Source organism: Streptosporangium sp. NPDC048047, from assembly GCF_040653115.1.
Lineage (GTDB): Bacteria > Actinomycetota > Actinomycetes > Streptosporangiales > Streptosporangiaceae > Streptosporangium.
Genome location: NZ_JBEZNH010000008.1, coordinates 166,062 through 221,175, shown reverse-complemented (window position 1 = coordinate 221,175; position 55,114 = coordinate 166,062). Strand labels below are relative to the sequence as shown.

Genomic DNA, 55,114 nt, shown 5'->3' with positions numbered 1-55,114 from the left:
CGGCGCCACGCCTGCTAGCTGGGGAAACTCATACACCACCTCCGTGGACGCAACCAGGGCACGCGGCTCACCGAGGCGGGCGAGGTCTTCCTGCCCCGCGCCAGGACGCTGCTGCGCTCGGCCGCCCAGGCGGCGGCGCAGGCCCGTGCCGCCGCCCGGCCCAGCCGGATCACGATCGGGTACACGGCGGGCCTCATCGTCACCCCGGCCGTGCGGGACCTGCGCCACCGGCACCCGGACGCCGACGTGCGCACCTCCCACCTGGCATGGAACGAGCCGCGTCCCGCCCTGTTCGACTACCGTGTGGACGCGGTGGTGACCCGGCTGCCGTTCGCGACGGACGGGCTCGACGTGACGGTCCTGTACGACGAGCCGCGCATGCTGCTGCTCTCGCGCGACCACCGCCTCGCGGGCAGGGAGTCCGTGACGCTGGACGACATCGCCGACGAGCCGCTGCCCCGGCTGGCAGACCCGGACCCGGCCTGGGAGGCGTACTGGCGCATCGATCCCAGGCCCGACGGCCGCCCGGCTCCCGACGGCCCGCTCATCTCCGGCATCGAGGACAAGTTCGAGCTGATCGCCGCAGGGGAGGCGGTGGCCATCGCGGCCGGTTCGGTCTTCGTCAGCCTCCGCCCGGACATCACCTCGATCCCTCTGGAGGGCGTCGAGCCGAGCCATGTCGTGCTGGCGACCTGGGCCGGCGACCGCAACCGCCTGGTGCCGGCGTTCCGCAGGTCGGCCAAGACGCTGCTCACCGGTTCGCGGGCGGCCCCGAGGGCTTCGGCGGCCTCGGCGTCCTGATCGGCGACGCCGGACGCGGCCTCGGCGGGCCGATCACGGATCGGCGTCGGGCACCCGCTGCGCGGCGGCGTAGGCGCCCTCGCGCACCCGCCGGATCCATCCGGCCGGGCTCAGCCCGGGGATCGGATGTCCGAGCGGGTCGAAGCGGACCGGCTCGTCGGCGTCCGTGCGGGCGGGGCCGGTCAGTTCCAGCACGCCGAAGCGCTCCCACGGCCCGGCGGGGGAGGCCACCACCAGGTCGAACACCAGCGGACGCGCGGCGGCCACGCGGGCGAGCGCGCCGAGCCGGGCGGGGGAGGCCCAAGAGCGCCGCGCCACCGCGCCGAGCAGCACCCTGCCGACCGCGGCAGCCGGGCGATCCCGCGCATTTCCGCCGCCTCGTCCAGGAACGCCGCGCCCCTCGGGCTCGGCGCGCCGTGCAGGTGGAGCGCGGCGTCGAAGAGCAGCCCCACCGGGTGCGGGGGCCAGCCGCGGCGGATCCGCGCCGCCGTCCCGGAGACCGCCGCGAGTCCCGCCCTCGCGGCGGAGTTCACCGGTCCCTGCCTCACGCGTTCCTCCCCCTCGTCGTCGGCGGCGCGCCGTGCCACCTCGTTACCCGTGGCGACGCGGCCGAACCCGGGTGCCGTGCTCAGGTGGCGCCGGTGAGGTCGCGGGCGGCCTCGGCGAAGGCGCGGAGGCGGGCGGTGGCGTTGTCGGCGCGCCACAGCAGGCCCCAGTCAGCGGCGGGGCGTCCTCGAAGGGGACGTAGGCGACGTCGGGGCGGACGTAGTAGCGCCTGGCCTGCGCGCCGACCGGGAAGACGCCGTGTCCGGCGCCGACGAGGGTGAGCGCCTCGTTGAAGGTGGCGGCCTGGGGGCCGGGGGTGATCGGCTTCCCGGACGGCGTGGCGGGCGGGGTGCGGTCGAGGCGCAGAGAGTCGGGCAGCGTGGCGGGGAGCTGGAGCAGCGTGACCCGGGCCAGGTCCTCCAGGCGAATCGAGGCGCGGCGGGCGAAGGGGTGCCGGGCCGGGACGGCGAGCATGCGCGCCTCCGACATCAGCACCGGCCCGGCCGCGATGCCGGGCTCCTCGACGGGGAAGGTGGCCAGGGCGACGTCGATCTCGCCGTCGCGCAGCCAGGGCATGAGGTCGGTCATCTGCGCCTCGCGGAGCAGGACGTCGCAGTCGGGCCGGCGTCGCCGCAGCAGTTCCGCGGCCCCGACCAGCAGTTGCCCGCCCGCCGCGCCGACGAAGGCGACCCGCAGCGTGCCGGTCAGGCCGCGGCCGCTCGCCACGGCCTGCTCGAAAGCGCCGGTGATCTGGTCCCAGGCGGGGCGCACGCCCTCGTACAGCCGCCGTCCCGCCGCCGTCAGCTCGACGCGGCGGCTGGTGCGCTCGAACAGCGGGACGCCGGTACGGCGCTCCAGCTTGGCGATCGTCTGGCTGATCCGGGCGGTGGACACGCGCAGCCGCTCGGCGGTCCGGCCGAAGTGCAGCTCCTCGGCGAGGGTGAGGAACGCCTCCACCTCGTGCCGCTCCAGCATGATCCTCCCATCGTTAACCCGGGCTTCACGATCCTTGCACAGGACCGCATTGATCGGCCGCTAGCCCCGGCCGAGAGTGGAGCCGTCCGAAAACCCCCTGATCTGCGAGGAAGAAAGACCATGAACTCCCTGACCGCCCTGCGCTCCGCCGTCCGCGGCCGGGTCCGGCTGCCGGGCGACCCCGGCTTCGACGCCGCCCGCCGCCCCTGGAACCTGGCGATCGAGCAGACGGTGGCGGCCGTGGTGGAGGCCGCCGACGCCGACGACGTGGCCGCGCTGGTCCGCCACGCCCGCGCCGCCGGGCTGGGGGTGGCGGCGCAGCCGAACGGGCACGGCGCCACCGGCCGCACCGACGGTGTGATCCTGCTGCGCACCGCCCGGCTGGACACCCTGGAGATCGACCCGGACGCCCGGCGCGCCCGCGTCGGGGCGGGCGTGTCCTCAGGGCGGGTGCAGGCCGCCGCCGCGCCGTACGGCCTGACCGGTCTGCCCGGCAGCTCCCCGGTCGTCAGCGTCACCGGCGCGGCCCTCGGCGGCGGGCTGAGCTGGTTCGGCCGCGCCCACGGCTGGATCGCCGACGGCGTCACCGCCCTCGACGTCGTCGACGCCGACGGCCTGCGGCGGCGCGTCACCGCCGACGCCGACCCGGACCTGTTCTGGGCCCTGCGCGGCGGAGGCGGCGACTTCGCGATCGTCACCGCCCTGGAGCTGACCCTGCACCCCGCGCCGCGCCTGTACGGCGGGCGGATGCTGTGGACGGCCGAGCACGCCCCGGCGGTCCTGGACGCCTACCGGCGCGTCACCGCCGACGCGCCCGGGGAGCTGACCGTCTGGCTGGACCTGCTGCACTTCCCCGGCTCGGACCCCATGGTCGCCGTCGACGTCACCCACCTCGGCGGCGCCGACGAGGCCCGTGACCTGCTCGGTCCGCTGGAGCGCCTGCCCCGGCCGCTGTCCGACAGTCGGCGCGTCATGCCGGTCTCCGAGATCGGCTCCATCACCGCCGAGCCGACCGATCCCGGCCCGGGACTCTCGCGCGCCGAGCTGCTGACCGGGCTGGACGACGCCGCGGCCGAGACGCTGCTGGCCGAGCCGATCGCCCCGCTGCTGAGCGCGCAGATCCGCCACCTGGGAGGCGCGTTCGCCCAGCCCTCCGACAGCCCGCACGGCCCGCTGGCCGAGCCGTACGCGCTCTACCTGTTCGGGATCCCCGCGGACCCGGCGACCGCGGAGGCCGTCACCGTCCGGCAGCGCGCCCTCGCCGAGGCGCTGCCCGCCAGCGGGCGCAAGCCCCTCACCTTCCTGGGCCCCCGCGAGACCGCGGCCGACGCCTTCGCTCCCGCGGCGCTGGAGCGGCTGCGCGAGATCAAGCGCCGTCGCGACCCGCACGGCGTCATCCGCGGCAACTTCCCCGTTCTCGGCTGACCTCTTCGGGCACCTCCTCCGCCCTCCAGGGGATCGCCGCAGTGCTCAAGAGAAATCGGGCGGCTATGACGCGGATATGACTGAGTGCGCTCCTGAACTGGGGATTTTCTGGCTCTGGCGGGAGGCGCCGGTCGGCCGTTCGGGTATTCACCGAGGAGGAACCGGGGACACCGCGCGGGTTCCCGGGGATCGGCCGGGAGGAACCGTTTCGGTTCTTCGCCTTGACCGCGGCGGATTGGGCAGGCGCGCGTACTCGATTTTTTCGGCGGGGCGGGACGACGGGGCTCACGGGCCTGAACCGCCGCCCGCGCGTGGACGAGGGCCGAGCCGGCCCTCGGTTGCCTCCTCTATGTTTTATCTGTTTTGTCCGAAAATGGACATTTGGGGGTTTCGGGGAGTGGCCCAGGCCCCTTGGCTGGATCTGTTGAGTTCAGAGAGTGGAGGGCCGCTCTTCGGGCCGTGACTGATGGCACGTGACCGAGGCTTCTCGATAGCCGGAAAAACCGACCACAGGATCGATCCTGGGAAACCGGGACATCCACGAGAACCCCAGACGGTGCCGGCGACCTACGCACTCACGACGCGGCCCAGCACGTGGTGGACGCACTCGCCTGGCACGTGTTCACCACCGTCCGGATGGTCACGAAGACCCTCAACGGGCCGGCGCAGCCGGTCGCGGAGCCGGGTTCGCATATACGGACCCCGGTTCTGAGCGTCCGAGGGCGCATCACGGCCGAGATCAGCGGAACCGGGCAGGGATGGGCCGGGAGGAAAACGCGGGATCGTGAGGGGGAAAGGCCATGGCGAAGGCAGTAGGCATCGATCTGGGCACGACGAACTCGGTGATCGCGACGACCGAGGACGGACAGCCGACGGTCATCCCGAATGCCGAGGGGGCGCGGACCACACCGTCGGTGGTGGCTTTCACCGACCAGGGTGAGGTCCTGGTCGGCCAGATGGCCCGCCGCCAGGCGATCCTGAACCCGAAGGGGACGATCTATTCGGCCTGCTGCAGGTGCTCGACGACGGGCGGCTCACCGACGCCCAGGGCCGTACGGTCGACTTCCGCAACACCGTGATCATCATGACGTCCAACATCGGCTCGCACTTCCTGAGCGAGAAGGCCGGCTCGACGGGCGATATCGACCCCGAGGTCCGCGAGATGGTGATGGCCGAACTGCGCACGCGGTTCCGGCCCGAGTTCCTCAACCGGATCGACGACACCGTGCTGTTCAAACCACTCACGGAACCGGAGATCGAGCAGATCGTGGCCCTGATGTTCACCGAGATCAGGGTCCGGCTCGCCGAACACAGGATGACGCTGGAGGTCGCACCCGAGGCCTTGCGCTTCATCGCCGAGCAGGGCTTCGACCCCGTCTACGGCGCACGGCCGCTGCGCCGCTTCATCGCCCGCGAGGTCGAGACCCGCATCGCCCGCGCCCTGGTCGCCGGCGACGTCCTCGACGGCGCCGTCATCCGTGTCGGAATGACCGGCGGCACGCTCTCGGTGACGTACGAGAATCCGGAGGTCTGACCATGCGGGCACAGGTCAAGGACGCGAGCGTCGTCTCATGTGTGAAATGCGGACGGAAGAACCGGCTGCCCCGCGCAGCCTCGGGGATCCCGCGGTGCGGCAACTGCCACCAGCCGCTTCCCTGGATCACCGAGGCGGGGGACGACGACTTCAGCGAGGTCGTCGAGGCGGCCCGGATCCCGGTGGTCGTCGACTTCTGGGCGCCCTGGTGCGGGCCGTGCCACCTGGTCAGCCCGGCGCTGGAGCAGGTCGCGGCCGATCTGGCCGGCCGCCTGAAGCTGGTGAAGGTGAACGTGGACGAGGCGCCCCGGCTCTCCGAACGCTTCACCGTACAGGCCGTCCCGACGCTTGTCGTGATCGATAAGGGCCGGGTCGTCACTCAGCGGTCGGGCGCGGCGCCGGCTCCCGCCCTGCGCGAATGGGTGGACCATGCGCTGGCCGCCTGAGCTCCGCGAGACGCCGGACCCGCAGGGGGCCTATCCGCGGCTGAGCGACGCGCAGCTCCAGGCGCTGACCCCGCACGGCGAGCGGCGCCGGGTCCGCCAGGACGAGGTCCTGTACGCGGAGGGCCTCCCGTGCGCCGAGTTCTTCGCGGTCCTGACCGGCAAGGTGGCGACGGTCGAGGGATTCGGAGTCGACGATCAGGTGATCGGCGTCCACGGGGCGGGCCGGTTCCTGGGAGAGCTCAACGTGCTCACCGGCCAGGTGGGCTTCGTCACCGGCGTGGTGGCCGAGGACGGTGAGGTTCTCGCCGTGCCGGCGGGCGCGCTCCGCCGCCTGGTCGCCGAGGATCCGGCGCTCGGCGACCTCATCCTGCGGGCCTACCTCATCCGCCGCACGATGCTCATCGGACTGGGGGCGGGTTTCCGCATCATCGGCTCCCGCTTCTCGGCCGACTCCCGGCGGCTGCGCGAGTTCGCGGCACGCAACCGGCTGCCCCACCGGTGGATCGACCTCGAGCAGGACGAGGGGGCGGAGCGGTTCCTGCGGGACATGGGCGTCACCCCGCAGGAGACCCCGGTCGTGATCTGGGGTGGCGAGAGGATGCTCCGCAACCCGAGCAACGGGGAGCTGGCCCGCGCGATCGGGCTCCCCGCACCACAGGTGCAGGAGACCCGGTGCGACCTGCTCGTCGTCGGGGCCGGTCCGGCCGGGCTGGCGGCGGCGGTCTACGGGGCGTCGGAGGGCCTCACGACGATGGTCCTGGACGATGTCGCGACGGGCGGACAGGCGGGCACCTCCTCACGGATCGAGAACTACCTCGGCTTCCCATCCGGGATCTCCGGCGGCGAACTGGCGGAGCGGGCGGTGATCCAGGCCGACAAGTTCGGCGCGCGTTTCTGCATCCCCGCACAGGCCTACGGACTCCACCTGAACGCGGGCGACCACATCGTCACCGTGCGGGAGGGCGGCACGATCCACGCGCGCACCCTGCTCATCGCGACCGGCGTCCGCTACCGGAGGCTCGACGTGCGGAACCTGGAACGGTTCGAGCCCACGAGCGTCTACTACGCGGCGACCATGTTCGAAGCCCAGATGTGCGAGCACGACCCGATCGTCGTCGTAGGAGGAGGCAACTCGGCCGGCCAGGCCGCCCTGTTCCTGGCCAGGCACGCCGCCTGCATCCGGCTGCTCGTGCGAGATGACGCGCTGTCCAGGAACATGTCCCGCTATCTGGCCGCCGAGGTCGAACGGCATCCCCGGATCCAGATCATGCTGAACACCGAGGTCCGGGAGCTGAGGGGGGAAGAGACGCTCGCCGCGGTCGTCGCCGAGGACACCGTCACCGCAGAGCTTTCCACGATCGAGGCCCGCGCGATGTTCGTCTTCATCGGCGCGGTGCCGTACACGGCCTGGCTGGCCGACGAGATCGCGCTCGACCCTCGGGGTTACATACTGACGGGCGCGGACGCCGCCCGGTCAGGTAAGGAAGGCACGCCCGACTCCGCCGGCCGGCCGTTCCCGCTGGAGACGAGCAGGGCGGGCGTGTTCGCGGCCGGGGATGTGCGGAGCGGGTCGATCAAGCGGGTGGCCTCGGCGGTCGGTGAAGGCGCCATGGCCGTACGGCTGATCCACGACTACCTCCAGGCCGGAGAGTGACTCCGGACCGGAAGGAAAAGGAAGGAGACCTCCATGGTTGTCATGGCGGTGCCAAGATTCGAACACTTCTTCCGCAGCGCCGCAGGGCTCGATGTCGACAAGGACGACCTCCGGCGCTATGGCGACTTCGTGAACGACAAGCTCTACGACCTGCTGGTGATCGGTGAGGCCCACGCCAAGGCGAACCGTCGCGACATCATCGAACCCTGGGATCTACCCATCAGCAAGGGCCTCCAGGAGAGCATCCACCGGTTCCGCCGCCTCGACGAGGACATCGAGCTGAAACCCATCCTGGAGCAGCTCGCCGCGCTGCCTCCGCTCGACCTGTCGCTCGGCGAGGAGACCGTCGGCCGCCTGCCCGAGATCGTCGGCGGTCTGTCGATGGCGCTGGCCCAGGCTTTCAAGATCGTGGAACCGGACGTGAAGAACCCCGCGACCGAGCAGTGGGAGCGCACGATCCGTGTGTTCGACCTGCTGCTCTGAGGCCGGGACGGGCTCGGCGATCAGCTCGGAACGGGCCCGTCCCGGACGTCCGGTGAATCCGGCGCCGAGCCCTCCCATGGGCGCGGCCACGGCGAGCGAGGAAGGAGGAAGGAACCGATGACCTGCTGAACGACGTGAACGTCTCGCCCCGTCGCCGACGGGTAAGGCGATCCTTCGCGATCAACCGCATGCGAGGAAATCATGAGAGCAATCGTGTACAACGGACCTCGACAGGTGAACGTCGAGGAAGTCCCGGACGCGCGCATAGAGCGGCCCACCGATGTCCTGGTTCGCATCACCGCGACCAACATCTGCGGGTCGGACCTGCACATGTACGAAGGACGGACCGACTTCGAGACGGGCCGCGTCCTCGGTCACGAGAACCTCGGCGAAGTGGTCGGGGTCGGACCGGCCGTCGACCACGTCCGTGTCGGCGACGTGGTCTGCCTCCCGTTCAACATCGCGTGCGGCTTCTGCGCGAACTGTGAAAAGGGCCTGACGGCCTACTGCCTCACCACCAATCCCGAGCCGGGCATGGCCGGGGCGGCGTACGGCTTCGCGGCCATGGGGCCTTACAACGGCGGCCAAGCGGAGCTGTTGCGCGTGCCGTACGGCGACTTCAACTGCCTCGTCCTCCCGGACGACGCGAAAGAGAAGCAGAACGACTACGTGATGCTCGCCGACATCTGGCCGACCGGCTGGCACGCGACCCGGCTCGCCCAGGTGGAGGCGGGCGACTCGGTCGTGATCTACGGGGCGGGGCCCGTCGGGCTGATGGCCGCCTACTCCGCCGTACTCCAGAGCGCGAGCAAGGTGATGGTCGTCGACCGCCACCCCGACCGGCTCGCCAAGGCCGAGGAGATCGGTGCCATCGCGATCGACGACTCCCAGGCGTCACCGGTCGATCAGATCATGGAGCTCACCCAGGGCCGGGGAGCCGACCGGGGATGCGAGTGCGTGGGCTACCAGGCACACGACCCGCAGGGGCACGAGCACCCCAACATGACGCTCAACAACCTCGTCAAATCGGTCAAGTTCACCGGGACCATCGGCGTCGTCGGCGTCTTCATCCCATCGGACCCGGGCAGCCCGGACGATCTCTACAAGCAGGGTGAGATCGCCTTCGACTACGGGATGTTCTGGTTCAAGGGCCAGGCGGTCGGCAACGGCCAGTGCAACGTGAAGCGCTACAACCGGGCGCTCATGACACTCATCCACGAGGGAAAGGCCAAGCCGTCCTGGGTCGTCTCGCACGAACTGAACCTGGACGACGCGCCGCAGGGTTACGAGCACTTCGACCGGCGGGATCTCGGCTGGACCAAGGTCGTCATCCATCCCGGCGAGCTCAACTGATACACGGCGGCCGGACCACCGCCGCGAGCGCGCACGCCATCACGGCGGCCGGCCCCGAGCGAAGGCCGGCCGCCGTGATGGCACGTCCGTCGCCGGAAGGGTCCCTGCCGAAGAGGTGATGACTGTGGGCGACACTCACGCGCTCAAGGACAAGCTGTTCGAGGCCTTCAACGCCCACGACCTGGATCGTGTCCTTCAGTGCCACAGCCAGGACGGAGTCCTGGTGACCCCGGAGGGCGTCGCGGAAGGACACGACCAGATCGCCTCTTTCTACGAGGAGATCTTCAAAGGGTTTCCGGACCTGTGCGTGACGGTATGGCACACGGTGTTCTGCACCGATCTCGTGGTGACCGAATGGATGCTCACCGGCACGCATAACGGATCCTTCATGATGCCCGGCGGGGGTGTGCTGAACGGAACCGGCCGTCCCGTCGCCGTTCGCGGCACCAACACCTGCTCCGTCGACAACGACAAGATCATCTCTCATCGGATCTACTACGACCAGCTGGAGCTGTACAGCCAGCTGGGGGGTGAACTCGTCTTCGACGATCGCTCATCATCCGCGGGCGAGGGACGGCCGTCGCCCGGCGACTGAGCATTCGACGATCGCCCCCGTCCGGCGTGGCCGTCGGGCGGCGGCGCTACCGAGCCGCTGGAATCCGGCCTCGGAGCGCGGTGGCCGGATGCGGGTCCGTCCGGTGGCGCTGGCCTGCGGCGCCCGCCCGGCGGTGCGGACGGGCCCTGCCCCGGGGCGGGGACTACGTGTCCTCGTCCTCCTGCCAGCCGCCGGGTTCGGGGTGGTAGCCGTAGGCGGCGGCCCGTACCGTGTCCTCGTCCTCCAGTCCGGAGCCGATCGCGCCGCCGACGGTGGCCAGCGAGCTGATGATCCAGGCCAGTGTCAGGTAGTCGGTGAAAGCGACCGGCCGCTGCAGGGTCTGTTTCAGCACGGATGTGTCGATCAGCAGCGCCGCGGCGAGTATCGTTCCGGCGAACAGCACCAGATAGGACACCGTGGCGGCCAGGGTGAGGGTCAGGACCGTGCCCAGGTTGAACAGCCGGGCCAGCTCGGCCGGCGTCTCCCGGTCCGGTCTCTCCCACAGGTCGTGCGCGACGATCAGCCAGGCCACCAGCGCGGTCAGCCCGAGAAGCATGATCACGGTGAGGCGGAGGCCGCCGAGCGCATCGCCCATCTGCCAGATGGTGTCGGTGGTGAGGGCGAACGCGGCCGCGCCGAAGGCGCCGACCAGCAGTTTGGACAGGCCCAGCAGGGCGCGGCCCGGGCGGTTGGCCCGGACCATCCCGGTCACCAGCCGTACCCGGCCGATCAGCCGCGAGGCGACGTAGCCCAGTTCCCCGGCGCCGGCCTCGCCGACCACCCGGTGAATGGCGGCGACCTGGCCGGTCAGCCCGCCCGGTCGCCGGCCGGTCGCCGGCGCCCGCTCATCGGAAGCGTCGGCGAGGAGCCGGCCCACGAGCCCCGGAACGACCGCGCGGAGCGCTCGGAGCTGGCGCAGCCCCAGCGCGGGCAAGGACACCATCGCGACCCGGCGCCGGGTGGACGTCTGCGCGACCAGCGGCACCCGCTCGGTGTGCAGCGGCAGGTCGGTCAGGCAGATCGCGACGTCCCACCGGGCCTCGTCGCGCCGGCGGGCGAGATCGTCGAGGAGCGCCTCAACGCCGCCGTCGCGGCGGGGAGCCACCTCACCCCAGCTTTCCCGGACGGTCCACCGCACGTCCGGGTCCACCCGCTCGGCGAGCCGGTCGGCCAGCTCGGCGGTGAGCCGCGCGACCACCTGCGCCGGATAGTCCGGCGGAGTCGCCACGAGTCCGACGACGATCTCCGGCCGAGGCTGATCACTGATGGCCATGGGCGCTCCTCGCCGGTAGCCGGGAGAAATCCCAGCAGTGACTACCCACAGGGTATATCGCCCGATTTTCGGCGAGTTCTACGGAGACCCCCGTAACGCCCCGGCGGCCCCGCATGCGGGTGGGGCGGCCGGGGCGTTACGGGCGGGTTTCCGGGAGGTTAGCCGGAACCATTGACACCATCTTTGTTAGCGATAACAATCGGCTCAGCGAACACGCCTTTCATTCCGGTCATCACGTTATGTGACTGTTTGACGCTTCTTATGCCTCGGTGACGGCCGGGACGAGCGTTGCCGGGGCCCGCTGGATGACCCCCCGATCCGCAAGGAGATGTGCACGATGAGGTTGGCACGAATCGCGGGCGCGCTGTCCGCCGTCGTACTCGCCGCCACCATGACGGCCTGCGGCTCCAGCCAGAAGACGGTGGACACCCAGGCCTCCGCCGACAGCGGCGGCGGCGCGGCCGGCGCGCTGATCGGCGTCACCATGCCCACCAAGTCCTCCGAGCGCTGGATCCACGACGGCGACAACGTCAGGTCGCAGCTGGAGAAACTGGGCTACAAGGTCGACCTGCAGTACGCCGAGAACGACATCCCCACCCAGGCCAACCAGATCGAGAACCAGATCACCAAGGGCGCCAAGCTGCTGATCGTCGCCTCCATCGACGGCACCGCGCTCACCTCCCAGCTACAGCAGGCCGCCGACAACAAGATCCCGGTCATCGCCTACGACCGCCTGATCCGCAACAGCCCCAACGTCGACTACTACGCCACCTTCGACAACTTCAAGGTCGGCGTCCAGCAGGCCACCTCACTGCTGAAGGGACTCGGCGTCGACGGCGGCAAGAAGGGCCCGTTCAACGTCGAACTGTTCGGCGGCTCGCCCGACGACAACAACGCCACCTTCTTCTGGAACGGCGCCATGTCGGTGCTCAAGCCGAAGATCGACGACGGCACGCTGAAGGTCAAGAGCGGCCAGACCGACTTCAAGACGGCCGCGATCCTGCGCTGGGACCCCGCCACCGCGCAGCGGCGCATGGAGGACCTCCTCACCAAGAGCTACACCGGCGACGCCAAGGTCGACGGCGTGCTGTCGCCCTACGACGGCCTGTCCATCGGCATCCTGTCGGCGCTCAAGAGCAACGGCTACGGCACCGGCGCCCAGAAGTACCCGGTCGTGACCGGCCAGGACGCCGAACTCGCCTCGGTGAAGTCGATCATCGCCGACGAGCAGTACTCCACCATCTTCAAGGACACCCGCAAGCTCGCCGAGACGACCGTCAAGATGGCCGACGCCGTCCTCAAGGGCGGCAAGCCCGAGGTGAACAACACCACGGACTACGACAACGGCAACAAGGTCGTCCCCTCCTACCTCCTCGACCCGGTGATCGTCGACAAGGACAACTACAAGGACGTCATCGTCGGCGGCGGCTACTACACCGAAGACCAACTGAAGTGACGAAGGGTGAGCCCGGGGCCCTCCGCGGCCCCGGGCCCCGGGACCGAGGGGCCTCCTTCCCGCGATGACCGACCAGAAGACCGATCAGAAGACCGACCACGAGTCCGACCACATCCTGCGGATGAGCGGGATCACCAAGACCTTCCCCGGCGTCAGGGCGCTGCAGGACGTCACCCTGTCGGTACGGCGGGGCGAGATCCACGCGATCTGCGGAGAGAACGGCGCCGGCAAGTCGACGCTGATGAAGGTGCTGTCCGGGGTGCACCCGCACGGCGACTACGAGGGCGAGATCGTCTTCGACGGCGCCCGCTGCGAGTTCGGCGGCATCCGCGACAGCGAGCGCGCGGGCATCGTCATCATCCACCAGGAGCTGGCGCTCAGCCCGCAGCTGTCGATCGCCGAGAACATCTTCCTGGGCAACGAACGCGCCAGGCGCGGGATCATCGACTGGAACCGCACCAACCACGAGGCCGCCGAGCTGATGAGGCGGGTCGGCCTGCGGGAGAACCCGGTGACGATGGTCGCCGACATCGGCGTGGGCAAGCAGCAGCTCGTCGAGATCGCCAAGGCACTGTCGAAGCGGGTGAAGCTGCTCATCCTCGACGAGCCGACCGCCGCGCTCAACGACGAGGACTCCGCGCACCTGCTGGACCTGCTGCGGGGCCTGCGCGGGGAGGGCATCACCTGCGTCATCATCTCCCACAAGCTCAACGAGGTGACCGCGATCGCCGACTCCGTCACCGTCATCCGCGACGGGCGGACGATCGAGACGCTCGACATGGCCGGCGGCGGCGTCACCGAGGACCGCATCATCTCCGGGATGGTGGGCCGCGCCCTGGACAACCGCTTCCCGCCGCACGAGCCGTCCATCGGCGAGGAGGCGCTGCGCATCGAGGACTGGACGGTGCACAGCCCCACCCAGGCCGGCCGCAAGGTGGTCGACGGCGCGAGCCTCACCCTGCGCCGCGGCGAGATCGTCGGACTGGCCGGGCTGATGGGCGCGGGCCGCACCGAGCTGGCGATGAGCGTGTTCGGGCGGGCCTACGGCACCGACATCTCCGGCAGGATCTTCAAGGACGGCAGGCAGGTCCGGATCCGCACCGTCCAGGACGCCATCGAGCACGGCCTGGCCTACGCCACCGAGGACCGCAAGCGCTACGGCCTCAACCTCATCGACGACGTCAGGCGCAACATCTCGGCCGCGGGCCTGGCCGGGCTGTCTCGCCGCGGCTGGGTCGACGAGCGCGAGGAGTACAAGGTCGCCGAGGAGTACCGCCGGAGCATGAACATCAAGGCCCCCGGCGTGTCCAGCGTGGTCGGCAAGCTCAGCGGCGGCAACCAGCAGAAGGTCGTGCTGTCGAAGTGGATCCTCACCCAGCCCGACGTGCTGATCCTCGACGAGCCGACCCGGGGCATCGACGTCGGCGCCAAGTACGAGATCTACACGATCATCAACCGGCTCGCCGACCAGGGCCGGGCGATCCTGGTGATCTCCTCGGAGCTGCCGGAGCTGCTGGGCCTGTGCGACCGCATCTACACCCTCTGCGAGGGCCGCGTCACCGGTGAGGTGCCGCGCCGGGAGGCCACGCAGGAACGCCTCATGCACCTGATGACCAAGGGACAGGAGTAAGCCCTCATGAGCAGCATCACCCCCGCCGAGGCGGCGGCCGGGACCGGGACCGGGGCCGGGGACCCGGAGGAGCCGCGGCGGCCGGGACGGGTGTCGCTGGGCGGGCTGTCGCTCAACCTGCGCTCCAGCGGCATCTACATCGCCTTCGCCCTGATCATCGCGCTGTTCTCGGTGCTCACCGACGGGGCCTTGCTCCAGCCGCAGAACATCTCCAACATCATCGTCCAGAACTCCTACGTCCTCATCCTCGCCATCGGGATGATCCTGATCATCATCGCCGGGCACATCGACCTGTCGGTGGGCTCGGTGGTCGCGGTGACCGGCGCGCTGGCCGCGGTGCTCATGGTCGACATGGGCCTGCCGTGGCTGGCGGCGCTGGCGGCCACGCTGGTGGCCGGCGGCCTCGTCGGCGCCTGGCAGGGGTTCTGGATCGCCTACTTCGGCATTCCGGCGTTCATCGTGACGCTCGCCGGAATGCTGCTGTTCCGCGCGCTCACCCTGACCGTGCTGGGCAACCAGGGCATCGGTCCGTTCCCCGACGCGGTCCGCACCCTCTCCAACGGCTTCACCGACGGCTACCTCGGCAACATCGGCCTCGGCCCGCTGGGCCTCGCCGACCTGTTCAGCCTGCTGGTCGGCCTGATCGCCGTCGCCGGCATGGTCACGGCGCAGTGGCGCGCCCGCCGGGCACGCGCCGGATACGGCCAGACCGTGGACCCGTTGCCGCTGTTCGCCCTGAAGATGGCGGCCGGGACGGCGCTGATCCTCTTCCTGGTCGTGCAGCTCGCCCGGTTCAAGAACCTGCCCTGGGTGCTGGTGCTGCTGGCGGTGCTGGTGCTCGGCTACTCGCTGCTGGCCGGCCGTACGGTCTTCGGCCGCCGGATCTACGCCATCGGCGGCAATCTGCACGCGGCCGTCATGTCCGGGGTCAAGGTCAAGCAGGTCGTCTTCTGGATCTTCGTTAATATGGGGGTGCTGTCGGCCGTCGCCGGCGTCATCTTCGCCGGACGGCTCAACCAGGCCGGCCCGACGGCGGGCGCCAGCTTCGAGCTCGACGCGATCGCCGCGGCCTTCATCGGCGGCGCCGCCGTACAGGGCGGCGTCGGCAAGGTCGCCGGGGCGATCACCGGCGGCCTCATCATGGCGGTCATCAACAACGGCATGTCCCTGATCGGCTCACCCAGTGAGCGGGTCATGCTCGTCAAGGGGGCCGTCCTGCTGGCGGCCGTCGCGTTCGACGTCTGGACCAAACGCCGGGCCGGAACCGCTCGCTGACCCGGGTGGCCGGCCGAAAGGAGAGACCGTGGCACCGCCTGCCGGGCACCGCCCACCGATCATGGCCGACGTCGCCAGAGAGGCCGGTGTGTCGCATCAGACGGTCTCGCGGGTGCTCAACGACCACCCCAACGTCCGGGCGGCCACCCGGACCCGGGTGCTGGAGGCGATCGACCGGCTCGGCTACCGCCGTAACCTCGCCGCCCGTGCCCTGGTCACCAGGAGCTCGCGGACGCTCGGCGTGGTGAGCTTCGACACCACCCTGTACGGCCCGGCCAGCACCGTCTACGGCATCGAGCAGGCCGCCAGGACCGCCGGCTACTTCGTCAGCATCGTGAGCCTGAAGTCGATCGACGCCGCAAGCGTCGGCGACGCCATCGACTACCTCGCCGACCAGGGCGTCGACGGCGTCGTGGTCGTCGCGCCTCAGCGCTCGGCGGCCCGCGCCCTGGAGAGCCTGCCTCCCGGCCTGCCCGCGGTGGCCGTCGAGGGCTCGCATCGGACCGACGTGCCCGTGGTCTGCATCGACCAGGCCGAGGGCGCCAGGCTCGCCACCCGGCACCTGCTGGAGCTGGGCCACGAGACGGTCTGGCACGTGGCCGGCCCGGCCGACTGGCTGGAGAGCGAGGGCCGGATCGAGGGCTGGCGGGCCACCCTGGAGGCGGCCGGCCGTACGGTGCCCGAGCCGCTGTTCGGCGACTGGAGCCCCCGTTCGGGTTACGAGGCGGGCCGGAGCCTGGCCGGGATCGGCGGGGTGACGGCGGTGTTCGTGGCCAACGACCAGATGGCGCTCGGCCTGCTGCGGGCGCTCACCGAGGAGGGGGTGCGGGTCCCCGAGCAGATCAGCGTCGTGGGGTTCGACGACATCCCCGAGGCGGAGTTCTTCTCACCCCCGCTCACCACGGTCCGGCAGGACTTCGCCGCGGTGGGCCGGCAGTGCATCGAGGTGCTGCTGCGGCGGATCGACGTGCCGGGGACCTGCGAGGGCGAGCGGCTCGTCGTGCCGCCCGTCCTCGTCGTCAGGTCGAGTTCCGCGGGGCGCTGACCCGGCCTGCGGCGGCGGTGGCGGGCCGTCGCCGCGGTGGTGTCGGAGTGTTCCGGCCCGGTCACGCCAGCGGACGCCGCTCCCTGAGGCGGGGGTTCACTGACGCCGGTGGCGGAGTGCTCGTCGCTCCGCGGCGTCGAGCGCGGGCGCGAGGGACGCGAGCGTGGTGCGGAGGAGGTCCGGCAGCGAGCCGGCCGGCACGACGAGCCCACTTGCCGTGGCGGACGAGACGGTCGTCTGCAGCCACCGTTCGAGCACCACGCGGACCGCGGCGGCCACGCTCGCCGCGAGCACCCGTGCGGTGTGCGTGTCGCCGTCACCGAGACGCCCGGCGATGGCTTCAGCGAGGGGATGCTCGATCGCGGTGGTGGCGTCGATGAACGCGTCGCGCAGCGCGGGGCGGGTGGTGATCAGCAGTAGCGCGTCCCGGCCGGATGCGTCCGGGGCGGTGTACTGATCCACGACGGCCTCGATGACGGCGTCGGCGAGGCCGACGCCGTCGGGCCGGTCGGCCACCGCCGCCGCGACCCGTGCCTCCCGTTCGCCGGTGACGGCGGCGACGATCGCCTGCTCCCTGCTGGAGAAGTAGTTGTTGTACGTCCTCGGCGAGACGCCGGCGGCCTCGGCGATGTCGTCGACGCGGACGTTGTCCGGTCCGCGCTCAAGAGCCAGCCGCAGGGCCGCCTCGCGCAGGGCCTCCCGGGTGGCCTGCTTCTTCTGTTCGCGCAGTCCCGTTCGTCGTGTCGTCACCGTGCCAGCATAGCTTAGATGCGTACGCGCAAATTTGCGCGTACGCATCTTTTTGTCTAGCCTGGCGTCCTCGCTCCGGCTTCACCACCCTCGCCGGGCGCCATCGCGGCCGGCCGCGTCCCTGCGCTTCGGCGCGCCGCCCGTCCTCCGCGCGAACCAAGGAGAAAACATGATCACAGATGTCGTCATCAGCGGCGGCGGCCCGAACGGGCTGATGCTGGCCTGCGAGCTGAGCCTGGCGGGGGTCCGGCCGCTCGTGCTGGAGCGGCTGCCCGAGCCGAGCGAGGAACCGAAGGCGAACGGTCTGCTCGGCCAGGTCGTGAGAATGCTCGACCACCGCGGCCTGCACGAACGTCTCAGCGGCAGCCCGGAACCGCCGCGGCCGAACTCCGCGTACTTCATGTTCGGCGCGATGGGCCTGGACCTGAGTCTGCTGGAGGACAGCCCCGTCCACGCCCTGCCGGTGCCGCAGCGACGCATCGTGCAGGTCCTGCGGGAGCGCGCCGTCGAACTGGGCGTGGAGATCCGGTGGGGACACGAGGTCGCCGGCCTGTCACAGGAACAGGACGGCGACGCGGTCACCGTCGACGTCGCGGGCCCCGAGGGGGAGTACCGCCTGCGAGCCCGGTACCTGGTCGGGGCCGACGGAGCCCACAGCACCACGCGCAAGCTCTCCGGCATCGGATTCCCCGGCGTCACCTACGACCGGATGACCGTCCGCTCGGCGCACGCGACGGTCCCCGCGGGCCGGATCGATCCCGCGACCGGTGCGCTGAACGTGCCCGGCCACGGCGCCGTCATGCCGTTCCTGCCCCACCGCACCGAGCACGGAGGGTTCTCCTACGCGCCGATGCCCGGTCACCCGCCGCTGGTCAGCACCACGGAGTGGGACCAGCCCGCGACCGAGGCCCCGATGAGCCTGGAGGAGCTGCGCGCGAGCGTCCGCCGTGTGCTCGGCGTCGACGTGCCGCTCGGTCCGCCCGAGGGCCGGGGGCCGCACGTGCTGCGCCGGCTGACCGGCGGCAACACCCGGGTCGCCGAACGGTTCGCCGACGGCCGGGTGTTCCTGATCGGTGACGCCGCCCACGTGTACTCCGCCACGGGAGGCGGCCCGGGGCTCAACCTCGGCCTGCAGGACGCGGTCAACCTCGGCTGGAAACTCGCCGCCGAGATCCGGGGGAGCGCCCCGTCCGGACTGCTGGACACCTACGAGACGGAGCGGCGATCGGCCGCCCGGCGCATGGTGCTGAACGCGCAGGCGCAGGCGGCCCTGATCGCCCCCGGCGACGACGTCACCGGACTGCGCGAGGTGTTCGCCGAACTGCTCCGCGACCCGGGCGCCGTGCGGCGCCTGGCCGAGCTCACCGCGGGCGCCGACGTCCGCTACGACATGGGCGAACCCGCGCCGCACCCGCTGACCGGCCGCTTCGCCCCAGACCTGGAACTGCACACCCCGGCCGGACCGGTACGGCTGGCCGAGCTGACCAGGACCGCACGCCCGCTCCTGCTGGACCTGACCGAAGGGGCATGGCTGGCGGAGACACCCGCCCTGCGCCACGGTCAGGTCGACGTCGTCGCGGCGCGCTCCCAGGCTCCCGCGCCCACCGCCCTGCTCCTCCGGCCGGACTGCCATGTGGCCTGGGCGTCCTCGTCGCCCCGGCCCGATCCCACGGAGATCGAAGCACTCCGGGCGGCCCTGCGGCGGTGGTTCGGTGTCACCGAACCCGCCCACGCCTGACAGGAGGCACCGGAGAGGCCGGTGGGGCGGGTGAAGGCGCCCGCGGCGGGGTCCCGCGGGTTCATGGTCACCGGGGTCCCAGCAGCTCGCGCAGCAGCTCGCCGAACTCGGCGGGGTGCGTGCTGAGGCCCGTGTGCCCGCCGGGGAAGCGGACGAACTCGGCGCCGAGCAGCTCGGCCAGGAAGGCGGCGCAGCGGTGGGGCAGCTCGCCGTGGGATTCGGCCCCGCCCGCGAGCACGAGCCGTTCCGGCAGGGCCGCCAGGCGCTCCACGTCCGGGGCGTAGGCCATGAAGGCCGGCACGATCCGCCCGAGGAAGTAGGGCATGTCGGCCATGGTCCGCTCGACGCGCGCCGCCGCCCGCGGCGTCAGCCCGGCGGCGGGCGGCGTCGCCTGGGCCGCCGGGGTCGCGGCGGGTGCGCCGGGCGCTCTGAGGCCGGCCGCGAACACGGCCGCCGCGGGCATCAGCCCCTCCCGGTGGAAGACGTCCTGGACATGGGCGAGCATGGCGCGGTGCTCGGCGGCGTCCGGCAGCACCTCCACCACCGGCGGCTCGTGCGCCACGACGCGTTCGACCCGATCGGGGCGGGTGGCCAGCAGGTGCAGCGCGACGATCGCGCCCGAGCTGCAGCCGGCCACGCGGGCGGGCGCGTCCGGTGACAGCAGGTCCAGCAGCGCGAGCGCGTCGCCGGCGTGCCGCGCGACGTGCTGCGGCGCCTCCGGGTCGTCCAAGGGGCTGCGGGACAGGCCGCGCGGGTCGTAGGAGACGACCGTGCGGCCGTCGGCGAGGTCGTCGGCGACGTCCTCGAAGGAGGCCGCGCCGCCCGTGCCGCCGGAGATCAGCAGCAGGAGCGGGCCCTTCCCGCGCACCTCGTAGTGCAGGGTCGCGCCGTCCACGCGCAGGCGGCCGATGGCCGGGGGAGTCATTCCGGGTCTCCTTCGTCGGGTGCGGGCCAGTGCTCCAGGAGGGAGTGCAGGGCGTCCAGGCAGCGGACCCAGGACTCCTGCGCGGGGCGCGCGTGCGCGAACCCGCCCGCGGCCTCCAGGCTGACGAAGCCGTGCAGCGTGCTGCGCATCAGCCGGACCGCGTCGGTCAGGTCGGGCTCGGTCAGCGCGTAGGCGCGCAGCATGCTGTAGGTCAGCTCGACCGCGCGCCGCGGCCCGGCGGCCCGGGCCAGGAGCTCGGGGTCGATCCGCATCGGGATCTGCGTCGCGGTGTAGCGGCCCGGGTGGTCGTGGGCGTACGCCCGCCAGGCGTCGGCGTAGGCCACCAGCGCGTCCTTGCCCGCCCGCCCGGCGGTGGCCTCGGCGATGCGGATGGTCTTCTCGTCCGCCCCCAGCAGGGAGATGCGCCCGCGCAGGTCATCGAGGCCGCGGACGTGCGCGTACAGGCTGGCGTCCTTGACCCCGAGCCGCCGGGCCACCGCCGACATGGTCAGGTGGTCGAGCCCTGCCTCGTCCGCCAGCTCGGCGGCGGCGAGCGTCACCCGCTCCGCGGTCAGCCCGGCCCGCACCATGCGCGTCCCACCCTTTCCTAGGCATATTCGCTAGAAACTAATGGCCCTAGTTTCTGTGGCGAGATCGAGGATAGAGGGGCGGTGCCGTACCCGTCAATCGAGGGGTGCCGCCAAGAACCCTGCGATGAGCCGCCAAGCCGCCGCTGATCCGGCATCTCTGGGGGACGTACGTCGCCTGGTCTTCTCCTCAGCGAGGAATGAGCGCGGCGATGGCGTCGAGGACGCGATCGAGTCCATGTCGAAAGCGGTCCTCGGGGGTGAGGTGAGCGGTGTGGGAGTCGAGAACCGACCGGTTGAACAGGGGGAAGGCGCCGGATTCGACGACCTGGCGGACGTACGGTCCCATGTAGTCCCGCTTCCAGCGCTCGGGGTCCAGGCCGGTGCGGCGAGCCTCCTCCAGCCAGCCGAGCTCGCGGCGGATCGCACTGTGCACGTAGTCGTTCAGCATGCCAGCGAAGCCGGTGATGTCGTCGATGTCGAGCCCGGCCCCGTTGAAGGCGCCGAGTGCGAACTCGTGCACGCGCAGCAGGTTGGGGCCCAGCGTGGGCCGGCTGGTGAGGAGCGCGATCAGCCAGGGGTGGCGTAGGCCGGCGGCGCGGGTCTGCCGGGCCAGCAGCGTCAGGTCGCCGCGCCAGTCACCGGACGGGTCGTCGGGGAGCTCGATCTCGCTCATCACCAGGTCGATCATGAGGTCGAATAGGTCATCGCGCCGGGGCACGTAGCGGTAGAGCGACATGGCGCCGGTGCCCAGCTCGCCCGCTATCCGCCGCATGGTCACGGCCTCCACGCCCTCGGCGTCGGCGATCCGGACGGCCGTGCTGGTGACCTGCTCGCGGCTGTATCCGGGGCGCCGTCCCGGGCCGGAGCGTTCCTGTCGCTCCGGACGCATCCAGATGCTGGTGGGTTCCTCGTCGGCCATGCGCGCCTCCCTTCCTCCATTTGCGTACATGGTACCTGAATGGTTATGGTCCATTTGACGTACGAGGTACGCGAATTGGAGGGCGTATGGATCGGAATCTTCGCTGGGGCGTGACCGGCGTCATGCTGGGCATGATCACGGCCCCGCTGGACGGCATGATGCTCGGCCCCGCGCTGCCGGCGATCGTGAGAGATCTCGGCGGGCTGGAGTACTTCTCCTGGGTGGCGACCGGTTACCTCATCTGCATGGCCGCCTCGACCCCGATCTGGGGCAAACTCGGCGACCTGTACGGGCGCAAGCCGGTCTACCTGGCCGCGATCGTGGTGTTCCTGCTGGGATCCGGGTTGTCGGGAGCCGCGCAGGACATGATCCAGCTCGTCGGCTTCCGGATGGTGCAGGGCCTGGGCGCGGGCGGGCTGATGACCGGGGCGCTGGCGTTGATCGGCGAGCTGGTGCCGCCCCGGCACAGCGGCAGACTGATGGGGCTGTTCGGGGTGATGATGCCGATCGCGTTCATCGCCGGGCCGCTGCTCGGCGGCCTGTTCGCCGATGTGGGCTGGCGGTGGGTGTTCTTCGTCAACCTGCCGATCGGCGCGGTCGCCGTGCTGCTCATCGGCGCCGCCGTACGGCTGGAGCGGCGCCGCGTCAGGGCCCGGCTCGACTACCTCGGGGCGTTGCTGCTGACGGTGGTCCTGGTCGCGCTGAGCCTGGTCGCCAGCTGGGGCGGCACCCGGTACGCCTGGGGTTCGCCGGTGATCCTGGCCCTGGTCCTGATCGGGCTGGCGGCGGCGGGCGTCCTGCTGGTCGTGGAGAGGCGCGCGGCCGAGCCGATCGTCCCGCTGCACCTGTTCGCCGACCGCAACTTCACTCTCGCCCAGGTCATCCGCTTCCTCGGTGGCGTCGGCATGGTGGTGGCCGCCACCTTCCTGCCCCAGTACATGCAGCTCGTCCACGGCGCCTCGCCGATCGCCAGCGGCCTGCTTATCCTGCCCGCGATGCTCGGCATGGTCGCCGTGCTGGTCGGCACCGGCCGGTTGATCAGCCGTACGGGCCGCTACCGGATCTACTCGATCCTCGGCGGCGCCACCGTGACGGCCGGCATGCTTGCGCTGCTCCTGCTACGCCCCGGCGTCAGCCTGGCGCTCGCCTCCGGCCTGACGCTGATCGGCGGGCTCGGGGTGGGCCTGCTCATGCAGTCCACCACGATCATCACCATCAACAGCGCCGAGCCGCGCGACATGGGGGCGGCCAGCGGCTCGGTCACTCTCTGGCACACGATGGGCGCCTCGCTGGGCGTGGCCGCCCTGGGCGCCCTGTACACCGCCCGGCTGCAGGACACCCTCATCGACCGCCTCGGCGCGGCGACCGGCGCCCGGATCGGCACCGGAGAGCTGACACCCGGCGCGCTCGCCGAGCTTCCCGCCGTCGCGCGCGAGGCGGTCCGCCTCGCCGTCGCCAACGGCGTCCACGCCATGGCCCTCGGCGCCGCCGCACTGGGCGTCCTCGCCTTCACCCTGGCCTGGCTGATCCGCGAGGTCCCCCTACGCGACCGGACCCCGTCGGCCGAGCCCTCTTCCGTGGCCGCGTGAGGCGGGCACCCATGTCGTACAGCGTCAAAGCCCGGATCGTGATGGACATCATCTGCGCGCACTCCTACCTCGGCTACACCCGCTTCGCCCGCGCCGCGGACCGGCTCAGGGCCGCGGGCATGCCGGTGACGGTGGAGTTCCTGCCCTTCGAACTCGCCCCGGGCGCCCCTGCCGACGGACGTCCGCTGCTGACGGTCCTGGAACAGACCTTCGGCCCGCAAGCGGCCGGCGGCTGGAGTACGGCAAGGCGATCGCCACCGGCACCTTCGACGCCCACTGTCTCCTCGCCGACGCCGCCCACCAGGGCAAGGCCGAGCTTATGGCCGAACGGCTGTTCCGCGCCCACTTCACTGACGGGCTGCACGTCGGCGACCCCGCCACCCTCGCCCGGCTGGCCGCCGAGATCGGCATCGGCGCCGGCCAGGTACCCGCCGCCGAGCTGCGCGCCCGGCTCGACCGCGTGCGCCGGCTCGGCATCACCGGCGTGCCGGTCTTCCTCGTCGAGAACCTGCCCCCGCTCACCGGATCGGCGAGCGAGACCACCTTGCTGGCGGCCCTGCGACAGGCCGCCGCCATGAAGGGAGAACTCCGTGATCACTGACCCGCTGCGGCTGGCCGTCATCATCGGCAGCGTCCGCGACGGACGCTTCGGCCCGACCGTGGCCCGCTGGTTCGCCACCCAGGCCGCGTCCCGCCCGGACCTCGACGTCGACGTGATCGACTTGGCCGAGGTGCCGATCGGCGGGGTGGCCCCGTCGATGTCCGCGCCCGCGCCGGTGCTGGAGGCCCTGGGCGGGCTGACCCCGAGGCTGACGGCCGCCGACGCGTTCGTGGTGGTGACCCCCGAGTACAACCACAGCTACCCGGCCGCGCTGAAGAACGCCATTGACTGGCACAACCAGCAGTTCCACGCCAAACCGGTGGCGTTCGTCTCCTACGGCGGCCTGTCGGGAGGGCTGCGCGCCGTGGAGCACCTGCGTGCCGTCTTCGCCGAGCTGCACGCCGTCACCACCCGCGACACCGTCAGCTTCCACGGCGCCTGGGAGTGCTTCGACGCCAACGGGCAGCCGAAGGACCCGGTCGGCCCGGCCGCGGCCGCGAAGACCCTGCTCGACCAGACGACCTGGTGGGCGCGCATCCTGCGCGACGCCAGGACCACCACCCCCTACACCGCGTAAAGCAAGAAAGGCGTGATCATGACGACATTGACCGGCAAGACCGCGCTGGTGACCGGCGCGAGCCGGGGCATCGGCCGCGCCATCGCCACCCGGCTGGCCCGCGAAGGCGCGCGCGTCGCCGTGCACTACGGCGGCAACCACACCGCCGCCAAGGACACCGTCGCCGCCATCGAAGCGGCCGGCGGGCGGGCCTTCGCCGTCCAGGCCGAGTTGGGCGCGCCCGGCGACGCCGAAGCCCTGTGGGCCGCCTTCGACGCGCAGGCCGACGGGCTGGACGTCCTGGTCAACAACGCGGGCATCCTCGGCGGGCAGGCCGAGATCGACGGCGTCACCCGGGAGGGCTTCGAGCGCCTGCTCGCGGTCAACACTATTGCCCCGTTCTTCATCACCCAGCAAGCCCTGCCCCGGCTGCGCGACGGCGGCCGGATCGTCACCGTGGGCACCATGCTGACGCGCGGGGCGGCCATTCCCAGGGCGATCGACTACGCCATGTCCAAGGCCGCGCTCGACGTCATGACCGTCGCCCTGGCCAAGAAGCTTGGGCCGCGCGGCATCACGGTCAACCTCGTGGCCCCCGGCGTCATCGACACCGACATGCACCAAGGACGCCTCGTCGGCGACGCCCTGGCCTGGCTGTCGTCACAGACGCCCCTCGGCCGGCTGGGCACGCCGCAGGACGTGGCCGACACCGTCGCTTTCCTAGTCTCCGACGACAGCCGCTATGTCACCGGCCATCGGCTCGACGTCTCAGGCGGAACGACCATGTAGCCCACGCCGGCGGACCGCCCGCCCGGCACTCATCCGCTCGCTCCGGTTCGACGGCCATGGCCTGTGTCCGCCGGGGAGCGGCTCAGGGGGCGATCGGCGGCTGCCGCTTGTGCTCGGTGAGCCGGTAGCGGCGGACGATCGTCTCGAAGGCGGCCCCGTCGACCGGCTCGCCCTCCAGGAAGTCGTCGATGTGGTCGTAGGCGACGCCGAGCGCCTCCTCGTCGGGCCTGCCCGGGTTCAGCGTCTCCAGGTCCGCGGTCGGGACCTTGCCGACCAGCTCCGGCGGCGCGCCCAGAGCCTGGGTCACGGCCCGCACCCGCCGCTTGGTCAGGCCGGCGAGCGGCACCACGTCGGCCGCGCCGTCACCGAACTTGGTGAAGAAGCCGGAGACCGCCTCGGCGGCGTGGTCGGTCCCCACGACCAGCCCCCCGTGCGCGCCCGCCACCGCGAACTGGACGATCATGCGCTGCCGCGCCTTGATGTTGCCGTGCACGAAGTCCTGCTGGTGGGCGTCGCGGAAGGCCATGCCACCGGCCAGCAGCGCCTCCAGCGCGGCGTCGCTGGCGGGCTTCACATCCACGGTCAGGACCTGGTCGGGCCGGATGAACTCCAGCGCCAGCCGCGCGTCCTTCTCGTCGGCCTGGTCACCGTACGGCAACCGCATCGCGTAGAACGTCGCCTCCCGCCCGGCGGCGCGGACCCGCTCGACGGCGAGCTGGCACAGCCGGCCCGCGGCGGTGGAGTCCACCCCGCCGCTGATGCCCAGCACCAGCGCGCGCAGGCCCGTGGAGGTCAGCTGGGCGGTGAGGAAGGCGACCCGGTGCTCGATCTCCCGCTGCGCGTCGAAGGAAACGCTCACCCGGAGATCCCGGGCGATCTCCTGCTGCAGGGACATGGATGCCGGATCGGTCACGGTGGCTCCTCGGTCGGGCCCGCGGGCCCTCAGACGGGGTCGGCACGCGCCGCCGGGCCGGGACCCCGGGCGCGCGGGGGACGTAAGCACTCTAGGGGAAGGCCGCGAAGCCCGGCTCGGGGCGGGGGCCGTCGAGACGTCCCCGCTCCCGAAGCGCCACGGGCGGAACCCGGTGACCGCCGCCTCCCCGAGAGGGGGACGATCGGCACGGACGGCGCCCTCTCGGACTTCCCAGGGTCCGCCTGACCTTTCCGGAGGAAGGCGGTGTGAACACACGCGTGGACCGGCGACCCCGCCGTGGACGGGTCACGCTACGGCGCCGCCCGGCCTCGACCACCGGACGCGGCCGGCGCCGCCCGGCGCCGCAGGACCAGCCATCGGCCGGCCAGTCCGGCGGCGAACATGGCCGCGCCGGCGAGCACCGACTGCCACGGCAGGGTGACCACCAGGGTCAGGCAGCCGGCGACGCCGAGCACGTTGAGCCAGCGCGGCCGGCGGCGGTCGGCCGCGGGCTGGGTGAACGCCGAGGCGTTGGCGATCGCGTAGTAGACGAGCACGCCGAACGAGGAGAAGCCGATCACGCCGCGCAGGTCGGCGACGGACACCAGGACGCAGACCACCACCGCCAGGGCGATCTCGGCGTGGTGCGGCACCCGGTGGCGGGGATGGACGGCGGCGAGCCCGCCGGGCAGGTCGCGGTTGCGGGCCATGGCCAGGACGGTGCGGCCGACACCGGCGATCAGGGCCAGCAGAGCCCCCAGCGCCGCCAGCGCGCCGCCCGCCCGCACCACCGGGGCCAGGAAGCCGGCGCCCGCCGCCTCGACCGCGGTGGTCAGCGGCGCGCCGGAGGCGGCGAGCCGGTACGGCCCGGCCGCCAGCAGCGCCCCGACCCCGACCACCAGGTAGACGGCCACGGCGACGAACAGGGCGATCTCGATCGCCCGCGGGATGGTGCGGCGCGGGTCGCGGACCTCCTCGCCCATGGTGGCGATGCGGGCGTAGCCGGCGAAGGCGAAGAACAGCAGCCCCGCGGCCTGCAGGACGCCGTAGACGCCGCCCGTCACCCGCCCGCCGCCCAGATTCGCCGGGTCGGCGTGGCCGCCCGCCGCGATGCCCGCCACCACCACGGCCAGGGCGGTCAGGCTGGTGGCGACGAGCACCCGGGTGAGCAGGGCCGTCCTGGTCACCCCGTGGTAGTTCAGCGCGGTCAGCCCCAGCACCGCCGCGACGGCCAGGGCGCGCTGCGCCCACCAGGGGCCGGGCAGCGCGTAGGAGGCGAAGGTGAGCGCCATGGCGGCGCACGACGCGGTCTTGCCGATGACGAAACCCCACCCGGCGGTGAACCCCCACCAGTGCCCCAGGCGCTCGCGGCCGTAGACGTAGGTGCCGCCGGAGACCGGGTAGACCGCCGCCAGCTGCGCGGAGGCGACCGCGTTGCAGTACGCGATCACCGCAGCGACCACCAGCCCGATCAGCAGACCGGCGCCGGCGGCACGCGCGGCGGGGCCGAACGCGGCGAACACCCCCGCCCCGATCATCGACCCGAGCCCGATGACCACCGCGTCGCCGGTGCCCAGCCGGCGCGCGAGCCGGTCGTCGCCGCCCCGGGACGGCTCGGACGAGGGTGCGCCGTCGGGCCGTGGTCGGGACGCCACCGCCACCTCCTCGGCAACCGTTCGTCGGATGGGCCTGATGCATCGTCCCACGGCCCCGCCGGGTCGGGTCGCCCCGGCCTCCGCGTCCCGCTCCCCGGTCACGGGCGGTCCGCCCGGGAGCCGCCCGCGTGGTCCCTGGCCCAGGTGGCGAAGGTGCGCGCGGGGTGGCCGGTCGGCTCCGGCACGGCCCGGGTGAGCTCGACGGGACGTCCGTCGCCGGACCGCCACCGGTCCAGCAGCGAGGAGGCGTGGGAGGCGGGATGTACCCGGCGCTCACGCCCTATCTGAATCCATTCCGATGTGGGCAAGCTTGTCGGGGTTGGCCACCGAGTGGATCGAGTGGACCATGCCGTCGGCGATGTCGAGCTCGATCACGCCGATCACGCGGCCTTCGGCATCGAACTTGACGGCGCCCGGCCGGCCGTTGACCCAGGCCGGCCGGAGAGAGACCCCCAAGGTCCCGGCCCGGCGGAACACGCCGAGGAGCAGCCGAACGACCGGTAGTCTCCCGGCCAGCCGTTTTCCGAACGCCTGCGCCTTGCCGCCACCGTCCCCGTGCAGCACCACGTCGGGCGCGAGCATGCGGAGCAGAGCGTCCATGTCGCCACCCGCGGCGGCCTCGAAGAACCTGCGGGCGAGTTTCTCGCCTTCCGCCCGCCGCTCGCGGGGCGGCGCGCCGCCGGCCGCCCGGCCTCCGGCAGCGATGCGCCGCCGGGCGCGGGCGAAGATCTGCCGGCAGTTCACCTCGCTCTTGCCGGTGATCCTCGCCACCTCCGGGTAGCCGTACCCGAACACCTCGCGCAGCATGAACACCGCCCGCTCCACCGGCGAGAGGGCCTCCAGCAGCACCAGGAACGCCATCGACAGCGAGTCGGCCAGCTCGGCCTGCTCGGCCGGCCCCGATCCGTCGGCGGGCACGACGACCGGCTCAGGCAGCCAGTCGCCCACGTAGGTCTCCCGCCGTACCCGCGCCGAACCCAGGTGGTTGATGCCCAGCCGCGTCACCGCCGTGGTCAGGTACGCCTTCGGATTGACGATCACAGTCCCTTCCCGGTGCGCCCGGCTCAGGCCGAGGAAGGCGTCCTGCACGATGTCCTCGGCATCGCCCACGGACCCGGTCATCCCGTACGCGATGGAGAACAGCAGCGGCCGGTAACCGACAGCCTCTTTCTCATCCGCCGATCCCGGCATACGACCCCTCCCGGCTCGCGTATCGAGGCTCCACGCGGAGCCCGTCTGTCCCGCCCCGTCCTCGGTCTTGTCCACGATGCCGACGTGCGGCCTCCGGCTGCACCCCGGTCAGCCGATGAAGGACTCGGAACCGAAGCGGCCCCACGCCACGAAGGCGGCCAGGGCGAGATAGACCAGGTTCCCCACGGCCGGCATGACCTCACCACGGCGCAGGTGCGTGACCGTCGCACCGACCATCAGCACCACCACACCGGCCGCCGCCACCGGCACCAGAACCGGCGCGATGCCGGTCACCGCGGGCAGGAGGAGTCCCACCGCTCCCAGGACCTCGACGGCCCCGAGGACCTTCAGGAACCCGGCGCTGAAGTCCGCGGTCCATCCCGCACCGCGCATGGCGGCCATCTTCTCCCGAGGCACGATCAGCTTGCCGACGCCACCGGTGAGGAGGACGACAGCCAGCAGTCCGGCGCAAATCCACAGGGCGAGGTTCATGAGATCTCTTCCAATGAGAGTTGTCGGGGTATCCGGTCCTGAGACCGGAGCGGCGATCGGTGCACGGGCCGTACCGCCGACGCCGGACGGCGTCCGGCGTCGCCTCGCCCGTTATCCGTGCCGGCCGGGCTGGTAGTCACCGGCGGGCTGCCGGGTGATGAGGTTGAAACGGTTGATCGCGTTGATGAGGGCGATGAAGGAGACCAGCGCGGCGAGTTCGTCCTCGGAGTAGTGCCCGGCGGCCTCGGCCCAGACCTCGTCGGTGACGCCACCGGCGGCGTCGGCGATTCGGGTTCCCTGCTCGGTCAATTCCAGCGCGGCGCGTTCGGCCCCGGTGAAGACCGTGGCCTCGCGCCAGGCGGCGACCAGGTTGAGACGGGTGGGGCTCTCCCCGGCGTGCAGGGCCTCCTTGGTGTGCATGTCGACGCAGACGGCACAGCCGTTGATCTGGCTGGCGCGGAGCGTCACCAGCTCGCGCGTCGAGGCCGGCAGCGTCGAGTCCGCGAGCGCCTTACCCGCCGCGATGAGGTGCTTCAGGGACTTGCCTGCGACCGGATTGCCGAAGAGATCCATACGAGCATCCATGATGCGCTCCTGACGTTGTCTCACTGTCGCCCCTCTCAGACAGAGCAACTCGGCGGTTTGTGACGGCAGCCACGTGTGACGTGCGTCTCTCCGTCCCAGGCGACGACCGTCCGCCCGGGTCTCGGCGCGGGCGGGCACACGCGGGATCAACGTCGTTCGTCGGATGGCCTGATGCATCGTCCCGGGGCCGCGCCGGGTCGGGCAGCCCCGGCCTCCGCGTACCGCTCCCCGGTCACGGGCGGTCCGCCCGGAAGTCGCCCGCGTGGTCCCTGGCCCAGGTGGCGAAGGTGCGCGCGGGGTGGCCGGTCAGCTCCGGCACGGCCCGGGTGAGCTCGACGGGACGTCCGTCGCAGGACTGCCACCAGTCCAGCAGCGAGTCGGCGTAGGGGGCGGGGATGTGTCCGGCCGTCTCCCGCTTCCACTCCTCGCGGGTGACCTCGCGGAAGGGGACAGGACGGCCGGTCACCCGGCTCAGGATGCCGATCTGCTCGGCGAAGGTGAGCGACTCCGGGCCGGTGAGGGTGTACGGCCGCCCGCCCAGACCGGGGTCGGCGAGCACGGCGAGGGCGGCCTCGGCGATGTCGGCCTCGTGGATCGGGTCGCTGTGGGAGCCGGGGAAGGGCAGGCTGATCGGCCGGCCCGACCGCACGCTCCGGCTCCATGCGAGCGCGTTGCCCGCGAACGAGCCGGGCCGCAGCGACGTCGACCGGACGGGAGAGGCGTCGAGCGCCCTCTCCACGTCCAGGTGGGACTTCGCCACCGGGCTGTCTCCGGCGTCCGGGGCGAGGACCGAGGAGGACGACAGCAGCACGATGTGCTCGACGCCGGCGCGGGCTGCCTCCTCGGCGAACGCTTCGGCGTGCGACGGGTTGGCGTACAGGAAGACCGAGGTCACGCCCTTGAGTGCGGCGGCGAAGGTGGACGGGTCGGTGAGGTCGCATCGGACGGTGTCCGGGCCGTCGGGCCGGCTGGACGCCGCGCGGACCGGGAGGGCGCGCTCACGCAGCAGGCCGATGAGGGACCGGGCGACGGCGCCGCGGCTTCCGGTGACGAGAACGGTCATCTCGATGGTTCCTTTCGATGGTGCGCCGGGGTCGTGCGGGGCCGTGCGTGGCATGGTCCGTACGGGGCCGCGGCGGATGAGGACGGCGCGTCGCCGTGCGGCGGATGCGGCACCGTGGAGTGAGGACCCACGGGTCCCTTTTCGGGAGGCGCATAGGATGCGACGCGGCGCAGACTCTTTGTTAGAAAGAATCTGTGTGACGAATAATCTTCGTGGCGAAGACAAATTTGAGGCATGGAGGCACCGGGTGTCAAACCGATCGGAGTTGCTCGCGCGCGTCGTGGGGGAGAGTCAGCGGCACTACGCCGCCTACACGCTGTTCAACCAGGCGATGGCCGACCGGATCGGACTGCACCCCACCGACGTGCAGTGCATCGCGCTGCTCGACCTGGAGCCCGGGCCGGTGACGACCGGCGAGATCGCCCGGCTCACGGGGCTGGCGTCGGGATCGGCGTCCCGGCTGGTCGACCGCCTGGAGAAGGCGGGTTTCGTACGACGCCTGTCCGACCCGAACGACCGCAGACGCGCCCTCGTCGCCCTGGTCCCCGACGCGGCCGGGCGGATCGAGGAGGCGTGGGACGTCCCGGGCCGGGCGTTCGGCGCGGCGCTGGACCACTACACCGACGAGCAGTTGGAGATCATCGCCGACTACCTCCACCGGACCGCCGAAGTGGGCCGTGAGCAGGCCCGGAGGCTGACGTCGGGAGATCCGCGGCCGCGGCCCGGCGGCTGACCTCCGGGGAGCGCCGCAGCGGTGGCCCGCCGACCGGCTCCCGAGGGGTCGTGGCCGTGACCCGCCGGTGGGGCGGAGCGCCCGCCCCACCGGAAACGCTCATGCCCCGCCGGGGCGGCGGGGCATGAGTGTGGATGTCGTGCAGGTGGTGGGATCCTCCGTACGGCGGGGCGGCCTCACTCCTCGCCGGAGAACCTCTCCCAGGCCGACTGCCGGGTCATGCCCAGGGCGGCGCCGATCCTGGCCCAGGTGACGCCGCGGTCGCGCAGCCGGCCCACCCAGACCCGCAGGCTCTCGTCGACCTGGGCGCTCACGGTGGCGACGCGCGGCAGGAACTCGAGGATCTGCTCGTCGGTCATGCGGTCCGGCCAGGGGATCTCGGCCTCCTCCGACGGCTCGGCCGGCGTCTCGAGGATGATGTTGCACAGCCCCACGCACTCGTTGCAGATGTAGACGCCGGGGCCGGCGACCACCTTGCCCACGTCGCTCTTCGGCTTCGCGCAGAACGAGCAGTGGATCCGCTCGTCGGCCAGGGATGGGACGGTCATGCGATCCTCCGAGGCGGCCTTTGTCAGGGTTTTCCTGACGAGTGATCGCGACTCTAACGCGTCAGGCGAATCCTGACAAGCGACGGTGCCGCCCCGCGACGCGCCCCCGTCCGGGGCCTCCTCGTCCGCGGGGTCGCCGGCGAGCGCCCGGGCGGCCGCCGCCTCGTCGCCGCTCCAGCCCCAATGGCCGTCGTCCCCCTGCCGGGACTGCTCGTCGATCCACCGGTTGTGCGCCTCCCAGGCGGCCTGCCTGGTGGTGCCCAGGGCGGCGCCGATCCGGGACCACGGGGCGCCGGCCCGGCGGGCCGACCGTACGGTGAGCTGGCGTCCCTGGCCCGCCTTGCGGGCGATCACCTCGCCGAGCGCGAGCAGCTCCAGCGCCTCCTCGCGTGTCAGGGGCGGCGCGTCCAGGCCGGACGACGCGGCCTCGGGCCCGTCGTCCTCCTCGGGCGGCGGCGCGAGCGCCTCCCGGATGCGCAGCGCGTCGTAACGCGCGACCGCGTTCAGCAGTGTGAACCGGTGTTCAAGGTCCTCAGGAGTGGTCATGTCCCGAGTATTTCGTCAGGCCGCCTTGACGTCAAGGCGGCCTGACAATCATGTGCCGTGCCCGCCGTACGGCCCGGCCGACCGGAGCTAGGGCAGGCGGCGCTGGATGTCGACCAGGATCTCCAGCATCTGGGTCTGGACGCCCTGCATCTGAGCCTGGGACGCCTTCACGCTCTGCACCTCCTCGTGCAGCGCCTGGACCTTCACCCCCATCTCCTTGAGGTTGTTCGCCACTCCGTTGATCCGGACGGTCAGGCTTTCTGCGGCCTCCATCTGGTCGGCCCGGATTTGGATCAGCTCGGTCTCCAGCGCGGAGGCGAGTCGCAGCGCGCTGTCCTTGATGCTCATCGCGATCTTCCCTTACCTTGGTGGTAAGGGACCTGGCTGGTATCAGCAGTCAGGTCCCGCTTCTTCGAAGGGTAGCCGGGATCGGCTCGTCGGTCCCCGGTGACGGCACTAGGCCGACACCGCTCTCTGGCCGAGTGGGATGCCGGCCGGTAACGGGACACACACGAAACCTTACCGAAAGTCACTGGATCGTCACCGGCGAAACCAGGAAAACCCGGCCGACGTCCTCGCATTGGTGACGCAGGGCCTGCCCAAAGCCCAGTCGGCCCGGCGCGTCCATATGACCGAGGCCGGCGTCAAGACCTACGGCAGCCGCATCCTCACCGAACTGGGCTGCGCGAACCGGGTGCGGGCGGCCCTGCTGCTGCGTGCCGCGCCGTTCCCGTCCTGGTCCCAGGAGACCGCCGGGTCTTCGGGTCTCCGGGCGAAGGCCCGACTGTGATCCGGTGCGGACGTCTCCCCGCTTGCCTCATCAAGCCGAAGAATCCCCTGAAAATTCCCTTAATGGCGCTTTTAGCAGGCTATTCGATCCTGCCTCGGCGAATGCAAGAGACCTTTGCGTCGAGTTCATCCCGCGAGGCCGCTGATATGTGTCCCTCCGCAGTTCAGGGCTGATTTTCGGGGTATGGCGACGTTCCATTCACGGTAGGGTCGGCACGTAGAACTGGATATCGAAAACGACAACGGCGACCCCGCTCAGGGTCGCCGTTGCGGCCAGGGATCACAGGGCGCGCCAACGCCCTCCTCCCGGCTGCCTCACTCAACCCACTACCAGGAAACTTGAGGAGGCCGACGTGAGCGTATCTGACGCTGCACGCGGATCTGAAGTAACCCCCGCCTCATCGGCCGGCATCTCGTCCCCGCGACCGGGAAAGCGTGGCGCGAACACCACCTCCAATCACACCGCCATCCGGCGTGGCCGCATGCGTGGTGATCGCTTCACCCAGATCTCCAACGATCTCGCCCGCGACCACCGGCTCACCCGTCGTGCCCGCGGCCTGTTCGTCGAGCTGGCTTCCCACCGCGAAGGGTGGCAGACGAGTCTCGCCCAGCTCGCCGAGGCCGGCCCTGAGGGTACTCACGCGCTTCGCGTCGCCATCGCCGAACTGGAGCAGTACGGCTACCTCGTCCGCAGTCAGATGCGTGATCCCGAGACCGGTCGCGTCGCCGGCACCGAATACTGGATCACGGACTGCCCCGAGGAACATATCGCCAGCTCGGACCCGTCGTCGGAAAACCGCATGACGGACGCGGGGATGGATCCTCCCAGCTCGGAGCCGTCATGCGGTTTTCCGACGACGGCTTACCCGACAACGGCTCAGCCGATATCGGGTGGCCGCACGCATAAGAAGAACACCATTCATAAGAACACCAACGACAAGAAGACCACTTCTAAAACCCCGGCCTCCTCCGCTGACGCTCCGGAGCCCGGAGGGGAGGAACGGCAGTCGAGCATCCCCGGTGAGGACGACCTCCTCCTGGCGTCTCAGGCGAAGAAGGCCAACCGCCGCAGGACCAAGGAACGTAGCCCCGAGGAGCAGGCACGCTTCGAGTTGGCCGGCATCCTCGCTCGCGGCTGGTGGGACCGCTGCGCCGAGCTGAACATCCCGAACCTCAGCCGCGGTACCACCGCGTTCGTCGGGTTCCGCGCCATGGTCGAACGTGCCCTCGCCGCCGGCTGCACGGAGAACGAGCTGAAATGGGCGTTGGAAGACCTCCGTGACCCCTTTCCCTCCACCAAAGGGCTTCAGAACGCCATCGGCAGACGCCGCGGCGTCATCACACGAAGTCACACCGGTCGCTCCACCGCCAACCGCCGCATCCAGGTCATCAAGGACTCCGAGCAGGCCGCCCAGCAGGATGAGCGTAGGGAGATGTTCGGATGAGCACCGACTACGCTGGAGCCCCGCTGAAGGGCGCCATGGCGAAGATCATGGCTGCCCTGCCCGAGCGGGTCCTTAGGGAGTGGGAGGCTGAAGGCTGTCTCACCGTTCGCTACGAGGACGACCCCGCCGACGTACGCACCGAAGTCCGCGCCCGTCGCCGTGACATCTGGAAAGCCGCCGTGCCCGCCGTGTTCGTCGATGCTTCTCTCGACCAGCTCACTCCTGAACAGGACCCGGACGGCCAGGTCTCCGGCTGGCTCGCCTCCGGCGCGACCAAATTGCTCCTCGTGGGTGATGCCGGGACCGGTAAGTCCTACGCAGGCTTCGCCGTCGCCAACGCCGCCGTCGCCCAGACCGAACCCTTGTGGGTCATGTACTACCGGGTACCAGACCTGATCCGTTCCCTCCAGCCTTCCAGCGGCCGAGAGGACTCCACCTATCGCTTCGCCACCGAATGCGATCTGCTGTATCTGGATGACTTCGGTGCCGAGATGGTCACCGACTGGCGCCTCGAGCAGCTTTGGCGCGTCATCGACCACCGCACCGCTAACCGACTGCGGATGCTCATCACCACGAATCTGCCTTATGACGACAAAGGCTTCAAGGGCACCTCTGAGATCGCCCGTCCCGTCGCTCCGAACCTCGTCGACACCTACGGGCTCCGCATCGTTGACCGCATGATCGATGGCGCCATGATCGTCCGCTACGTGGGCCGCTCCAGGCGAACGGTGGCCCCCTGGTGATCGATCGGCCCATGAAGCCCGTTACCGCGTACCGTTGCCGGTGCCGTGGCCTGTCGTCGGGTGCCTGTCACAACGACGTGAAGGCGGCCTCCCCACCGGGGAGGCCGCCTTCACGTCGTTGCCGGTCAGTCGGTGCCGGACTCCATCGCGGCCTGGTCGAGCAGCACCTCGTCGGCGGGGGCCTCGCCGCGGGAGGCGATCGCCTCGGCGCCGCCCTCGGACATCGCGCCGATCAGCCCGGTCGAGGCGGCCTGTGCGGCGCCGATCAGCTGCGGGTGGCCGCTGCCGACCATGCCGAGCCGGGCGTACTGCTCCAGCTTGGCGCGGGAGTCGGCGATGTCGAGGTTGCGCATGGTCAGCTGGCCGATGCGGTCGACCGGGCCGAAGGCGGAGTCCGCGGTCCGCTCCATCGACAGCTTGTCCGGGTGGTAGCTGAACGCCGGTCCGGAGGTGTCGAGGATCGAGTAGTCGTCGCCGCGGCGCAGCCGCAGGGTCACCTCGCCGGTGATCGCCGTGCCGACCCAGCGCTGCAGCGACTCCCGCAGCATCAGGGCCTGCGGGTCCAGCCAGCGGCCCTCGTACATCAGCCTGCCCAGCCGCCGGCCCTCGTTGTGGTAGCTGGCGAGGGTGTCCTCGTTGTGGATCGCGTTGACCAGCCGCTCGTAGGCGGCGAACAGCAGCGCCATCCCCGGCGCCTCGTAGACGCCCCGGCTCTTGGCCTCGATGACCCGGTTCTCGATCTGGTCGGACATGCCCATGCCGTGCCGGCCGCCGATGGCGTTGGCCTCCAGTACCAGGTCGACGGGGGAGGCGAACTCCTTGCCGTTGATCGTCACCGGGCGGCCCTGCTCGAAACCGATCGTGACGTCCTCGACGGGGATCTCGACGGACAGGTCCCAGAACCGGACGCCCATGATCGGGTCGACGATCTCGATGCCCGCGTCGAGGTGTTCCAGCGCCTTGGCCTCGTGGGTCGCGCCCCAGATGTTGGCGTCGGTGGAGTACGCCTTCTCGGTGCTGTCGCGGTAGGGCAGGTCGTGGGCGAGCAGCCACTCCGACATCTCCCTGCGGCCGCCGAGCTCGGTGACGAAGTCGGCGTCCAGCCACGGCTTGTAGATCCGCAGGGACGGGTTGGCCAGCAGGCCGTAACGGTAGAACCGCTCGATGTCGTTGCCCTTGAAGGTGGAGCCGTCGCCCCAGATCTGCACGCCGTCCTCGAGCATGGCGCGCACCAGCAGGGTGCCGGTGACGGCCCGGCCGAGCGGGGTGGTGTTGAAGTAGACGCGGCCGCCGGAGCGGATGTGGAACGCCCCGCAGGCCAGGGCCGCGAGGCCCTCCTCCACGAGGGCGGCCCGGCAGTCGACCAGCCGGGCGATCTCCGCGCCGTACGCGGTGGCGCGCCCGGGCACCGAGGCGATGTCGGGTTCGTCGTACTGGCCGATCTCAGCGGTGTAGGTGCATGGCACCGCACCCTTCTCGCGCATCCACGCGACCGCAACAGAGGTGTCGAGGCCGCCGGAGAAGGCGATCCCGACCCGTTCACCGACAGGCAGAGAAGTGAGCACCTTGGACACGAGTAGAAGTATATACATAGCACTGCATGACTATGCAAGCGGAGGAGGCGGGCGCGTGTCCGGCGTCCCCCGCCGGGACGCACGCCGCACCCCCGGCGCCCCGGCCGGCACGCTCTCCGTCCCGCGGGAAGATCATCCGGGTGCCTTGCGGCTGAGGTGCTCCCAGGCGCGGTACTTCGCCACCCGGTCCTGGAGGTCCTGCTGCACCATGTCGTAGGACGCGGCGCCGACGATGAGACGCCGGGGCGGCTCCGGCAGGTCGACCAGCTCCATGATCACGGGGGCGGCGGTCTCCGGGGCGGGGCCGGCCTCGTCGCCCCACATCTCGATCAGCCTGTCGCGCAGCTCCCGATAGTGCGGGTCGGGCGTGGTCATGGTGGTGCCCGTGGTGAACAGACCGGTGTCGTAGCCGCCCATCTGCACGATGGTGAGCTTGACGCCGAACTGCTCGGCCTCCCCGGCCACGGCGTCGGAGACCGAGTCGAGCGCCGACTTGCCGGCCGCGTACAGTCCGACCATCGGGAAGCCGCCGCCGGTGCCCATCGTCGTGACCTGCAGGATGCGGCCGGAACCCTGGGCGCGCAGGTGCGGCAGCACGGCCTGGGTGACCCAGAGCGCGCCGAACAGGTTGACGTCGAAGTGGGCTCTGATCTGCTCCTCCGTCGCCTCCTCCAGCATGCCCAGGAGCATGACGCCGGCGTTGTTGACCACGATGTCGAGCCTGCCGAAGGCCGCGACCGCCCGCTCCACGCCCTCGAACACGGCCGCCCGGTCGGTGACGTCGAGCGACAGCGGCGCCAGGTCGCCGGGGTGCCGCCGCGCGAGGTCGGCGAGCGGCCCGACGTCGCGCGCGGCCCCGACCACCCGGTCGCCCGCCTGCAGCGCCGCCTCGGTGAACGTCCGGCCCAGTCCTCGTGACGCGCCCGTGATGAACCACACCCTGGTCATGGGCTCCACCTCCGCTTGCTCGAATCCGTTGTCGCGAGACAAGACGTTACGTCTCGTCTCGCAACAATGTCAAGACGGAACGTCTCGTCTCATGCGTGGTACGATCCGGGACATGGCCAAGCAGCCCGATCCCGCCCGCCGCAGCCAGCGCTCCCGGCAGGCCATCCTCACCGCGGCCCGCGAGCTGATCTCCGAGGTGGGATACGCCAAGCTGACCATCGAGGCCATCGCGGCCAGGGCAGAAGTGGGCAAACAGACCATCTACCGCTGGTGGCCCTCCAAGGGGGCGGTGGTCCTGGACGCCTTCCTGGCGCTCAGCGAGAGCGGGCCGGAGCAGGACATGGCGCTGCCTGACACCGGCGACCTGGAGGCCGACCTCAAGACGGTGATGCGGGCGACGGTGGCCGAGTTCGCGGATCCGGCCTTCGAGAGGCCGATCCGCGCGCTCAACACCGAGATCATCAACGACCCCGCCCTGACCGCCATGTACCTCGAGAAGCTGGCCGGTCCGGTGGACGAGGCCAAGAAGGCCCGGCTGCGCAGTGCGCAGCGCGCCGGGCAGCTCGCCGCCGGCGCCGACCTCGACCTGGCGCTCGAACTGCTGTACGCCCCCCTCTACCAGCGCTGGCTGCTGCGTTCCGGCCCGCTCACGGCGCAGTACGCCGACGCCCTCGTCGACGCCTTCCTCAAGGCCATGGGGCCGGACACCGACCGCGGCACCGCCGCCCCACGCGGCTGAACCGCGGCGGAACAGGCTCTCCCGGGCTCCGGAGGCGGGCCCTGCCCCAGGAGGACCGCCGGAGCGGATCTCATCCCGGGGGACTCCGGGAGGACAATGATCCCCATGCATCCCGTCACGTACGCCGAACCGGCCGAGCCCCAGCCCGAGATACCCCTGGTCGGCGGGGACGTCACCGAGGGGGTGGTGCGCGTCGGCGACACGGTCCGACGCCCGGTCGGGCCCAACGCCCCGCTCGTCCACGCGCTGCTGCGCCACCTGGAGGAGGTCGGGTTCGCGGGCGCCCCGCGGCTCCTCGGCATCGACGCGGCCGGGCGCGAGGTGCTGACCTTCGTCCCCGGTGAGGTCGCCGGACGCCCCAGGCCGGAGTGGGTCGCCGACGAGGAGCGGCTGGTCTCCGTCGGGCGCCTGGTGCGCGCCTACGACGAGGCCGTCGCGGGCTTCTCCGTCCCCGAGGGGGTGCGTCCGGGCGCCGGGATCTCGGAGGCGCCGGGCATGCCGCCCGCGCCGCCCTACCCGGCCGAGCTGGTCGGGCACATGGACTACACGCCGGACAACATCGTCTTCCGGGACGGCCGGGCGGCCGCGCTGATCGACTTCGACCTGGCCAAACCGGTCGCCCGGGTGGAGGAGCCGCTGAACGCGATGCTGTACTGGGCTCCGCTGGGCGATCCCGCCGACGCCGGCCCGCCGCTGCGCGGGGTGGACGCGCCGCGCCGCTGCCGGATCCTCGCCGACGCCTACGGGATGTCGGAGACCGACCGCTCCCGCCTCGTCGAGGTGGCCGTGCTGCGCGCGCGGCGGTCGTGGTTCTCGATGAAGAGACTCGCCGAGGAGCGGGGCGGCGGCTGGGCGAGGATGTGGGACGAAGGCGTCGGCGACCAGATCAAACGCCGGGAGGCCTGGCTGGAACGCAACGGCGCGGCCCTCGAAGCGGCGCTGACCGCGCCCTGACCTTGCCTCCGGCTCCGGCCGGGCGTGGAGGAGCCGGAACGGCTCGGGCGTCGGGCCGGGAGCGGGCAGGCCGAGATCAGACGGATCCGGGAGCCGGCAGGCCGCGGTCAGACGGGGCGGAGATCAGGACGGGTCGGGTTCAGGCCGGGCCGGGATCAGGCGGGGCGGATGAGACCCCGCCTGGTGGCCGCGGCCACCGCGGCGGTGCGCGAGTCGACGCCGAGCTTGGCGTAGACGCGCACCAGGTGCGTCTTGACCGTGGTCTCGCTGAGGAACAGCCGCCTGCTGATCTCCCGGTTCGACAGGCCCTCGGCGACCCGGGTGAGCACCTCCAGCTCGCGGGGGCTCAGGGTGGTGTCCGGGGCGCGCATCCGGCCCAGCAGACGGGAGGCGACGCTGGGCGCCAGGGCGCTGCCGCCGGCGGCGGCCGAGCGGATCGCCGCGTGCAGCTCGTGCTGGGGGGCGTCCTTGAGGAGGTAGCCGGTCGCGCCGGCGTCGACGGCGGCCAGGATGTCGGCGTCGGTGTCGAAGGTGGTCAGCACCAGTACGCGCGGGCCGCCCGTGGCGACGATGCGGCGGGTGGCCTCGCTGCCGTGCATGCCGGGCCCGAGCCGCAGGTCCATCAGCACCACGTCCGGGGACAGGCGGCGGGCCATCTCGACGGCCTCCTCCCCGGTGGCGGCCTGGCCCGCCAGTTCGAAGTCGTCCTGGCCGGTCAGCATGGCGCTCAGCCCGGAGCGGACCACCGGGTGGTCGTCCACCAGCAGGATCCGGATCGCCGTCGTCATGGCGCGCTCCCGGCCGGCAGCGGCAGTGCCGCCGCGATCGCGGTTCCCTCGCCGGGGACGGACTCCACGGTCAGGGCGCCGCCCAGCGCGGTGACGCGGTCGCGCATCGCGCGCAGACCGAAGCCGGTTCCGCGGCCGGTTCCGCGGCCGGCGCCATCATCACCGGTTCCGTCCTCGCGGGTGCCGTCCTCATGGAAACGGGCGGGCGGGCCGGGGGCGAAGCCGCGGCCGTCGTCGACGACGTCGAGCACGACCGTGTCGTCGAGGTAGGTGAGGGTGACCGCGGCGTGCCGGGCGGCGGCGTGCCGGCTGACGTTGCCGAGGGCGCCCTGGGCGATGCGCAGCAGCACCTGGTCGTAGTCGGCCGGCAGCGGCAGCGGGACGCCCGACACCTCGAAGCGCACCTCGGTGCCGGTGCCGGCCACCGCCGCGTCGCTGATGCGGCGCAGCGCCGCGGTGAGCGAGGAGTGCTGCAGGGCGGGCGGCGCCAGGGCCCGCACGAAGTTGCGCGCCTCCTCCAGGTTGTCCTGGGCGGCGCGTTCGGCCTCGTCGACGCGCGTCCCGGCCAGTTCCGGGTCGCGGGCCAGGTCGGCGCGGGCGGCGCGCAGCAGCAGGATGATGCTGGACATCCCCTGGGCCAGGGTGTCGTGGATCTCCCGGGCCAGGCGTTCCCGTTCGGCCAGGCGGGCGCCTTCGCGTTCGGCCTCGACGAGCCTGTCCCGGGTGCGCACCAGGTCGTCGATCAGCCTGCGCCGCTGCTCGCTCTCGGCGTGCAGGGCCTTGTAGACCAGGCCCATCAGCGTGGCGACGACCGCGCCGACGACCGGGCCGACCACCTGGGCCCCGGTCAGGCCGCCGTTGTGCCAGCCGGTCGCGGCGACGGCGGCGGCGGTCAGCACGGCCACGCCGGGCAGGGCGACCGGCGGCGGCAGCAGGTGCAGGTGGGCGAAGAACAGCGGGAAGGCCAGCCAGACGTACTGCGGGGCCGCCAGCGCCAGCCCGGCCCAGCCGAGGGTGATCGCCACGAGCCAGATCCGGCCCAGCAGCAGGTGCGCGCGGCCGCCGAAGCGCGGCAGCCGTCCCTCGATGACGATCCCCGCCGCGTACAGCACGCCCAGCGGTACGCCGGCCGCGGCCAGGGGTGCATGGCCGCGGCGGAGCAGACCGATAAGCGCGACGGCCAGCAGGGCCGCGAAGGTGCCGTGGACGGTCCACCGCAGCAGCCGCAGCGCCGGCGGAAACGGATAGTTCATCATTTCTCGCTCAGAGTAGGCGAAAAATTCCATCCGTCGCGTCGTCCGAAAGGTGTACCCCGGGTCACCGTACGGGCGATCCCGGGCGGGCCGCGGGCACGACGCGCCGGGCGGGCCGGATCCCGGACGCTGGGGGAAGCCCCGGTGCCCGGCCTTCGGACGCCGGGAAGAGCCCGTACTCCGGGCACCGGGAGAAGCCCGGACCATCGACAACCGACCGGGGGGATGCGCCGTGTTCGTGGCGCTCAGAGACCTGCGTTTCGCCAAGGGGCGGTTCGCCCTCATGGGGACCGTCGTCGTACTCATCACGCTGCTGGTGACCATGCTGTCCGGACTGACCGCCGGCCTGGCCCGCGAGAACGTCTCCGCGATCGAGGACCTGCCGGCCGACCACATCGTCTTCGCCGGCGGCGGCGACCCCTCCTTCGCCGACAGCCGGATCGGCGAGGGCGCCTGGCGCGGCTGGCAGGACCTCGACGGTGTCCGGGCCGAACGCCTGGGCGTGTCCATGGCCCGCCTGACCCGCGGTGACCGGGGCGACCGCGGCGCCGCCGCGGCGGTCTTCGCCGTCCGGCCCGGGGGGAGCCTCGCACCCCGATCACTGCGCCCCGGCACGGTGGTGCTGTCGGAGGCCCTGGCCGGCGAGGGCGACCCGTCCATGGGGGAGGCGGGGGACACGGTGCGGCTGCTCGGGAAGGACCTGACCGTCGCCGGAACCACCGGTCCGGCCTCCTACAGCCACGCCCCGGTCGCCTGGATCGCCATCGAGGACTGGACCGCCGGGATGCGGGGCCAGACCGGCCCCGACACCGCGGCGACCGTCCTGGCCCTGCGCGCCGGCGGCCGGGCCGATCTCGCCGCGGCCGACGCCCGGCTCGGCACCGTCACCGTCCCGCTGGCCGACGCGCCGGCCGCGATCGGCTCGTACACCTCGGAGAACGGCTCGCTGCAGTTGATGCGCGGCCTGCTGTTCGCCATCTCCGCCCTGGTCATCGGCGCCTTCTTCACCGTGTGGACCATCCAGCGGCGCGGTGACGTCGCCGTTCTCAAGGCGCTGGGCGCCGGCACCGGTTACCTGCTGCGCGACGCGCTCGCCCAGGCCGTCATCGTGCTGCTGCTCGGCGCCGGTCTCGGCGGCCTGCTCGGCGCCGCCCTCGGCGCGCTGGCCGCGGGCACCGTGCCCTTCGTGCTGTCCGCCGCCACCACGGTCGTCCCCGTGGCCGTGATGGTCGTCCTCGGCGCCGCCGGCGCGGCCCTGGCCATCCGCAAGATCACCTCTGTCGACCCGCTGACCGCCCTGGGAGCCTCCCGATGACCCTCAAACTCACCGACGTCGTCCTGACCTACCCCGACGGCGACCGTGTCCTCACCGCCCTGGACCACGTCGACCTGGCGGTCGCACCCGGCGAGTTCACCGCGGTCGTCGGCCCGTCCGGTTCGGGGAAGTCCAGCCTGCTGGCCGTCGCCGCCACGCTCATCCGTCCCGCCTCCGGCACCGTGTCGGTGTCCGGGACGGACGTCACCGACGCCGGCCAGGCCGTCAGGACCCGGATCCGCCGCGACCACATCGGGATCGTCTTCCAGCAGCCCAACCTGCTTCCCGCGCTGACCGCGCTCGACCAGCTCCTGGTCATGGCCCACCTCACGGGCGCCAGGCCCGCCGCCGCGGTTCCGCGGGCCCGTGAGCTCCTGCACGCCGTCGGCCTGGACGGCAAGGAGGGCAGGCGGCCCCACCAGCTGTCCGGCGGCGAGCGCCAGCGGGTCAACATCGCCCGCGCCCTGATGAACGCCCCCGGCGTCCTGCTGGTGGACGAGCCCACCAGCGCCCTCGACCACCAGCGCGGCGAGCGGATCGTCACCCTGCTGGCCGGGCTCACCAGGGACAACGGCCTGGCGACCGTGATGGTCACCCACGACGCCTCGGCCCTGTCCCTGGTCGACACCGTCCTGACCATGACCGACGGCAGGCTCACCGGCGGCCGGTGACCGCGCCGGCGCCGGTCTACGCCGTGGCCTTGACGGCCTCGCCCGCCGCGGTCCGCCCCCGCGTGACGGGGCGCCGCCGGCCCGGCAGCCCGAACGTCGGGTTGGCGACCGCCCAGGCGGCCCCCTTGCAGACCAGCTCCTTGTAGACGGCGGCGAGCCGTCCGGTCAGCGCCGCCCGCACGGCGCGGTCGTCGGCGGTGACGTACTGGATCAGGCCGTCCCCGCGGCCCAGCGAGATGCACTGGTTGAAGTAGCGGATCGGCACGTTCGGGAGCTTCCCGGCGGTCAGGCGCGCCGCGATCGCGTCGGCGGCCTGCAACGCGGCCGGAGCGCCCGAGGCGCACGACATCCGCAGCGGCTTGTCCCCCGGGCCCATCGCCATGGCCGCGTCGCCGACGGCGTACACGTCCGGATGCGAGACCGAGCGCATGGTCGCGTCGACCGCGATCTGACCGGTGCCGGTGACCTCCAGGGTGGTGGCCTTCGCGATCGGGTGGACCGCGAAGCCGGTGGTCCACACGGTGACCGCGGCCGGGATGGTCCCGCCGCCGGCGGTGACGACGCGGCCGGCCTCGACGCGGGCGACGTCGGTGTGCTCGTGCACGGTGATCCCGAGCCTGCCGAAGACCTTCCGCAGGTGCTCGCGCCCCTTGGGGGAGAGCCAGTCGCCGAGGCCGTCGCGGGCGGCGAGGGCCACGTCGAGGTCCGGGCGGGCCTCCGCGATCTCGGTGGCGGCCTCCACACCGGTGAGGCCGCCGCCGACGACGAGCACGGTCCGCCCGGCGTCGAGACGGGCCAGGCGCTCGCGCAGCCGGAGCGCCCCGGGACGGCCGGCGATCTCGTGGGCGTGCTCGGCGACTCCGGGGACGTCCTGGGCGTTCCAGGCGCTGCCGAGGGCGTAGACGAGCGTGTCGTAGGCGAGTTCGGCGTCTCCGTCGGTGCCGGCGACGGAGACGGTCCGGCGGTCGGCGTCGACGCCGGTGACCTTCGCGATCCTCAGCTCGACGCCGGTGCCCGCGAACATCTCGCCGAGCGGCCTGGGGGTGAGGTCCTGACCGGCCGCCAGCTGGTGCATGCGGACGCGTTCGACGAAGTCGGGCTCGGCGTTGACGAGGGTGATGGCGACGTCCTCGCGGCGCAGCCGCCTGGCGAGGCGGCCGGCGGCGATGGCTCCGCTGTATCCGGCTCCGAGGACGAGGATGCGGTGCTGCATTTCCTTCTCCTGTCGTGTACGGCTTCCGCCGACGTACGGTTTCGACCCTTGAACCGGACGGCCCGCCGTTTCCTGACAGGGACGCGGTGTGAAGCACCTCACACCGCGTTCAGCGGCGGATCAGAAGACGTGGAGCAGGGGCTCTCCATGGTCGGCGGCCGCCCAGCGCGCGGTCGCGCGTTCGAGCTTGTCGGGGTTGACCTGGTTGCGGACCGCGGCGACGCCCTCGGCGGTGACCTCCAGGCACATGACGCCGACGACCCGGCCGTCCACGACCGCCACGGCGGCGGGCTCGCCGTTGGCGGTCCAGGCGTAGACCCCGGGCGAGCCGCCGGCCAGGGCGCGCTTGGCCCCGCCGGGCTTGAACAGGCCCCGCAGGAACTTCGCGACCGCGATGACGCCCTCGAACGCTCCGGCGCGGGCCGGGATCTTGCCGCCGCCGTCGCCGATCGCGATGACGTCCCCGGTGAGCAGGCGCACGAGCGGCTCGGTCCGGCCGCTGGCGGCGGCCGCGAGGAACTCCTCGACGATCCGCCGGGCGGCGGCCGCGTCGATCTCGGTGCGGGCCCTGCCGTCGGCGACGTGCCTCTTGGCGCGGTGAAAGATCTGCTGGCTGGCGGCCTCGGTGAGGCCGAGGATCTCGGCGATCTCCCGGTGCGGGTAGCCGAAGGCCTCCCGCAGCACGTACACCGCCCGCTCGGCGGGGGAGAGGCGCTCCATGAGGACGAGGACCGCGTAGGAGACCGACTCGCGCTGCTCGGCGGTCTCGGCCGGGCCGAGCATCGGGTCCCCGTCGAGCAGAGGCTCGGGCAGCCACTGGCCCACGTAGGTCTCGCGGCGCGCCCGCGCTGAGGAGAGCTGGTTGAGGCACAGGTTGGTGAGGACCTTCGTCAGCCACGCCTCCGGCACCTCGACGCGGTCGACGTCGGCGGCCTGCCAGCGCAGGAACGTCTCCTGCACGACGTCCTCGGCCTCCGCGGCGGAGCCGAGGAGGCGGTAGGCGATGGCCTCCAGGCGCGGCCTGGACGCCTCGAACCGGTCGACGTCGTTCGCGGTCAGGGGCATGACCCGATCCTAGAACGGTCGTGCGCGAACCGGACTCGGTCGGGGCGGCTCGGTGCGGTGCCGGCCGGCGCGTCCTGCCGTGCGGCCGGGGAGTCCGGCCGCGCCGGGGGCCGTGCCCTGCCCGAACGGCCGAGCCGGCCGGTGAAGCCCATGAGACCGGGCGGGCCCGGTGTCAGGTCTCCGGGAGCCAGACGCGCATGCTGACCGGGCCGCGGTTGCCCCACCGGTGGTAGGGGATGAGCCGCAGCGCCGCCGGCTCGCCGCCGTCCGGGGCGTCCGGAGTGTCCGGGGCGTCCGGAACGTCCGGGAGGCCGGGAGCGGAGGCGTACGGCCACACGCCGTCCCGCGGACGGCTGAACCTGGCGTTGACGCCGAGTTCGACGACCCCGTCCACGACGTGCTCGGTGACCGGCCCCACCCGCGCGGACACCCGCGCGAGCGGCGGCTCGTCGCCCGCCGACTCGGCGCAGTACACCAGCGGTCCCCGTTCCACCGCGACGCTGCCGCGCAACGCGTCCACCCGCCGGTCCGGGCGGGTCCACCGGGGGGCCATGGGCAGGTCGAGACGGATCTCGTCCCCCGCCGACCACACTCCCTCGGCGGCGGCTGGATGGACATCGGGGTGGCCGTCGGCGACAGCCCGCTCGGCCCGTTCACCGACGCCAAGGGCGGGCCGCTGGTCAGCGACGCCACACCGAACTCCTCGCCGCTCAACATCGACCCCACCGTGTTCACCGACGACGACGGCCAGGTCTACATGTACTGGGGCTCCTACTACGGGTTGCGCGCCGCCAGGCTCAACCGCGACATGACCTCGATCAGCGGTTCGGTGATCACCCCGAGCGGCGTGTCGAACTTCTGGGAGGCGCCCTGGATGTTCAAACGCGAGGGCGTCTACTACCTGGCCTACGCCGCCAACGACTCCGGCTGCGCCTCACCGGGTCACGCCTGCATCCGCTACGCCACCGCGAGCAGCCCGCTGGGCCCCTGGACCCACCGCGGGGTCGTGCTGGACCAGGTCACCTCCACGACGAACCACCCGGCGATCATCGAGTTCAAGGGCCGGTGGTACATGGTCTACCACAACGCGAACGCGCCCGGTGGCGGCGACTTCCGCAGGTCGGTCACCCTCGACAGGCTCTCCTGGAACGCCGACGGCACCATGCAGAAGGTCGTCCAGACCACGGGATCCGCCGGAGGGCCGCCGTCCGGCGTCAACCTCGCGCCCGGCGCCACCGCCTCGGCGTCCTACGTCTCCCCCTGGGAGGCCCTCGGCGCGGTCAACGACGGGTTCGTCCCCTCCGGCTCGGCCGATCACAGCCACGGCGCCTACGGCAACTGGGACCACCGGGGCACGGAGTGGATCGAGTACCGCTGGCCCGCCGCGCAGACCGTCGACCGGGTCGCCGCCTACTGGTTCGACGACGACCTGGGCATCGACCTGCCCGCCTCCTGCCGGGTCCAGTACTGGAACGGAAGCGCCTACGCGGACGTCCCCGGCCAGTCCGCCTGCGGCGTCGCGGGCGACACCTACAACGTCACCACGTTCACCCCTGTCGCCACGACCCGGCTGCGGCTGAACATGACCGCGAGGCCCGGGTACTCGACGGGAGTCCTGGAATGGATGGCCCTGCAGGCACGAAGCGCCGCCCCGGCCGGCTGACGCCCCCCACCGCCGCCCTCCGCACCCGGCCGCCGTCTCGTTCCCGCCCGGTCCCGCGTCGACCGGGCACGGCCCCGCCGCGACGCCCGGCGCGGGCCCGATCCGCTCCACCCCCGCCGTCTGCCCCTCCGGACACCGATCGGATCACCCTGACATGAGAAGACTGACATGAGAAGAATCGTCATGGCCCTGCTGCTCGTCGCGGGGCTGCTCACCGCGGGCGCCCCGGCGCACGCCGCGCAGACCATCGGCTTCCCCGTCTTCGCCGGCCCCGCGATCCCCGCGCCGCCGGCCGCCTACACCCCCGGCGACACGATGCGGGCCATCTACGACGCCGAGAGCTCCGGCACCGACTTCTGGATGGACCGGCTGCTCGCCCGATCCGGCGACGACCCGGCGGGCCCCTGGCTGATGAGCCGGGGCCGGGCCCTGTTCATGAAGACGCACGACCCCGCCGTGCTCGGCTTCGGCGGGCACGTCGCCTACTGGGAGAGCATCAGCGACCGGAACGCCTACTCGGTGGCGATCACCCCGGGCGCCTTCACCGAGCGGGTGAGCTCCCGCCGCCAGACGCCCAGCCACTGGAGGAGCGTGCACACCTCCGGCTCGGTCACGGTGACCCAGACCAAGTTCATCACCGAGAACAACGTCGCCGTCACCAACCTGGAGATCGCCAACGGCGGCACCGCCTCCACCACGCTGCAACTGCGCGTCACCTCGCCCTACGCCGCCTCCGGCAGCGGGAGCGAGCTGACCGGGCAGGTCAACGCGTACAACGACCTGACCACGATCCGCCCCCGCCTCGCCGGCGACGGCTTCACCGCCTCCGCCGGCGCGCTCACCAGGTCGGTCACGGTCCCCGCCGGGGGAAGTGCCACCACCAAGATCGTGATGGGTTTCGTCACCGACGAGATCCCCGAGTCGCGGACCGAGCACGACGCCTACGCGGGCTACTCCGCCGCGACCGCGTTCGCCACCCACGTGCGGGCCTACAACCTGTGGTGGGCACGGAACGTCCCCTACATCGACGTGCCCGAGCCGGCGGTCAAGAAGAACATCTACCGACTGTTGAGTTCCCGCAGCTCGGCCCCGCAAGTCGGTGCAGGCCTCGCCCATATTTGCTCGCAGCGGAACCAGCATCGGGCCAGTGAGCGCCTCGGCGCCGACATCTGGCGATGAACACCAAATGCGTGCCGCGGTGGGAGACGACATGACGTTCGTTGCGCACTTTGAGATTCGGTTTCCATCTCGGTGAGGTGAGCCGAACGATACGATCCGGGCGTGGAGACGGTGAAGCGGGCCAGGGCGCACGTGGCGCGTCTTGACCTGAGCACGGACCAGACGGCCGTGCTGGATGATCAGGCGCATGCTGCCCGCGCGTTGTGGAACCTGCTGCATGAGTACTTCACCTTCCGCCAGGGCCGCTTCGCCATGTTGAAGGACTGCGATGCGGCGATCCGGCAGGCCCGCCGTGAGATCGACTGGCTGGGGCGATTGCCCGCCCAGGCGGCGCAGGCGGTGCTGAAGACATATCGGCAGGCGTGGGCGAACTTCTTCAACCCCGACCATCCCGCTGGCCGCCCGGTGTTCAAGGCCCGCTACCGCTCCCGTCCGGCCGTCGATGTGCCACAGGCCCGCGATCTGCAGATCGCGCGGGTCAACCGGCGCTGGGGCGCGGTCAGCCTGCCCAAGGTCGGCCGGGTGCGGTTCCGATGGATCAGGGACCTGCCCGGCGTCACCCGGGGTGGCCCGGCCGGGCGGATCACCGGAGCGCGCCTGGTCAAGGAAGCCGACGGCTGGCACATCGTGTTCCGGACCGAACACCACGTTCCCGTCCCGGCTCCTCATCCCGGTCCGGCGGTGGGGATCGACCAGGGCATCACCGTCGCCCTGGCTCTGTCGGACGGCACCATGCGCGAGCACGGGCCTTGGCTCACCACTGGTGAGAAGGAACGCCTGCGCCGCCTGGAGAAGAAGTCCGCCCGCCAGCGACGCACCCGCGGCCCCGGGCAGCCGACCTCAGACCGGCTGAATCGCACCTATGACCAGATCGCCCGGCTCCGCGCGACAGCCAAACGCCGAGCCGTGGACTGGCAGCACCAGACCACCACCCAACTCGCTCGCGCCTTCGGCGTGATCGCGGTGGAGGACCTGGAGATCGTGAACATGGTCCGCTCCGCCAAGGGCACGGTCGATGACCCCGGCCGCAACGTCGCGCAGAAGGCCGGGCTGAACCGTGCCATCGCCGGGGAGGCGTGGGGCCGTACGGTCGTCTTCCTGGAGTACAAGTCCCGTGATCGCGGCGGCCGAATCGTGAAGGTGGCCGCGCGGGGCACGTCGCAGACCTGCCACCGGTGCGGGCACCGCGACCCGGCGGCCCGCACCGGGATCAGGTACGCCTGCGCCAGCACCGCGTGCGGCTGGGTCGGCCATGCCGATGTCAACGCCGCGATCAACATCCGCAACGCCGCAGGGACTGCGGTGTCAGGGCGTGGAGACCTCGGGTTCACCCGGTCTGTGAAGCGTCAACCCCCGCGCGTCGCCTGACCATAACGCGACGGGAGGGTCTCCGGCCTTCAGGCCGGAGAGGAGTTCAATACCGCTGGTGGCTGATGCGCTTCAACAACCTCGACGCCGACATCCCCGGGCAGACCTTCCAGTTCCCGACGGCGGTCGAGGGCGCGGTGAGCTACGACAACGCCATCGCGCTGACCCAGCCCATGTACATCGACGACCTCAAGTACCCGGATCCGGCAGCGGCGTCTCGGGCGCGATCGACGGATACACCGTCAACGAGCCGTTCTGGGGCGCCGGAGGCTCCGCGAACAGCCAGGACTGGTACGAGGTGAACTTCGGCGCCGCCCGCACGGTCGACGAGGTGCGCCTCTACTTCAAGGACAGCCGCCCGGCCGGTGCCACCTACCGGGCCCCGTCCGCCTACGACGTCCAATACCACGACGGCACCTCATGGGTGAGCGTGCCCGGCCAGGCCAAGAGCACCGCGGCGCCGCGGGCCAACTACAACCTGGTACGGTTCCCGGCGGTCAGCGCCCGGCGGCTGCGGATGCTGGCCACCAACGCCCCCGGCGCCAGGACCGGCCTCACCGAGATCAAGGTCCACAACCGGGGCGGCCCGCAGCCCCCGGCCAACCTGGCGCGGTCGGCGACGCCGGCGGCGTCGTACACCTCGGCGTGGGAGAGCGTCGCCGCCGTGAACGACGGGATCGAACCGGCGTCGTCCAACGACACCGTCAACCCCCGCTGGGGCTGCTGGCCGCAGACCGGCCAGCAGTGGGTCGATCTGACCTGGCCGTCGGCGCGGACCCTGAACCGGGCCGAGGTGTACTTCTTCGACGACGACCAGGGCGTGGACATGCCCGCGTCGTGGAAGCTGCAGTACTGGAACGGCGGTGCCTACGCCGACGTACCGGGTGCCGGCGCGTACACCCTGGCGAGGAACGCCTACAACACCGTCGCCTTCACCGGCGTGAGCACCACCCGGCTGCGGGTGCTGCTCACCGGCTCCGGGTCCTCCTCCGTCGGCCTGCTGGAGGTCAGGGCGTACGGAGGCTGACCACCGCACGGCGGGCGGCCCGGCCGGGTGCGGCAGGTCCCGCGCCCGGCCGTGGTCGCCGGCGGGTTCCCGCGACTCACGGCCGGGCGGTACGGCCGGGCGGTCCCGCCCGCCGCGCGGCTCAGGCGTGCCCGGTCGCCCGGTCGGTGGCGATGCGGCCGCGGAGCATCTCCTCCATCACGTCCATGAACCGCTGCGCCCTGGAAGGGCCGATGACGAACGGGTTCTCCGGGTCCGCGGACCCGGCGCGGAGCCGCTCCATGCGCACCAGACCTTGGTCGCAGGCCCCGTGGTTGTTCAGCTCGACGTCCACTCCCGCCCGCCTCATGCAGGAGGCGAACTTCCGCACCGAGGACAGCAGGTCACGCTTTCCCGCCGTGCCGGCGGGAGGGTTGGTCCCGCCCCACAGCATCGCGGTGTGCCGCCTCCCCCTCCACCGCACGGGGAAGATCGCCGAGACGGTCCCGGGGGTGTGCCCGGGGGTGCGGTGGAACACCACCGTCGTGCCGCCGAGGGTCAGCCGCTGTCCGTCGGAGATGTCCAGGTAGCTCCCGGGGGCGGGGGAGGAGGAGGCGGCGAGGTTCCAGTCGGCCCGGTTCATCATGACCTTGGCCCCGTACCGTTCGGCGAGGTGGCGGGCGCCGCCGAAATGGTCGTCGTGGCCGTGGGCGGCCACCACGTACCGGATCTCCGCCGGGTTCACGCCCACCGCGCGCAGCCCCGGGACGAGGACCTTCTCGGCCTCCTCCGGCGACCCGAGCGCGTCGATCAGGATCACGCCTTCGGACGTCAGGATCGCCGTGACCGAGACGAAGCCGGTCGTCACCACCGCCACGTCGTCGAAGATCCTGAGCGGTTCGACGGGGTCCGGGGAGGGCGGCACGGCGCCCGGGGAGAGCGCTTTGACGATGTTCCGCAGGATCGGGTCGTCACCCGCCAGCCTGGCCGCGCGGTCGTAGTGGGACCGCGCGCTGTCCGGTGCGGCGGCGGACGCCCGGGCCTCCTGACCCGCCAGCGGCACGATGGCCGTGGCGGCCAGTACGGCGCGGCGGGACAGGCCGGAAGGAGGCTCGAAGGACATTCGGTGGCACCTGCTCTCACTCTCCCCGCGGTCGTACGGGACCATCGGGGCCGGACGTCGGTGCCGTCCAGCAGACCAGAGCCGATCTTGGGATGTCCAATATCGATCTCGCCCGCGCATCGATAGGGGAGCCGATATCGATGCAGGCCGGACGGTACGCGCGTGTCCTTCCCTGCCCCCGCGGCGGCTCCCGCCGTACTGTCGGCGGCGGGCCGTACGATTTCCGGTGTGACCGGCAGATCCTCAGCGGCGCAGCGACTGCGCGACCTCGCGCGGCTGCGGCGCGTCCGCGACCGGATCGACCGGGAGTACGCGCAGCCGCTGGACGTCGAGGCGCTCGCCCGCGGCGCGAGCATGTCGGCCGGGCACCTCAGCCGCGAGTTCAAGCTCGCCTACGGCGAGTCCCCGTACAGCTACCTGATGACGCGGCGCATCGAGCGCGCCATGACGCTGCTGCGCCGCGGCGACCTCAGCGTCACCGAGGTCTGCTTCGCGGTCGGCTGCTCCTCGCTCGGCACCTTCAGCACCCGCTTCACCGAACTGGTCGGCATCTCGCCCGGCGCCTACCGCCGCCACGCGGCGGACGCGACCGCGGGGATGCCGTCGTGCGTGGCCAAACAGGTGACCAGACCGGTCAGGAATCGAGAAGTGCCGGTCGTGGAGCCGCGGATAGGGTGACCGGCATGGACATCGCCATCCACACGGTCTTCCTGCCGCACGACGATCCGGACGCCTCCCTGGCCTTCTACCGCGACGTCCTCGGCTTCGAGGTCCGCGACGACGTCGGCTACGGCGGGATGCGCTGGATCACGGTCGCTCCCCCCGGGCGGCCCGGCACGTCCATCGTCCTGTACCCGCCGGCCGCCGACCCCGGCGTCACCGCGGACGAGCGCCGCGTCATCGCCGAGATGATGGCCAAGGGCACCTACGCCACCATCGTCCTGTCCACCGAGGACCTCGACGGCGTCTTCGAGCGGCTCCGGGCCGGTGACACCGAGGTCGTCCAGGAGCCGGCCGAGCAGCCGTACGGTGTCCGCGACTGCGCCTTCCGCGACCCCGCGGGCAACCTGGTCCGCATCAACGAGACGCGCTGAACGCCCGGCCGGGAAGCCGCGCGCCACCGGGAGACCGGAAATGTCGCCCGCACCTGGTTGGATCATCCAGGGCGACGCCGGCGCAGGCCGAAGGCGGGCCCGACCATCCCCCGCAACGAACGGAGACACCGCATGGCCCCGAGGACGAACCCACAGTCGCCCTCGTCGCACCTCGCCGACAGCCACGACCTGATCCGCGTCCAGGGCGCACGGGAGAACAACCTCAAGGACGTCAGCGTCGAGATCCCCAAGCGCAGGCTGACGGTGTTCACCGGCGTCTCCGGCTCGGGCAAGAGCTCGCTGGTGTTCGGCACGATCGCCGCGGAGTCCCAGCGGCTGATCAACGAGACCTACAGCGCCTTCGTGCAGGGCTTCATGCCGACGCTGGCGCGGCCGGAGGTCGACGTGCTGGAGGGGCTGACCACGGCGATCATCGTCGACCAGGAGCGGATGGGCGCCAACTCCCGCTCCACCGTCGGCACCGCCACCGACGCCAACGCGATGCTGCGGATCCTCTTCAGCCGGCTCGGCGAGCCGAGCGCCGGGCCGTCGTTCCACTACAGCTTCAACGAGCCCGCCGGCGCCTGCCCCCGCTGCGAGGGCATGGGCAGGATCAACGACATCGACCTGACCCAGCTCTACGACGACGGCAAGTCGCTCAACGAGGGCGCGCTCACGATCCCCGGCTACAGCATGGACGGCTGGTACGGCCGCATCTTCGCCGGCTGCGGCTTCTTCGACCCCGACAAGCCGATCCGCGAGTTCACCGAGACCGAGCTCCACGACCTGCTCCACCGGGAACCGACCAAGATCAAGGTCGAGGGCATCAACCTGACCTACGAGGGTCTGATCCCGCGTATCCGCAAGTCGTTCCTGTCCAAGGACAAGGAGGCGCTGCAGCCGCACATCCGGGCGTTCGTGGAGCGGGCGGTCACCTTCACCGCCTGCCCCGAGTGCGGCGGCAGCCGGCTCAACGAGGCCGCCCGCTCCTCACGGATCAAGGGCGTCAACATCGCCGACGCCTGCGCGATGCAGATCAGCGACCTGGCCGGATGGGTCCGCGGCCTCGACGCGCCGTCGGTGGCGCCGCTGCTGGCCACGTTGCAGCAGACCCTCGACTCGTTCGTGGAGATCGGGCTGGGCTACCTCTCGCTCGACCGTCCGTCGGGCACCCTGTCGGGCGGTGAGGCGCAGCGCACCAAGATGATCCGCCACCTCGGCTCCTCCCTCACCGACGTCACCTACGTCTTCGACGAGCCCACCACGGGCCTGCACCCCCACGACATCCAGCGGATGAACGACCTGCTGCTGCGGCTGCGCGACAAGGGCAACACGGTGCTCGTCGTGGAGCACAAGCCGGAGACGATCGCGATCGCCGACCACGTCGTCGACCTCGGCCCCGGCGCCGGTACGGCGGGCGGCGCCGTCTGCTTCGAGGGCACCGTCGAGGGGCTGCGGACCGGCGGCACCCTCACCGGCCGCCACTTCGACGACCGGGCCGCCCTCAAGGAGACGGTGCGGACGCCGTCCG

56 protein-coding genes and 1 pseudogene (1 of these 57 running past the window's edge) are annotated in these 55,114 nt (G+C 71.8%); 34 read left to right on the top strand and 23 right to left on the bottom strand.

Going from position 1 to position 55,114, the window contains the following annotated elements; all coding sequences use genetic code 11:
• The first annotated feature begins 18 nt into the window (after window positions 1-18).
• Window positions 19-801 (top strand): LysR substrate-binding domain-containing protein, encoded by a 783-nt coding sequence (locus tag AB0D67_RS10430; protein ID WP_362932128.1) that lies wholly within the window; start codon window positions 19-21, stop codon window positions 799-801.
• Between the two features lie 33 nt (window positions 802-834).
• Here the strand turns inward: AB0D67_RS10430 and AB0D67_RS10425 are convergent, their stop codons facing one another.
• Both AB0D67_RS10425 and AB0D67_RS10420 read right to left on the bottom strand, forming a co-directional pair.
• Complete coding sequence (locus AB0D67_RS10425) at window positions 835-1,119, bottom strand: hypothetical protein (RefSeq protein ID WP_362932104.1); 285 nt, start codon at window positions 1,117-1,119, stop codon at window positions 835-837.
• A 273-nt stretch (window positions 1,120-1,392) separates the two neighbouring features.
• Window positions 1,393-2,322, bottom strand: coding sequence for a LysR family transcriptional regulator (locus tag AB0D67_RS10420; RefSeq protein WP_362932102.1), 930 nt, complete (start codon window positions 2,320-2,322; stop codon window positions 1,393-1,395).
• 120 nt (window positions 2,323-2,442) lie between these two features.
• Between AB0D67_RS10420 and AB0D67_RS10415 the strand changes: the two genes are divergently transcribed.
• The 8 genes and pseudogenes from AB0D67_RS10415 to AB0D67_RS10380 all read left to right on the top strand — a co-directional run bounded on the left by AB0D67_RS10415 (window position 2,443) and on the right by AB0D67_RS10380 (window position 9,812).
• Window positions 2,443-3,747, top strand: a complete 1,305-nt coding sequence (locus tag AB0D67_RS10415) for an FAD-binding oxidoreductase (RefSeq protein WP_362932100.1) — start codon at window positions 2,443-2,445, stop codon at window positions 3,745-3,747.
• Between the two features lie 800 nt (window positions 3,748-4,547).
• A pseudogene (locus AB0D67_RS10410) lies at window positions 4,548-4,751 on the top strand (Hsp70 family protein); the annotation flags it as partial.
• Window positions 4,752-4,762: 11 nt separating this feature from the next.
• Entirely contained in the window at window positions 4,763-5,281 is a 519-nt protein-coding gene (locus AB0D67_RS10405; protein ID WP_362932098.1) for an AAA family ATPase, read from the top strand.
• 2 nt (window positions 5,282-5,283) lie between these two features.
• Window positions 5,284-5,727 (top strand): thioredoxin, encoded by a 444-nt coding sequence (trxA, locus tag AB0D67_RS10400; protein WP_362932096.1) that lies wholly within the window; start codon window positions 5,284-5,286, stop codon window positions 5,725-5,727.
• Window positions 5,711-7,381 (top strand): FAD-dependent oxidoreductase, encoded by a 1,671-nt coding sequence (locus tag AB0D67_RS10395; RefSeq protein WP_362932094.1) that lies wholly within the window; start codon window positions 5,711-5,713, stop codon window positions 7,379-7,381. The genes trxA and AB0D67_RS10395 overlap by 17 nt, the downstream gene beginning before the upstream one ends.
• Before the next feature lie 48 nt (window positions 7,382-7,429).
• Window positions 7,430-7,864 (top strand): DUF1931 family protein, encoded by a 435-nt coding sequence (locus tag AB0D67_RS10390; RefSeq protein ID WP_362932092.1) that lies wholly within the window; start codon window positions 7,430-7,432, stop codon window positions 7,862-7,864.
• 201 nt (window positions 7,865-8,065) lie between these two features.
• Window positions 8,066-9,217, top strand: a complete 1,152-nt coding sequence (locus AB0D67_RS10385) for a glutathione-independent formaldehyde dehydrogenase (protein WP_362932090.1) — start codon at window positions 8,066-8,068, stop codon at window positions 9,215-9,217.
• Window positions 9,218-9,341: 124 nt separating this feature from the next.
• On the top strand, window positions 9,342-9,812 hold the full coding sequence (locus AB0D67_RS10380) for an ester cyclase (RefSeq protein WP_362932088.1): 471 nt from the start codon (window positions 9,342-9,344) through the stop codon (window positions 9,810-9,812).
• A gap of 163 nt (window positions 9,813-9,975) precedes the next feature.
• On the opposite strand, the gene AB0D67_RS10375 is transcribed toward AB0D67_RS10380, so the two are convergent.
• Window positions 9,976-11,085, bottom strand: coding sequence for a hypothetical protein (locus AB0D67_RS10375; protein WP_362932086.1), 1,110 nt, complete (start codon window positions 11,083-11,085; stop codon window positions 9,976-9,978).
• A 337-nt stretch (window positions 11,086-11,422) separates the two neighbouring features.
• On the opposite strand from AB0D67_RS10375, the gene chvE reads away from it, so the two are divergent.
• The 4 genes from chvE (at window position 11,423) to AB0D67_RS10355 (ending at window position 16,491) form a co-directional block, all read left to right on the top strand.
• A complete protein-coding gene (chvE, locus tag AB0D67_RS10370) occupies window positions 11,423-12,541 on the top strand; it encodes a multiple monosaccharide ABC transporter substrate-binding protein (protein WP_362932084.1) in 1,119 nt (372 codons plus the stop codon).
• A gap of 64 nt (window positions 12,542-12,605) precedes the next feature.
• Entirely contained in the window at window positions 12,606-14,171 is a 1,566-nt protein-coding gene (mmsA, locus tag AB0D67_RS10365) for a multiple monosaccharide ABC transporter ATP-binding protein (RefSeq protein WP_362932082.1), read from the top strand.
• 6 nt (window positions 14,172-14,177) lie between these two features.
• The gene (mmsB, locus tag AB0D67_RS10360) at window positions 14,178-15,446 is read left to right on the top strand and encodes a multiple monosaccharide ABC transporter permease (RefSeq protein WP_362932080.1); all 1,269 of its coding nucleotides are present in this window, start codon (window positions 14,178-14,180) and stop codon (window positions 15,444-15,446) included.
• Between the two features lie 61 nt (window positions 15,447-15,507).
• On the top strand, window positions 15,508-16,491 hold the full coding sequence (locus AB0D67_RS10355) for a LacI family DNA-binding transcriptional regulator (protein WP_362932126.1): 984 nt from the start codon (window positions 15,508-15,510) through the stop codon (window positions 16,489-16,491).
• A gap of 96 nt (window positions 16,492-16,587) precedes the next feature.
• On the opposite strand, the gene AB0D67_RS10350 is transcribed toward AB0D67_RS10355, so the two are convergent.
• A complete protein-coding gene (locus AB0D67_RS10350) occupies window positions 16,588-17,241 on the bottom strand; it encodes a helix-turn-helix domain-containing protein (protein ID WP_362932078.1) in 654 nt (217 codons plus the stop codon).
• Window positions 17,242-17,410: 169 nt separating this feature from the next.
• Here AB0D67_RS10350 and AB0D67_RS10345 point away from each other — a divergent pair, with 169 nt between their 5' ends.
• A complete protein-coding gene (locus AB0D67_RS10345) occupies window positions 17,411-18,979 on the top strand; it encodes an FAD-dependent oxidoreductase (RefSeq protein WP_362932075.1) in 1,569 nt (522 codons plus the stop codon).
• A gap of 67 nt (window positions 18,980-19,046) precedes the next feature.
• Here AB0D67_RS10345 and AB0D67_RS10340 read toward each other — a convergent pair whose 3' ends face one another.
• The 3 genes from AB0D67_RS10340 to AB0D67_RS10330 all read right to left on the bottom strand — a co-directional run bounded on the left by AB0D67_RS10340 (window position 19,047) and on the right by AB0D67_RS10330 (window position 21,413).
• Window positions 19,047-19,904: an alpha/beta hydrolase gene (locus tag AB0D67_RS10340; RefSeq protein WP_362932073.1), complete on the bottom strand. Its 858-nt coding sequence runs from the start codon at window positions 19,902-19,904 to the stop codon at window positions 19,047-19,049.
• Window positions 19,901-20,494, bottom strand: coding sequence for a TetR-like C-terminal domain-containing protein (locus tag AB0D67_RS10335; RefSeq protein WP_362932071.1), 594 nt, complete (start codon window positions 20,492-20,494; stop codon window positions 19,901-19,903). Before AB0D67_RS10335 ends, AB0D67_RS10340 begins: the two co-directional genes overlap by 4 nt.
• Window positions 20,495-20,681: 187 nt before the next feature.
• Entirely contained in the window at window positions 20,682-21,413 is a 732-nt protein-coding gene (locus AB0D67_RS10330) for a TetR/AcrR family transcriptional regulator (RefSeq protein WP_362932069.1), read from the bottom strand.
• An 86-nt stretch (window positions 21,414-21,499) separates the two neighbouring features.
• Here AB0D67_RS10330 and AB0D67_RS10325 point away from each other — a divergent pair, with 86 nt between their 5' ends.
• Genes AB0D67_RS10325 through AB0D67_RS10310 form a run of 4 tightly spaced genes read left to right on the top strand, consistent with a single transcriptional unit; the run spans window position 21,500 to window position 24,948 of the window.
• Window positions 21,500-23,002, top strand: a complete 1,503-nt coding sequence (locus tag AB0D67_RS10325) for an MDR family MFS transporter (RefSeq protein ID WP_362932067.1) — start codon at window positions 21,500-21,502, stop codon at window positions 23,000-23,002.
• A 52-nt stretch (window positions 23,003-23,054) separates the two neighbouring features.
• Entirely contained in the window at window positions 23,055-23,603 is a 549-nt protein-coding gene (locus AB0D67_RS10320; RefSeq protein WP_362932124.1) for a DsbA family protein, read from the top strand.
• A complete protein-coding gene (locus tag AB0D67_RS10315) occupies window positions 23,593-24,180 on the top strand; it encodes an NAD(P)H-dependent oxidoreductase (RefSeq protein ID WP_362932065.1) in 588 nt (195 codons plus the stop codon). The genes AB0D67_RS10320 and AB0D67_RS10315 overlap by 11 nt, the downstream gene beginning before the upstream one ends.
• Before the next feature lie 18 nt (window positions 24,181-24,198).
• Window positions 24,199-24,948, top strand: coding sequence for an SDR family oxidoreductase (locus AB0D67_RS10310; protein ID WP_362932063.1), 750 nt, complete (start codon window positions 24,199-24,201; stop codon window positions 24,946-24,948).
• Window positions 24,949-25,030: 82 nt separating this feature from the next.
• On the opposite strand, the gene nadE is transcribed toward AB0D67_RS10310, so the two are convergent.
• From nadE to AB0D67_RS10280, 6 genes are all read right to left on the bottom strand, one after another.
• Window positions 25,031-25,843 carry an ammonia-dependent NAD(+) synthetase gene (nadE, locus tag AB0D67_RS10305; RefSeq protein ID WP_362932122.1) on the bottom strand — a complete coding sequence of 271 codons (813 nt, stop codon included), beginning with the start codon at window positions 25,841-25,843 and terminating at the stop codon, window positions 25,031-25,033.
• 329 nt (window positions 25,844-26,172) lie between these two features.
• Window positions 26,173-27,516, bottom strand: a complete 1,344-nt coding sequence (locus AB0D67_RS10300) for an APC family permease (RefSeq protein ID WP_362932061.1) — start codon at window positions 27,514-27,516, stop codon at window positions 26,173-26,175.
• A 273-nt stretch (window positions 27,517-27,789) separates the two neighbouring features.
• The gene (sigJ, locus tag AB0D67_RS10295; RefSeq protein WP_362932059.1) at window positions 27,790-28,707 is read right to left on the bottom strand and encodes an RNA polymerase sigma factor SigJ; all 918 of its coding nucleotides are present in this window, start codon (window positions 28,705-28,707) and stop codon (window positions 27,790-27,792) included.
• A gap of 108 nt (window positions 28,708-28,815) precedes the next feature.
• The gene (locus AB0D67_RS10290) at window positions 28,816-29,199 is read right to left on the bottom strand and encodes a DoxX family protein (protein WP_362932057.1); all 384 of its coding nucleotides are present in this window, start codon (window positions 29,197-29,199) and stop codon (window positions 28,816-28,818) included.
• 111 nt (window positions 29,200-29,310) lie between these two features.
• A complete protein-coding gene (locus tag AB0D67_RS10285; RefSeq protein WP_362932055.1) occupies window positions 29,311-29,784 on the bottom strand; it encodes a carboxymuconolactone decarboxylase family protein in 474 nt (157 codons plus the stop codon).
• A 232-nt stretch (window positions 29,785-30,016) separates the two neighbouring features.
• Window positions 30,017-30,847 (bottom strand): NAD(P)H-binding protein, encoded by an 831-nt coding sequence (locus AB0D67_RS10280; RefSeq protein WP_362932053.1) that lies wholly within the window; start codon window positions 30,845-30,847, stop codon window positions 30,017-30,019.
• 247 nt (window positions 30,848-31,094) lie between these two features.
• Between AB0D67_RS10280 and AB0D67_RS10275 the strand changes: the two genes are divergently transcribed.
• The gene (locus AB0D67_RS10275; RefSeq protein ID WP_362932051.1) at window positions 31,095-31,580 is read left to right on the top strand and encodes a MarR family transcriptional regulator; all 486 of its coding nucleotides are present in this window, start codon (window positions 31,095-31,097) and stop codon (window positions 31,578-31,580) included.
• A gap of 176 nt (window positions 31,581-31,756) precedes the next feature.
• Here the strand turns inward: AB0D67_RS10275 and AB0D67_RS10270 are convergent, their stop codons facing one another.
• Entirely contained in the window at window positions 31,757-32,674 is a 918-nt protein-coding gene (locus AB0D67_RS10270) for a ClpX C4-type zinc finger protein (protein WP_362932049.1), read from the bottom strand.
• 87 nt (window positions 32,675-32,761) lie between these two features.
• Entirely contained in the window at window positions 32,762-33,022 is a 261-nt protein-coding gene (locus AB0D67_RS10265; protein WP_362932047.1) for a hypothetical protein, read from the bottom strand.
• Between the two features lie 139 nt (window positions 33,023-33,161).
• Between AB0D67_RS10265 and AB0D67_RS10260 the strand changes: the two genes are divergently transcribed.
• From AB0D67_RS10260 to AB0D67_RS10250, 3 genes are all read left to right on the top strand, one after another.
• Window positions 33,162-33,464 (top strand): LuxR C-terminal-related transcriptional regulator, encoded by a 303-nt coding sequence (locus AB0D67_RS10260; RefSeq protein ID WP_362932045.1) that lies wholly within the window; start codon window positions 33,162-33,164, stop codon window positions 33,462-33,464.
• Between the two features lie 352 nt (window positions 33,465-33,816).
• Window positions 33,817-34,908 carry a hypothetical protein gene (locus AB0D67_RS10255; protein WP_362932043.1) on the top strand — a complete coding sequence of 364 codons (1,092 nt, stop codon included), beginning with the start codon at window positions 33,817-33,819 and terminating at the stop codon, window positions 34,906-34,908.
• Window positions 34,905-35,651 carry an ATP-binding protein gene (locus AB0D67_RS10250; protein ID WP_362932041.1) on the top strand — a complete coding sequence of 249 codons (747 nt, stop codon included), beginning with the start codon at window positions 34,905-34,907 and terminating at the stop codon, window positions 35,649-35,651. The genes AB0D67_RS10255 and AB0D67_RS10250 overlap by 4 nt, the downstream gene beginning before the upstream one ends.
• A 125-nt stretch (window positions 35,652-35,776) precedes the next feature.
• On the opposite strand, the gene argG is transcribed toward AB0D67_RS10250, so the two are convergent.
• The gene (argG, locus tag AB0D67_RS10245; RefSeq protein WP_362932039.1) at window positions 35,777-37,225 is read right to left on the bottom strand and encodes an argininosuccinate synthase; all 1,449 of its coding nucleotides are present in this window, start codon (window positions 37,223-37,225) and stop codon (window positions 35,777-35,779) included.
• Between the two features lie 132 nt (window positions 37,226-37,357).
• Window positions 37,358-38,173 (bottom strand): SDR family NAD(P)-dependent oxidoreductase, encoded by an 816-nt coding sequence (locus AB0D67_RS10240; RefSeq protein ID WP_362932037.1) that lies wholly within the window; start codon window positions 38,171-38,173, stop codon window positions 37,358-37,360.
• A 112-nt stretch (window positions 38,174-38,285) separates the two neighbouring features.
• Between AB0D67_RS10240 and AB0D67_RS10235 the strand changes: the two genes are divergently transcribed.
• Both AB0D67_RS10235 and AB0D67_RS10230 read left to right on the top strand, forming a co-directional pair.
• Complete coding sequence (locus tag AB0D67_RS10235; RefSeq protein WP_362932035.1) at window positions 38,286-38,912, top strand: TetR/AcrR family transcriptional regulator; 627 nt, start codon at window positions 38,286-38,288, stop codon at window positions 38,910-38,912.
• A 105-nt stretch (window positions 38,913-39,017) separates the two neighbouring features.
• Window positions 39,018-39,866, top strand: a complete 849-nt coding sequence (locus AB0D67_RS10230) for a phosphotransferase (protein WP_362932033.1) — start codon at window positions 39,018-39,020, stop codon at window positions 39,864-39,866.
• Window positions 39,867-40,021: 155 nt separating this feature from the next.
• Here the strand turns inward: AB0D67_RS10230 and AB0D67_RS10225 are convergent, their stop codons facing one another.
• Both AB0D67_RS10225 and AB0D67_RS10220 read right to left on the bottom strand, forming a co-directional pair.
• Window positions 40,022-40,654 carry a response regulator transcription factor gene (locus AB0D67_RS10225; protein ID WP_362932031.1) on the bottom strand — a complete coding sequence of 211 codons (633 nt, stop codon included), beginning with the start codon at window positions 40,652-40,654 and terminating at the stop codon, window positions 40,022-40,024.
• Window positions 40,651-41,910 (bottom strand): histidine kinase, encoded by a 1,260-nt coding sequence (locus AB0D67_RS10220; protein WP_362932029.1) that lies wholly within the window; start codon window positions 41,908-41,910, stop codon window positions 40,651-40,653. Before AB0D67_RS10220 ends, AB0D67_RS10225 begins: the two co-directional genes overlap by 4 nt.
• A 229-nt stretch (window positions 41,911-42,139) precedes the next feature.
• Between AB0D67_RS10220 and AB0D67_RS10215 the strand changes: the two genes are divergently transcribed.
• Both AB0D67_RS10215 and AB0D67_RS10210 read left to right on the top strand, forming a co-directional pair.
• On the top strand, window positions 42,140-43,222 hold the full coding sequence (locus tag AB0D67_RS10215) for an ABC transporter permease (protein ID WP_362932027.1): 1,083 nt from the start codon (window positions 42,140-42,142) through the stop codon (window positions 43,220-43,222).
• Window positions 43,219-43,893 carry an ABC transporter ATP-binding protein gene (locus AB0D67_RS10210; RefSeq protein ID WP_362932025.1) on the top strand — a complete coding sequence of 225 codons (675 nt, stop codon included), beginning with the start codon at window positions 43,219-43,221 and terminating at the stop codon, window positions 43,891-43,893. The genes AB0D67_RS10215 and AB0D67_RS10210 overlap by 4 nt, the downstream gene beginning before the upstream one ends.
• Window positions 43,894-43,909: 16 nt before the next feature.
• Here the strand turns inward: AB0D67_RS10210 and AB0D67_RS10205 are convergent, their stop codons facing one another.
• The 3 genes from AB0D67_RS10205 to AB0D67_RS10195 form a co-directional block, all read right to left on the bottom strand.
• Window positions 43,910-45,106, bottom strand: coding sequence for an FAD-dependent oxidoreductase (locus AB0D67_RS10205; protein ID WP_362932023.1), 1,197 nt, complete (start codon window positions 45,104-45,106; stop codon window positions 43,910-43,912).
• A gap of 120 nt (window positions 45,107-45,226) precedes the next feature.
• Window positions 45,227-46,171 carry an RNA polymerase sigma factor SigJ gene (gene sigJ, locus AB0D67_RS10200; RefSeq protein ID WP_362932021.1) on the bottom strand — a complete coding sequence of 315 codons (945 nt, stop codon included), beginning with the start codon at window positions 46,169-46,171 and terminating at the stop codon, window positions 45,227-45,229.
• 172 nt (window positions 46,172-46,343) lie between these two features.
• Complete coding sequence (locus AB0D67_RS10195) at window positions 46,344-46,724, bottom strand: hypothetical protein (RefSeq protein ID WP_362932019.1); 381 nt, start codon at window positions 46,722-46,724, stop codon at window positions 46,344-46,346.
• A 57-nt stretch (window positions 46,725-46,781) separates the two neighbouring features.
• Between AB0D67_RS10195 and AB0D67_RS10190 the strand changes: the two genes are divergently transcribed.
• The 5 genes from AB0D67_RS10190 (at window position 46,782) to AB0D67_RS10170 (ending at window position 51,408) form a co-directional block, all read left to right on the top strand.
• Complete coding sequence (locus AB0D67_RS10190; RefSeq protein WP_362932017.1) at window positions 46,782-47,834, top strand: family 43 glycosylhydrolase; 1,053 nt, start codon at window positions 46,782-46,784, stop codon at window positions 47,832-47,834.
• 168 nt (window positions 47,835-48,002) lie between these two features.
• On the top strand, window positions 48,003-49,013 hold the full coding sequence (locus tag AB0D67_RS10185; RefSeq protein ID WP_362932015.1) for a hypothetical protein: 1,011 nt from the start codon (window positions 48,003-48,005) through the stop codon (window positions 49,011-49,013).
• 102 nt (window positions 49,014-49,115) lie between these two features.
• Window positions 49,116-50,381 (top strand): transposase, encoded by a 1,266-nt coding sequence (locus AB0D67_RS10180; RefSeq protein ID WP_362932013.1) that lies wholly within the window; start codon window positions 49,116-49,118, stop codon window positions 50,379-50,381.
• 65 nt (window positions 50,382-50,446) lie between these two features.
• A complete protein-coding gene (locus tag AB0D67_RS10175) occupies window positions 50,447-50,683 on the top strand; it encodes a hypothetical protein (RefSeq protein WP_362932132.1) in 237 nt (78 codons plus the stop codon).
• On the top strand, window positions 50,608-51,408 hold the full coding sequence (locus tag AB0D67_RS10170) for a discoidin domain-containing protein (RefSeq protein ID WP_362932120.1): 801 nt from the start codon (window positions 50,608-50,610) through the stop codon (window positions 51,406-51,408). The genes AB0D67_RS10175 and AB0D67_RS10170 overlap by 76 nt, the downstream gene beginning before the upstream one ends.
• 121 nt (window positions 51,409-51,529) lie before the next feature.
• Here the strand turns inward: AB0D67_RS10170 and AB0D67_RS10165 are convergent, their stop codons facing one another.
• Complete coding sequence (locus tag AB0D67_RS10165) at window positions 51,530-52,489, bottom strand: MBL fold metallo-hydrolase (protein WP_362932011.1); 960 nt, start codon at window positions 52,487-52,489, stop codon at window positions 51,530-51,532.
• Window positions 52,490-52,717: 228 nt separating this feature from the next.
• Here AB0D67_RS10165 and AB0D67_RS10160 point away from each other — a divergent pair, with 228 nt between their 5' ends.
• The 3 genes from AB0D67_RS10160 to AB0D67_RS10150 form a co-directional block, all read left to right on the top strand.
• Window positions 52,718-53,167, top strand: a complete 450-nt coding sequence (locus AB0D67_RS10160; protein ID WP_362932009.1) for a helix-turn-helix transcriptional regulator — start codon at window positions 52,718-52,720, stop codon at window positions 53,165-53,167.
• A 5-nt stretch (window positions 53,168-53,172) separates the two neighbouring features.
• Window positions 53,173-53,583 carry a VOC family protein gene (locus AB0D67_RS10155; RefSeq protein ID WP_362932007.1) on the top strand — a complete coding sequence of 137 codons (411 nt, stop codon included), beginning with the start codon at window positions 53,173-53,175 and terminating at the stop codon, window positions 53,581-53,583.
• Window positions 53,584-53,715: 132 nt separating this feature from the next.
• Window positions 53,716-55,114 carry the 5' portion of an excinuclease ABC subunit UvrA gene (locus AB0D67_RS10150; RefSeq protein ID WP_362932005.1) on the top strand. 908 nt of this gene lie beyond the right edge of the window, so only the first 1,399 of its 2,307 coding nucleotides appear in the window; it begins with the start codon at window positions 53,716-53,718; its stop codon lies beyond the right edge, outside the window.

Excerpts from the sequence above, each read along its gene's own strand:
- AB0D67_RS10420 (WP_362932102.1), bottom strand. The coding sequence starts at position 2,322 with ATGCTGGAGCGGCACGAGGTGGAGGCGTTCCTCACCCTCGCCGAGGAG.
- AB0D67_RS10415 (WP_362932100.1), top strand. The coding sequence starts at position 2,443 with ATGAACTCCCTGACCGCCCTGCGCTCCGCCGTCCGCGGCCGGGTCCGG.
- trxA (WP_362932096.1), top strand. The coding sequence starts at position 5,284 with ATGCGGGCACAGGTCAAGGACGCGAGCGTCGTCTCATGTGTGAAATGC.
- AB0D67_RS10395 (WP_362932094.1), top strand. The coding sequence starts at position 5,711 with ATGCGCTGGCCGCCTGAGCTCCGCGAGACGCCGGACCCGCAGGGGGCC.
- AB0D67_RS10385 (WP_362932090.1), top strand. The coding sequence starts at position 8,066 with ATGAGAGCAATCGTGTACAACGGACCTCGACAGGTGAACGTCGAGGAA.
- AB0D67_RS10375 (WP_362932086.1), bottom strand. The coding sequence starts at position 11,085 with ATGGCCATCAGTGATCAGCCTCGGCCGGAGATCGTCGTCGGACTCGTG.
- chvE (WP_362932084.1), top strand. The coding sequence starts at position 11,423 with ATGAGGTTGGCACGAATCGCGGGCGCGCTGTCCGCCGTCGTACTCGCC.
- mmsA (WP_362932082.1), top strand. The coding sequence starts at position 12,606 with ATGACCGACCAGAAGACCGATCAGAAGACCGACCACGAGTCCGACCAC.
- mmsB (WP_362932080.1), top strand. The coding sequence starts at position 14,178 with ATGAGCAGCATCACCCCCGCCGAGGCGGCGGCCGGGACCGGGACCGGG.
- AB0D67_RS10355 (WP_362932126.1), top strand. The coding sequence starts at position 15,508 with ATGGCCGACGTCGCCAGAGAGGCCGGTGTGTCGCATCAGACGGTCTCG.
- AB0D67_RS10345 (WP_362932075.1), top strand. The coding sequence starts at position 17,411 with ATGATCACAGATGTCGTCATCAGCGGCGGCGGCCCGAACGGGCTGATG.
- AB0D67_RS10340 (WP_362932073.1), bottom strand. The coding sequence starts at position 19,904 with ATGACTCCCCCGGCCATCGGCCGCCTGCGCGTGGACGGCGCGACCCTG.
- AB0D67_RS10335 (WP_362932071.1), bottom strand. The coding sequence starts at position 20,494 with ATGGTGCGGGCCGGGCTGACCGCGGAGCGGGTGACGCTCGCCGCCGCC.
- AB0D67_RS10330 (WP_362932069.1), bottom strand. The coding sequence starts at position 21,413 with ATGGCCGACGAGGAACCCACCAGCATCTGGATGCGTCCGGAGCGACAG.
- AB0D67_RS10325 (WP_362932067.1), top strand. The coding sequence starts at position 21,500 with ATGGATCGGAATCTTCGCTGGGGCGTGACCGGCGTCATGCTGGGCATG.
- AB0D67_RS10310 (WP_362932063.1), top strand. The coding sequence starts at position 24,199 with ATGACGACATTGACCGGCAAGACCGCGCTGGTGACCGGCGCGAGCCGG.
- nadE (WP_362932122.1), bottom strand. The coding sequence starts at position 25,843 with ATGTCCCTGCAGCAGGAGATCGCCCGGGATCTCCGGGTGAGCGTTTCC.
- sigJ (WP_362932059.1), bottom strand. The coding sequence starts at position 28,707 with ATGCCGGGATCGGCGGATGAGAAAGAGGCTGTCGGTTACCGGCCGCTG.
- AB0D67_RS10290 (WP_362932057.1), bottom strand. The coding sequence starts at position 29,199 with ATGAACCTCGCCCTGTGGATTTGCGCCGGACTGCTGGCTGTCGTCCTC.
- AB0D67_RS10285 (WP_362932055.1), bottom strand. The coding sequence starts at position 29,784 with ATGGATGCTCGTATGGATCTCTTCGGCAATCCGGTCGCAGGCAAGTCC.
- AB0D67_RS10280 (WP_362932053.1), bottom strand. The coding sequence starts at position 30,847 with ATGACCGTTCTCGTCACCGGAAGCCGCGGCGCCGTCGCCCGGTCCCTC.
- AB0D67_RS10270 (WP_362932049.1), bottom strand. The coding sequence starts at position 32,674 with ATGACCACTCCTGAGGACCTTGAACACCGGTTCACACTGCTGAACGCG.
- AB0D67_RS10265 (WP_362932047.1), bottom strand. The coding sequence starts at position 33,022 with ATGAGCATCAAGGACAGCGCGCTGCGACTCGCCTCCGCGCTGGAGACC.
- AB0D67_RS10260 (WP_362932045.1), top strand. The coding sequence starts at position 33,162 with ATGCCGGCCGGTAACGGGACACACACGAAACCTTACCGAAAGTCACTG.
- AB0D67_RS10250 (WP_362932041.1), top strand. The coding sequence starts at position 34,905 with ATGAGCACCGACTACGCTGGAGCCCCGCTGAAGGGCGCCATGGCGAAG.
- AB0D67_RS10240 (WP_362932037.1), bottom strand. The coding sequence starts at position 38,173 with ATGACCAGGGTGTGGTTCATCACGGGCGCGTCACGAGGACTGGGCCGG.
- AB0D67_RS10235 (WP_362932035.1), top strand. The coding sequence starts at position 38,286 with ATGGCCAAGCAGCCCGATCCCGCCCGCCGCAGCCAGCGCTCCCGGCAG.
- AB0D67_RS10230 (WP_362932033.1), top strand. The coding sequence starts at position 39,018 with ATGCATCCCGTCACGTACGCCGAACCGGCCGAGCCCCAGCCCGAGATA.
- AB0D67_RS10225 (WP_362932031.1), bottom strand. The coding sequence starts at position 40,654 with ATGACGACGGCGATCCGGATCCTGCTGGTGGACGACCACCCGGTGGTC.
- AB0D67_RS10220 (WP_362932029.1), bottom strand. The coding sequence starts at position 41,910 with ATGATGAACTATCCGTTTCCGCCGGCGCTGCGGCTGCTGCGGTGGACC.
- AB0D67_RS10210 (WP_362932025.1), top strand. The coding sequence starts at position 43,219 with ATGACCCTCAAACTCACCGACGTCGTCCTGACCTACCCCGACGGCGAC.
- AB0D67_RS10205 (WP_362932023.1), bottom strand. The coding sequence starts at position 45,106 with ATGCAGCACCGCATCCTCGTCCTCGGAGCCGGATACAGCGGAGCCATC.
- sigJ (WP_362932021.1), bottom strand. The coding sequence starts at position 46,171 with ATGCCCCTGACCGCGAACGACGTCGACCGGTTCGAGGCGTCCAGGCCG.
- AB0D67_RS10195 (WP_362932019.1), bottom strand. The coding sequence starts at position 46,724 with ATGGCCCCCCGGTGGACCCGCCCGGACCGGCGGGTGGACGCGTTGCGC.
- AB0D67_RS10190 (WP_362932017.1), top strand. The coding sequence starts at position 46,782 with ATGGACATCGGGGTGGCCGTCGGCGACAGCCCGCTCGGCCCGTTCACC.
- AB0D67_RS10185 (WP_362932015.1), top strand. The coding sequence starts at position 48,003 with ATGAGAAGAATCGTCATGGCCCTGCTGCTCGTCGCGGGGCTGCTCACC.
- AB0D67_RS10175 (WP_362932132.1), top strand. The coding sequence starts at position 50,447 with ATGCGCTTCAACAACCTCGACGCCGACATCCCCGGGCAGACCTTCCAG.
- AB0D67_RS10165 (WP_362932011.1), bottom strand. The coding sequence starts at position 52,489 with ATGTCCTTCGAGCCTCCTTCCGGCCTGTCCCGCCGCGCCGTACTGGCC.
- AB0D67_RS10155 (WP_362932007.1), top strand. The coding sequence starts at position 53,173 with ATGGACATCGCCATCCACACGGTCTTCCTGCCGCACGACGATCCGGAC.